This is a genomic window from Dyella sp. SG562 (assembly GCF_011759495.1).
Lineage (GTDB): Bacteria > Pseudomonadota > Gammaproteobacteria > Xanthomonadales > Rhodanobacteraceae > Dyella_D > Dyella_D marensis.
In genome coordinates this window covers 655,073-712,743 of the sequence record NZ_JAAOYS010000002.1, presented here as the reverse complement: position 1 = coordinate 712,743, position 57,671 = coordinate 655,073, and the positions used below count along the sequence as shown (strand labels likewise).

The 57,671-nt window shown below is 67.0% G+C and carries 48 protein-coding genes (2 of these 48 running past the window's edge); 20 read left to right on the top strand and 28 right to left on the bottom strand.

Annotated features, from left to right (window positions below):
- Positions 1-1,126, bottom strand: the 5' portion of a protein-coding gene (locus FHW84_RS06645; RefSeq protein WP_167253614.1) for a TonB-dependent receptor. 1,025 nt of this gene lie to the left of the window's left edge; the window shows 1,126 of its 2,151 coding nt (coding positions 1-1,126); it begins with the start codon at positions 1,124-1,126; the stop codon falls past the left edge of the window.
- 228 nt (positions 1,127-1,354) lie between these two features.
- Between FHW84_RS06645 and FHW84_RS06640 the strand changes: the two genes are divergently transcribed.
- Positions 1,355-2,119 carry an EcsC family protein gene (locus tag FHW84_RS06640; RefSeq protein ID WP_243867905.1) on the top strand — a complete coding sequence of 255 codons (765 nt, stop codon included), beginning with the start codon at positions 1,355-1,357 and terminating at the stop codon, positions 2,117-2,119.
- A gap of 76 nt (positions 2,120-2,195) precedes the next feature.
- The gene (locus FHW84_RS06635) at positions 2,196-2,942 is read left to right on the top strand and encodes a pteridine reductase (RefSeq protein ID WP_167253612.1); all 747 of its coding nucleotides are present in this window, start codon (positions 2,196-2,198) and stop codon (positions 2,940-2,942) included.
- 57 nt (positions 2,943-2,999) lie between these two features.
- Here the strand turns inward: FHW84_RS06635 and FHW84_RS06630 are convergent, their stop codons facing one another.
- The 4 genes from FHW84_RS06630 to tsaD all read right to left on the bottom strand — a co-directional run bounded on the left by FHW84_RS06630 (position 3,000) and on the right by tsaD (position 5,952).
- Entirely contained in the window at positions 3,000-3,848 is an 849-nt protein-coding gene (locus tag FHW84_RS06630; RefSeq protein ID WP_167253610.1) for a DUF6159 family protein, read from the bottom strand.
- 75 nt (positions 3,849-3,923) lie between these two features.
- A complete protein-coding gene (gene folK, locus FHW84_RS06625) occupies positions 3,924-4,406 on the bottom strand; it encodes a 2-amino-4-hydroxy-6-hydroxymethyldihydropteridine diphosphokinase (protein ID WP_167253608.1) in 483 nt (160 codons plus the stop codon).
- 8 nt (positions 4,407-4,414) lie between these two features.
- Positions 4,415-4,774, bottom strand: a complete 360-nt coding sequence (folB, locus tag FHW84_RS06620) for a dihydroneopterin aldolase (protein WP_167253606.1) — start codon at positions 4,772-4,774, stop codon at positions 4,415-4,417.
- 128 nt (positions 4,775-4,902) lie between these two features.
- Positions 4,903-5,952 (bottom strand): tRNA (adenosine(37)-N6)-threonylcarbamoyltransferase complex transferase subunit TsaD, encoded by a 1,050-nt coding sequence (tsaD, locus tag FHW84_RS06615; RefSeq protein ID WP_343203567.1) that lies wholly within the window; start codon positions 5,950-5,952, stop codon positions 4,903-4,905.
- A gap of 55 nt (positions 5,953-6,007) precedes the next feature.
- On the opposite strand from tsaD, the gene rpsU reads away from it, so the two are divergent.
- A complete protein-coding gene (gene rpsU, locus FHW84_RS06610) occupies positions 6,008-6,223 on the top strand; it encodes a 30S ribosomal protein S21 (RefSeq protein ID WP_014404075.1) in 216 nt (71 codons plus the stop codon).
- A 198-nt stretch (positions 6,224-6,421) separates the two neighbouring features.
- Positions 6,422-6,865 carry a GatB/YqeY domain-containing protein gene (locus FHW84_RS06605; RefSeq protein WP_167253604.1) on the top strand — a complete coding sequence of 148 codons (444 nt, stop codon included), beginning with the start codon at positions 6,422-6,424 and terminating at the stop codon, positions 6,863-6,865.
- Between the two features lie 21 nt (positions 6,866-6,886).
- On the opposite strand, the gene FHW84_RS06600 is transcribed toward FHW84_RS06605, so the two are convergent.
- A complete protein-coding gene (locus tag FHW84_RS06600; protein ID WP_167253602.1) occupies positions 6,887-7,195 on the bottom strand; it encodes a hypothetical protein in 309 nt (102 codons plus the stop codon).
- Positions 7,196-7,345: 150 nt separating this feature from the next.
- On the opposite strand from FHW84_RS06600, the gene FHW84_RS06595 reads away from it, so the two are divergent.
- Positions 7,346-7,516: a DUF1328 domain-containing protein gene (locus FHW84_RS06595; protein WP_167253600.1), complete on the top strand. Its 171-nt coding sequence runs from the start codon at positions 7,346-7,348 to the stop codon at positions 7,514-7,516.
- On the opposite strand, the gene FHW84_RS06590 is transcribed toward FHW84_RS06595, so the two are convergent.
- Positions 7,513-8,160, bottom strand: coding sequence for an N-acetyltransferase (locus FHW84_RS06590; protein WP_167253598.1), 648 nt, complete (start codon positions 8,158-8,160; stop codon positions 7,513-7,515). The two genes, FHW84_RS06595 and FHW84_RS06590, sit on opposite strands and share 4 nt — an antisense overlap.
- 76 nt (positions 8,161-8,236) lie before the next feature.
- Here FHW84_RS06590 and dnaG point away from each other — a divergent pair, with 76 nt between their 5' ends.
- The 6 genes from dnaG to FHW84_RS06560 all read left to right on the top strand — a co-directional run bounded on the left by dnaG (position 8,237) and on the right by FHW84_RS06560 (position 14,454).
- On the top strand, positions 8,237-9,976 hold the full coding sequence (gene dnaG, locus FHW84_RS06585) for a DNA primase (RefSeq protein WP_167253596.1): 1,740 nt from the start codon (positions 8,237-8,239) through the stop codon (positions 9,974-9,976).
- A 118-nt stretch (positions 9,977-10,094) separates the two neighbouring features.
- A complete protein-coding gene (locus tag FHW84_RS06580) occupies positions 10,095-10,721 on the top strand; it encodes a DedA family protein (protein ID WP_167253594.1) in 627 nt (208 codons plus the stop codon).
- A 38-nt stretch (positions 10,722-10,759) separates the two neighbouring features.
- Entirely contained in the window at positions 10,760-11,221 is a 462-nt protein-coding gene (locus FHW84_RS06575; protein ID WP_167253592.1) for a GNAT family N-acetyltransferase, read from the top strand.
- Between the two features lie 128 nt (positions 11,222-11,349).
- The gene (locus FHW84_RS06570; protein ID WP_167253590.1) at positions 11,350-12,582 is read left to right on the top strand and encodes a serine hydrolase domain-containing protein; all 1,233 of its coding nucleotides are present in this window, start codon (positions 11,350-11,352) and stop codon (positions 12,580-12,582) included.
- A 236-nt stretch (positions 12,583-12,818) separates the two neighbouring features.
- Entirely contained in the window at positions 12,819-13,514 is a 696-nt protein-coding gene (locus FHW84_RS06565) for an SGNH/GDSL hydrolase family protein (RefSeq protein ID WP_343203573.1), read from the top strand.
- A 109-nt stretch (positions 13,515-13,623) separates the two neighbouring features.
- Positions 13,624-14,454 carry an oxidoreductase gene (locus tag FHW84_RS06560; protein ID WP_167253588.1) on the top strand — a complete coding sequence of 277 codons (831 nt, stop codon included), beginning with the start codon at positions 13,624-13,626 and terminating at the stop codon, positions 14,452-14,454.
- Between the two features lie 220 nt (positions 14,455-14,674).
- On the opposite strand, the gene FHW84_RS06555 is transcribed toward FHW84_RS06560, so the two are convergent.
- The 11 genes from FHW84_RS06555 to FHW84_RS06505 all read right to left on the bottom strand — a co-directional run bounded on the left by FHW84_RS06555 (position 14,675) and on the right by FHW84_RS06505 (position 32,216).
- Positions 14,675-17,425, bottom strand: a complete 2,751-nt coding sequence (locus FHW84_RS06555) for an Ig-like domain-containing protein (RefSeq protein WP_167253586.1) — start codon at positions 17,423-17,425, stop codon at positions 14,675-14,677.
- A 196-nt stretch (positions 17,426-17,621) separates the two neighbouring features.
- On the bottom strand, positions 17,622-19,076 hold the full coding sequence (locus tag FHW84_RS06550) for an efflux transporter outer membrane subunit (RefSeq protein ID WP_167253584.1): 1,455 nt from the start codon (positions 19,074-19,076) through the stop codon (positions 17,622-17,624).
- Positions 19,077-19,078: 2 nt separating this feature from the next.
- Complete coding sequence (locus FHW84_RS06545; protein WP_167253582.1) at positions 19,079-22,174, bottom strand: CusA/CzcA family heavy metal efflux RND transporter; 3,096 nt, start codon at positions 22,172-22,174, stop codon at positions 19,079-19,081.
- The gene (locus FHW84_RS06540; protein WP_167253580.1) at positions 22,167-23,261 is read right to left on the bottom strand and encodes an efflux RND transporter periplasmic adaptor subunit; all 1,095 of its coding nucleotides are present in this window, start codon (positions 23,259-23,261) and stop codon (positions 22,167-22,169) included. The genes FHW84_RS06545 and FHW84_RS06540 overlap by 8 nt, the downstream gene beginning before the upstream one ends.
- A 334-nt stretch (positions 23,262-23,595) precedes the next feature.
- On the bottom strand, positions 23,596-25,263 hold the full coding sequence (locus FHW84_RS06535) for a Na/Pi cotransporter family protein (RefSeq protein ID WP_167253578.1): 1,668 nt from the start codon (positions 25,261-25,263) through the stop codon (positions 23,596-23,598).
- A 101-nt stretch (positions 25,264-25,364) separates the two neighbouring features.
- Positions 25,365-28,025, bottom strand: a complete 2,661-nt coding sequence (gene mgtA, locus FHW84_RS06530) for a magnesium-translocating P-type ATPase (RefSeq protein ID WP_208399647.1) — start codon at positions 28,023-28,025, stop codon at positions 25,365-25,367.
- A gap of 167 nt (positions 28,026-28,192) precedes the next feature.
- Entirely contained in the window at positions 28,193-28,426 is a 234-nt protein-coding gene (locus tag FHW84_RS06525) for a hypothetical protein (RefSeq protein WP_167253576.1), read from the bottom strand.
- A 379-nt stretch (positions 28,427-28,805) separates the two neighbouring features.
- Positions 28,806-29,714, bottom strand: coding sequence for a heme o synthase (cyoE, locus tag FHW84_RS06520; RefSeq protein ID WP_167253574.1), 909 nt, complete (start codon positions 29,712-29,714; stop codon positions 28,806-28,808).
- A 2-nt stretch (positions 29,715-29,716) separates the two neighbouring features.
- Entirely contained in the window at positions 29,717-30,877 is a 1,161-nt protein-coding gene (locus FHW84_RS06515) for a COX15/CtaA family protein (RefSeq protein ID WP_167253572.1), read from the bottom strand.
- On the bottom strand, positions 30,877-31,479 hold the full coding sequence (locus FHW84_RS06510; RefSeq protein WP_167253570.1) for a hypothetical protein: 603 nt from the start codon (positions 31,477-31,479) through the stop codon (positions 30,877-30,879). Before FHW84_RS06510 ends, FHW84_RS06515 begins: the two co-directional genes overlap by 1 nt.
- Positions 31,476-32,216 (bottom strand): SURF1 family protein, encoded by a 741-nt coding sequence (locus tag FHW84_RS06505; RefSeq protein WP_167253569.1) that lies wholly within the window; start codon positions 32,214-32,216, stop codon positions 31,476-31,478. The genes FHW84_RS06510 and FHW84_RS06505 overlap by 4 nt, the downstream gene beginning before the upstream one ends.
- 59 nt (positions 32,217-32,275) lie before the next feature.
- Here FHW84_RS06505 and FHW84_RS06500 point away from each other — a divergent pair, with 59 nt between their 5' ends.
- Positions 32,276-32,491 carry a twin transmembrane helix small protein gene (locus FHW84_RS06500; RefSeq protein ID WP_167253814.1) on the top strand — a complete coding sequence of 72 codons (216 nt, stop codon included), beginning with the start codon at positions 32,276-32,278 and terminating at the stop codon, positions 32,489-32,491.
- 154 nt (positions 32,492-32,645) lie between these two features.
- On the opposite strand, the gene FHW84_RS06495 is transcribed toward FHW84_RS06500, so the two are convergent.
- From FHW84_RS06495 to FHW84_RS06480, 5 genes are all read right to left on the bottom strand, one after another.
- The gene (locus FHW84_RS06495; protein ID WP_167253567.1) at positions 32,646-33,533 is read right to left on the bottom strand and encodes a cytochrome c oxidase subunit 3; all 888 of its coding nucleotides are present in this window, start codon (positions 33,531-33,533) and stop codon (positions 32,646-32,648) included.
- Between the two features lie 73 nt (positions 33,534-33,606).
- Positions 33,607-33,741, bottom strand: a complete 135-nt coding sequence (locus FHW84_RS23365) for a hypothetical protein (protein ID WP_279589675.1) — start codon at positions 33,739-33,741, stop codon at positions 33,607-33,609.
- Positions 33,742-33,808: 67 nt separating this feature from the next.
- Entirely contained in the window at positions 33,809-35,425 is a 1,617-nt protein-coding gene (ctaD, locus tag FHW84_RS06490; RefSeq protein WP_167253566.1) for a cytochrome c oxidase subunit I, read from the bottom strand.
- 54 nt (positions 35,426-35,479) lie between these two features.
- On the bottom strand, positions 35,480-36,424 hold the full coding sequence (coxB, locus tag FHW84_RS06485) for a cytochrome c oxidase subunit II (RefSeq protein WP_167253563.1): 945 nt from the start codon (positions 36,422-36,424) through the stop codon (positions 35,480-35,482).
- A 20-nt stretch (positions 36,425-36,444) separates the two neighbouring features.
- On the bottom strand, positions 36,445-36,930 hold the full coding sequence (locus tag FHW84_RS06480) for a DUF2244 domain-containing protein (RefSeq protein ID WP_208399646.1): 486 nt from the start codon (positions 36,928-36,930) through the stop codon (positions 36,445-36,447).
- A gap of 372 nt (positions 36,931-37,302) precedes the next feature.
- On the opposite strand from FHW84_RS06480, the gene putA reads away from it, so the two are divergent.
- Complete coding sequence (gene putA / locus FHW84_RS06475; RefSeq protein ID WP_167253562.1) at positions 37,303-40,458, top strand: bifunctional proline dehydrogenase/L-glutamate gamma-semialdehyde dehydrogenase PutA; 3,156 nt, start codon at positions 37,303-37,305, stop codon at positions 40,456-40,458.
- A gap of 193 nt (positions 40,459-40,651) precedes the next feature.
- On the opposite strand, the gene FHW84_RS06470 is transcribed toward putA, so the two are convergent.
- Positions 40,652-41,467: a phosphatase PAP2 family protein gene (locus FHW84_RS06470; RefSeq protein ID WP_167253559.1), complete on the bottom strand. Its 816-nt coding sequence runs from the start codon at positions 41,465-41,467 to the stop codon at positions 40,652-40,654.
- A gap of 169 nt (positions 41,468-41,636) precedes the next feature.
- Here FHW84_RS06470 and FHW84_RS06465 point away from each other — a divergent pair, with 169 nt between their 5' ends.
- The 4 genes from FHW84_RS06465 (at position 41,637) to FHW84_RS06450 (ending at position 46,039) form a co-directional block, all read left to right on the top strand.
- A complete protein-coding gene (locus FHW84_RS06465; protein ID WP_167253557.1) occupies positions 41,637-42,722 on the top strand; it encodes an AraC family transcriptional regulator in 1,086 nt (361 codons plus the stop codon).
- Positions 42,723-42,927: 205 nt separating this feature from the next.
- The gene (locus FHW84_RS06460) at positions 42,928-44,382 is read left to right on the top strand and encodes a pectin acetylesterase-family hydrolase (RefSeq protein WP_167253555.1); all 1,455 of its coding nucleotides are present in this window, start codon (positions 42,928-42,930) and stop codon (positions 44,380-44,382) included.
- A gap of 10 nt (positions 44,383-44,392) precedes the next feature.
- Positions 44,393-44,992, top strand: coding sequence for a hypothetical protein (locus FHW84_RS06455; protein WP_167253553.1), 600 nt, complete (start codon positions 44,393-44,395; stop codon positions 44,990-44,992).
- 747 nt (positions 44,993-45,739) lie between these two features.
- Positions 45,740-46,039, top strand: a complete 300-nt coding sequence (locus tag FHW84_RS06450) for a hypothetical protein (protein WP_167253551.1) — start codon at positions 45,740-45,742, stop codon at positions 46,037-46,039.
- Between the two features lie 294 nt (positions 46,040-46,333).
- On the opposite strand, the gene FHW84_RS06445 is transcribed toward FHW84_RS06450, so the two are convergent.
- From FHW84_RS06445 to FHW84_RS06430, 4 genes are all read right to left on the bottom strand, one after another.
- On the bottom strand, positions 46,334-46,678 hold the full coding sequence (locus FHW84_RS06445; RefSeq protein WP_167253549.1) for a DUF6572 domain-containing protein: 345 nt from the start codon (positions 46,676-46,678) through the stop codon (positions 46,334-46,336).
- Between the two features lie 127 nt (positions 46,679-46,805).
- Positions 46,806-47,183 carry a hypothetical protein gene (locus tag FHW84_RS06440; RefSeq protein WP_167253547.1) on the bottom strand — a complete coding sequence of 126 codons (378 nt, stop codon included), beginning with the start codon at positions 47,181-47,183 and terminating at the stop codon, positions 46,806-46,808.
- 111 nt (positions 47,184-47,294) lie between these two features.
- On the bottom strand, positions 47,295-47,714 hold the full coding sequence (locus FHW84_RS06435; RefSeq protein ID WP_167253545.1) for a sel1 repeat family protein: 420 nt from the start codon (positions 47,712-47,714) through the stop codon (positions 47,295-47,297).
- Positions 47,715-47,717: 3 nt separating this feature from the next.
- Positions 47,718-52,544 (bottom strand): RHS repeat-associated core domain-containing protein, encoded by a 4,827-nt coding sequence (locus FHW84_RS06430; protein WP_167253542.1) that lies wholly within the window; start codon positions 52,542-52,544, stop codon positions 47,718-47,720.
- A 317-nt stretch (positions 52,545-52,861) separates the two neighbouring features.
- Between FHW84_RS06430 and FHW84_RS06425 the strand changes: the two genes are divergently transcribed.
- The 3 genes from FHW84_RS06425 to FHW84_RS06415 all read left to right on the top strand — a co-directional run.
- The gene (locus FHW84_RS06425) at positions 52,862-54,088 is read left to right on the top strand and encodes a parallel beta-helix domain-containing protein (protein WP_167253540.1); all 1,227 of its coding nucleotides are present in this window, start codon (positions 52,862-52,864) and stop codon (positions 54,086-54,088) included.
- A 10-nt stretch (positions 54,089-54,098) separates the two neighbouring features.
- Positions 54,099-55,247: an SO2930 family diheme c-type cytochrome gene (locus tag FHW84_RS06420; RefSeq protein ID WP_167253538.1), complete on the top strand. Its 1,149-nt coding sequence runs from the start codon at positions 54,099-54,101 to the stop codon at positions 55,245-55,247.
- A 67-nt stretch (positions 55,248-55,314) separates the two neighbouring features.
- Positions 55,315-57,671 carry the 5' portion of a TonB-dependent receptor gene (locus FHW84_RS06415; protein ID WP_167253536.1) on the top strand. Its footprint extends 91 nt past the window's final position, so only the first 2,357 of its 2,448 coding nucleotides appear in the window; its start codon is at positions 55,315-55,317; its stop codon lies off the right edge, out of view.

Sequence of the window (57,671 nt, the reverse complement as noted above, 5' to 3'; positions counted from 1 at the left end):
TGGGCGCGCGCTCGAAGCTGCCGTACACGCCGTAGCGCAGCGTGTGGGCATCGCCCAGCGGGGTGGCGAAATCCGCCTGCAGAGTGCTGGCGCGGTTGCTGCGGTTGATGCCGGAAGCCACGCCGTTGAACATCAGGTCGCCGATCATGTCCGGCGTGAACGTCAGGCTGGAATAGCGCTGGCCGATCGACACCTGGTAGTCGGTGGCGCCGAGCTTGCCCTGCAGGGCGAGTACGCCGAAGCGGGTGTTTTCGCGCTGCTGTTCGTTGAGCTTGGCCGAATCGAAATCGGTGACGTCCAGATAGCCGAAGGTCGGCGTCTGGCCCGGGTTGTTCGGGATCTGGAAGCGGCTGTTGGCCATGCCGAACAGGAAGCTCAGGCGGGTCTGGTTGTCGATCAGGTACGAGATGTCGCCGAACGCCTTCACCTGGTTGGTGTGGTCGTGGATCGGCTTGCGGCTCGGCGTGGGGTTTTCGATGCCGACGTCGCTTTCCAGATAGTTGGCGGTGAGGAAGTAGCTCCAGCGGTCGGTGCTGCCCCACAACGAGGCATTCGGATTGAGCGTGCCGAACGAGCCGCCGGTGATGCCGACGCTGCCGCCATTGCCCAGGTCGTGGCCGCTCTTGGTGCTGATGTCGACCACCGCGGCGGTGCGCAGGCCGTACTGCGCGGGCAGCGCGCCGTCGAGCAGCTTCACGTTCTTGATGGTGCGGGTGTCGAGGGTCTGGCCGAAGCCGGAGATCGATTCGGGAATGATCACGCCGTCGATGCGGTATTGCAGGTTGGCGTGGTCGCCGCGCACGTGCAGGCCGCCGTAGGAGTCCTGCACCACGCCAGGCGCCTGCAGCAGCACCTGGTTCACCGGCGTGCTGTCGCCCAGCGGCAGCTGCGCGATGGCCTTCTGGTCGATCACGTACTGGCTGCTGCCGGTATCCGGCGACAGCGCGTTGCGCGAGATATCCAGCGCGGCGCTCACGTCGATCGCCCCCAGCTGCTGCACCTTGGCCGGCGGCTTGTTGCGTGCGCCGCTGTTGGTATCCGTGCCGGTGGTATCGGTGTCGGCGGCCTGGGCGGCGGCGGCGAACAAGGCGGCGGCAAGGCTGAGGGCGAGCAGGGTGTGCTTCATCGGGTCACTCGGGGAGTAGGTGGAGGGCGGCTGCGTTTCGATACGTTATAACGTTGCCAGTCCTACCTTTCATTTACCTGCCCCGAAAGTCATGCTTTCGAGCGCAATATCTTGCGGGAACAATCGGTTGCGGCCGCACCGGCCAATAACGGCGCAGCGTTCGCAACGGCTTCATCGACAACGCCTAGACTCCACCCGCGACCAGGCACCCCAGTCCCCGAGGCCCGCATGAGCGACGACCGCAAGCAACTCCCCGCCGTGATCACCGCGGAAGACCACAGCCGCGTGACCCGCGCGATCCTCGACTTCGTCAGCGACATCCCGGGCAGCAAGGTCGGCCCCAGCGGCGAGCCGGAGACCGAGGCGCGCCGCATCGCCAACCGTGCCGCGCAGCGCGCCGCGCTCACCGCCGGCTCGCTGGCGCTGCCGCCGGGGCCGCTGGGCTGGCTTACCGTGCTGCCGGAACTGATCGCGATCTGGAAGATCCAGGCGCAGATGGTCAGCGATATCGCCGCCGCCTACGGCCGCCACGCGGAACTGGGCCGCGAGCAGATGCTGTGGTGCCTGTTCCGCCACACCGCCGCGCAGGCGTTCCGCGACCTGGTGGTGCGCATGGGCGACCGCCTGCTGTTCCGCCGCATGTCGTATGCGGTGGCCGAGCGCGTGGCCAAGCGCGTCGGCGTGAAGATCACCCAGCGCACGGTAGGCAAGGGCCTGTCGCGCTGGCTGCCGGTGGTGGGTGCGCTCGGCGTCGGCGCTTACGCGTATTACGACACGGGACAAGTAGCGAGCACCGCCATCTCGATGTTCGGCGGAGATTTCGACTTCGAAGGCGGCGGCGAAGACGCGCGCCTCGCCGCTGCCGCCGAACGCCAACCCGGCGCCGTGCGCCGCGCCCGCAATGCGGTGGTGGAGAAAACCGCGACCGGCGCCGCGCGCGTGATGGCGCGCGTGACGCGCTCGCGCAGCGACAAGCACCATCCGCCGAAATAGAAAACGTCGCGGCGCGGGATGACCTCCCGCACGCTTTCCGGCAAGCTGCCGGCTGTTTCGCCCGCAGGAGCCGCGCATGCCGCCACGTCAGGAACGCCCCGTCGCCTTGATCACCGGCGGCGTCAAGCGCGTCGGCGCGCAGATTGCGCGCACGCTGCATGCGGCGGGCTACGACCTCGTCCTGCATTTCCGCAGCTCGGTCAACGAAGCCGTCGCGCTTGCGGCCGAACTGGAACACCAGCGCGCGGGCAGCACGCTGGCCATCCAGGGCGAACTGGCGGACCTCGACGGCCTGCCCGCGATGATCGAACAGGCGCTGCAGCACTACGGCCGCCTCGACGCCCTGGTCAACAACGCCTCCGCCTTCTTTCCCACCCCGGTCGGCAGCGCCACCACCGCGCAATGGAACGAACTGTTCGCCTCCAACGCGCAGGCTCCGTTCTTCCTCGCCCAGGCCGCCACCCCGGCGCTACGCGAAACGCATGGCGCCATTGTCAACCTGGTCGACGTCTACGCCGAACGCCCGCTCGCCAACCACCCCATCTATTGCATGGCCAAAGCCGCGCTCACCGCGATGACGCGCTCGCTGGCGCTGGATCTGGCCCCCGACATCCGCGTCAACGGCATCGCCCCCGGCGCGGTGATGTGGCCCAGCGACGGCAAGCCCTACGACGACCAGCAGGCCATGCTCGCGCGCACGCCGCTACGGCGCGCCGGTTCGCCGCAGGACGTGGCCGGCGCCGTGCTGTGGCTGCTGCGCGACGCGCCCTTCGTCACCGGCCAGATCATCCGCATCGACGGCGGCCGCTCGCTGTCGATCTGATGCCATGAAAAAGGGCGGCATCGCTGCCGCCCTTCCGGATACGCACCGGCGCGCGCATCAGCTCTTGGTGCGAAACGCCTGCTCCAGCAGCGCCTGGTCGAAACCGCCTCCGACCTTGCCCTCTTCGGCGTACTGGTACAGCGCCGCCGAATAGATGCCCTGCAGCGAAGCCTGCACCAGCGCCAGCACGATCAGGCTCACCACCGCCACCGCGATGGCCGCCACGATCAGCGGCAGCGACTCCGTCGTCAGCGCACCGACCACCAGGGCGCCCATGACCACGATCAACACGAAGCTCAGCAACCCGAACACCACGCCGATCCCGGCGTTGCCGATCAGGTTCTCGCCCCAGGTGCGCTTGAGCAGTTCCACGCTGCGCTTCACCGCTTCCATCGGGCCGATCTCCTCGCTGGCCAGCACCGGCACCACCAGGAAGGTGGCCACCGTCCAGGCCAGGCCGAGCAGGCCGGCCACGATGCGGCCGACGAAACCCAGCCGCTCCTGCAGCGCGCGCAGGAACAGGCCCACCGTGGCGGCGATCAGCGCATAGCCGAAGATCGCGCCGACGCGCGACTTGGCGATGGCGAAACCGGCCGCCAGGCTGGTCTCTTCGCCGCGCAGGCGCTGCAGCGCCGCGCCGGCGAGCGCGGTATTGAAGAAGATGATCACGAAGTACTGCACCAGGTAGAACGCGAACGTCGCCACGTACCAGCCGAGCGGCAGCTTGTCGCGGCTCACGTGCTCCATGCCCGCCGCCGCAATGGCAATGGGGATGATGAAGCTTGCCGCCACCAGCAGGCAGCACAGTCCCGACAGCAGCGGGAACATCATCAATGCCTTGTCCGAACGCAGCACCGCCGCGCTCGCCTTCATCAGATTCCAACTGCGCGCAAACTTGCCTGCCATATCCCCTACCTCGTCCCTTGGTGAAAGTTGCGCCGCGATTTCTAGCATCTGCGCCGGAAACGCGACAGTGCGTCCTTACAGCGGCTCGACCGTCAGCGGCTCGCTCGCCGCGGGAAAAGCCGCCCACAGCTCGGCCATGCTTCGCCCGTCGACAGGGTGGCGCAAGCCTGGCGCGATGTCGGCGATCGGCCGCAGCACGAAGGCGTGCTTGAGTTCCTTGCGCGGAATGTCCAGGTGCCCTTCGCCCCGCCGCACCAGGTCGCCGTACAGCACGATGTCCACGTCCAGCGTGCGATCGGAATAACGCGGCACGTCGCGGCGGCGCCCGTGGCGGTCTTCCAGCGCATGCAGCCAGTCGTTGAGCGCTTCCGGCGCCAGCTCGGTATCCAGGCCCACCGCCAGGTTGACGAAGTCCGGCCCGTCGAAGCCCACCGCCTTGCTGCGGTAGGCCGGCGATACCTCGATGGCGCCGAAGCGCGCGCGCAGTTCGTCCAGCGCGGCGCGCAGATACTGCCGCGGCTGCTGGTTGGAACCCAGGCTCAGGTAAACGCGTGCCATGCCGCCGCTCAGCCCGGACGCACGCCGCGCTCGATGCGCACGCCCACCGAACGGGCGCCGCGCACCGCGCCGGGCTTGGACAGCTTCAGCCGCACCCAGGCCACGCCGAATTCCTCGCGCACGATCGCCGCGCAGCGCTCGGCCAGCGTCTCGACCAGGCCGAAGCTGGAGGTTTCCACGTATTCGATCAGGCGCTTGGACACGTCCTTGTAGTTGAGCGTGTCGGCGATGTCGTCGCTGGCCGCGGGCCGGGTGTTGTCGAAGGCCATTTCCAGGTCGAACGACAGCGTCTGCCGCACGCGGCGCTCCCAGTCGTAGATGCCGATGACGGTGTCGATGCGCAGGTCTTCGATGAAAACGATGTCCATGGCTCTTTGGGCGGGAACAGGGAATAGAGAGTAGGGAATAGGAAAAGCGTAGCGCTTCGTCTCGTCGCGCGCCGCTTTTCCTATTCCCTATTGGCGATTCCCTATTCCCTGGCGCGCGTCACGCGCGCCTAAACCGCCGGCAGGGTTTCCAGGTCCCAGCGCGGGAAGACCTGCACGCTTTCGTCCTGCTGCTGGCCGGCGGCGAGGCGGATCGCGCCGGCCAGGGCGATCATCGCGCCGTTGTCGGTACAGAAGGCCAGGCGCGGGAAATACACGCGGAAACCTTCCTTGGCGCCGGCCTCGGCCAGCTCCGCGCGCAGGCGCTTGTTGGCGCCCACGCCGCCGGCGATTACCAGCCGCTGGGCGCCGGCGGCCTGCAGGGCGCGGCGGCACTTGATCGCCAGGGTGTCGATGATGGCTTCCTCGAAGGCGCGGGCGATGTCGGCGCGGGTCTGCTCGGACTGGTCCGACTGCTGCCACGCCAGCAGCACCTGGGTCTTCAGGCCCGAAAAGCTGAAATCCAGCCCGGGCCGGTCGGTCATCGGCCGCGAGAAGCGGAACACGCCCGCCCGCCCCTGCTGGGCCAGCGCGGCCAGCGCCGGGCCGCCGGGATACGGCAGGCCCATCAGCTTGGCGGTCTTGTCGAAGGCTTCGCCGGCGGCGTCGTCCAGGGTGTCGCCCAGGATCTTGTAGCGGCCGATGCCCTGCACTTCCACCAGCATGGAATGCCCGCCCGAGACCAGCAGGGCCACGAACGGCGGCTCCGGCGGGTCCTCCTCCAGCAGCGGGGCCAGCAGGTGGCCTTCCATGTGGTGCACGCCGATGGCCGGCACGCCCAGCGCCCAGGCCATGGCCCGGGCGGCGGAGGCGCCCACCAGCAGGGCCCCGACCAGGCCGGGGCCGGCGGTATAGGCCACCCCGCCCACGTCCTGCGGGGTCAGGCCGGCCTCGGCCAGGGCCTCGCGCACCAGCGGCAGCAGCTTGCGCACGTGGTCGCGGCTGGCCAGTTCCGGCACCACGCCGCCGTAGTCGGCATGCAGCTTGATCTGGCTGTACAGGGCATGGGACAGCAGGCCGCGGCCCGGCGCGGCGGGCTCCCAGCGCAGCAGGGCCACCCCGGTCTCGTCGCAGGACGTCTCGATGCCCAGCACGGGCTTTGAAAATTGCTTCGTGTCCACGCTATACTTCGCGGCTCGCCCGATCAGACGGGCAAGTTTACCACTCGGAGTTTCCATGCCCAGCGTAAAAGTCCGCGAGAACGAGCCGTTCGAGCTTGCCCTGCGTCGCTTCAAGCGTACTTGTGAAAAGGCCGGCGTCCTGGCCGAGACCCGCAAGCGCGAGTTCTACGAAAAGCCGACCCAGGAGCGTAAGCGCAAGCGCGCCGCCGCGGTGAAGCGTCACCTGCGCCGCCTCTCGCGCGACACCTCGCGTCGCACGCGCCTGTACTGAGGCTGCCGTCCGCCCTTCGGCGGACGCAAAGGTCGAGGCCTGGCGCCAGCGGCGCCGCCTGCCACCTTTCATGCCACGGCAGCCGGCGCGAGCATCCGCAGCCGCTGCCTTATCGCTCCAGCATCGGCCGGCGTTGCCTCAGGCAACGCCGGCTTTATGCGTTTCCTTCACGCCAACAGCCCCTCCCCGGAGAGTGACATGTCCCTCAGGCAACAGCTCCAAGAAGACATGAAGAACGCCATGCGCGGCGGCGACAAGGCCCGCCTCGCCGTGATCCGCCTGATCCTGGCCTCGATCAAGCAGCGCGAAGTGGACGAGCGCATCGAGCTGGACGACGTGCAGACCCTGGCCGTGCTGGAAAAGATGCTCAAGCAGCGCCGCGATTCGATCACCCAGTTCGACGCCGCCCAGCGCCAGGACCTGGCCGACGCCGAGCGCGCCGAAGTCGCCGTGATCGAGACCTACCTGCCGGCCAAGCTCAGCGAAGCGGAGATCGACGAGCTGATCACCGCCGCCATCGCCAGCACCGGCGCCAGCTCCGCCCGCGACATGGGCAAGGTGGTCACCGCGGTGAAGCAGCAGTCCGCCGGCCGCGCCGACATGGCCGTGGTCTCGGCCCGCGTGAAGGCCCGCCTCGCCTAAGGCCTGCCTCACTTAAGACCCCTAGTGGCCCAGGCCGCCCGCCGTACGCAGCCAGAACAGCAGCAGCACCAGCGCGATTACGGCCACCACCATCACCCATGCGTGGTGGCGGCGCTGGCTGCTCACCTGCTCCCAGCGCTCGCGGTCCAGGAAATAGCGCCCCTCGCCCGGGCAGCGCAGCACGCCGCGCTCCACCAGCTGGTACCAGGCAATGCCCGGGGTCAGTTTCAGCTCCTCGGCGCCGCGCGCCGATTCCGTACTCGTCGCGCCCGCTTCCTCGAAGCGCCGCACGATCGTGCGCTGCGCGCGCAACATCATCGCCGTCAACATGGCGTTATCTCCGAACTAAACCGTTTCCAACGCGGCGTTAAAGCCGCGTCGCGGCATGACGCCGCCCACGCATTATCCAGCCAAGTCCTTCACGCCGGCACGGCCACCCTCGCGGATGCCGCTGCCGCGGCCTACGACAAGGAGAGACGCATGCTCAAGTGGGCCATCATTTTCGCCATCGTTTCGCTGGTCACCGGCTGGCTGGGTTTCTACTCGGTCTCCGGCATCACCGGCACCATCGCCAAGGTCCTGTTCGCGATCTTCGTGATCCTGTTCCTGATCGCGCTGCTGGCCGTGGTCGGCATCTTCCACATCGCCTAGTTCCCCATCACCTGGCCCCACCGCTCCATGCGCCGATGCGGGGGCACCTGTCCCCGCGCATCGGCCAGGGCGGAGGGCCGCTCCCCGGTCACCGCAAAGCCGCAGCGCTCGTACAGCGCCTGCGCGCGCGGATTGGTTACCGCCACATCCAGCGCCAGCGGCATGCGCCCCAAAGCGGCAGCCTGCGCGGCCAGATGCTCGATCAGCGCCACGCCGATGCCGCGCCCGCGCAGGGCCGGCTCCACGCCCAGGTGGGCCAGGTAATGCATCCGCCCCGACGGCGGCCTGATCACCGCCTCCACCCGCAGGCCGCGCGCGATCACCCCGACCGCATGCCGCCAGCCGAAGAATCCCAGGATCTGCCGCGCCGCCGCCAAGGTGAACACCCATTGCGCCGACGCCCCGTAGCCGGCGCCGACCGCCACCACCCGCCCGTGCAACTCCCCCACGCAGTGGTTGCGCCAGCCGAATTCGCCGGCGCCGTCGACAAAGGCGTGGCGCAGGAAGGCCTGCGCATCGCTGCGTCCCGGTACCGCGAACACGTATTCGAACGCCCCCGGCCCCGAACTGTGGATCAGCGGCACCGCCGCCGCCACATCCCCCGCCGCCGCCGGCCTGAAACGCACCTGTGCACTTGCCGCCATGCCCGCCTCCCCCGACGATGGACCACCAGCATAAGCCGGCCCCGCCCCTTGACCGCACCCGTACACTAGAGAGCTTATGCGCGGCCGTATCCCCGACACCTTCATCGACGAACTGCTCTCCCGCGTCGACATCGTCGACGTGATCGAGCGGCGTGTGCCGTTGAAGAAGGCCGGGCGCGAATGGACCGCCTGCTGCCCGTTCCACAACGAGCGCTCGCCCTCGTTCTACGTCAGCCCGGCCAAGCAGTTCTTCCACTGCTTCGGCTGCGGCGCGCATGGCAGCGCGATCAAGTTCCTGATGGACTACGACCGCCTGGAATTCCCCGACGCGGTGGAGGAACTGGCGCAGTCGGTCGGCCTGAAAGTGCCTTTCGAAGGCGGCCGCGACAACGCCCCGCGCGAAGACAAGTCCGACCTCTACAGCCTGCTCGACAGCGCCGCCCGCTGGTACGAAGGCCAGCTGCCGCACAGCCCCGAGGCGCAGGCCTACTGCAAGAGGCGCGGCCTCGACGCCGACACCATCGCGCGCTTCCGCATCGGCTGGGCGCCGGCCGGTTTCGACGGCGTGCTGAAGGCGCTGGGCACCGATGCCAAGCGCATGCAGCTGCTCAATGACGCCGGCATGGTCGCCAGCAACGAGCGCGGCAACAAATACGACCGTTTCCGCGAACGCCTGATGTTCCCCATCCTCGACCGCCGCGGCCGCGTGATCGCCTTCGGCGGCCGGGTGCTGCAGTCCGAGCAGGGGCCGAAATACCTCAACTCGCCCGAGACCGCGCTGTTCCACAAGGGCCGCGAGCTGTTCGCGCTGTGGCAGGTAAAGCAGGCCAACAGCAACCTGGCGCGCATCGTGGTGGTCGAGGGCTATATGGACGTGATCGCCATGCACCAGGCCGGCCTGCCGATCGCGGTGGCCACCCTGGGCACGGCCACCACGCCGGACCACACCGAAGTGCTGTTCCGCGCCGCGCCCGACGTGGTGTTCTGCTTCGACGGCGACCGCGCCGGCCGCGCCGCCGCATGGAAGGCGCTGGAAGCCGCGCTGCCGCGCCTGCGCGACGGCCGCCAGGCGTATTTCCTGTTCCTGCCCGACGGCGAAGACCCGGATACGTTGATTCGCAAGGAAGGCAAGCAGGGCTTCGAGCAGCGCCTGAAGAACGCCACCCCGCTATCGGAATATTTCTTCGGCGAACTGGCCCACGAAGTGGACATCGGCAGCCTCGACGGCCGCGCCCGCCTGGCCGAACGCGCCCGCCCGCTGATCGCCCGCCTGCCCGACGGCGCCTTCCGCGACCTGATGGCGCAGGACCTGGAACGCCGCACCGGCGCCCGCGCCGTGCTGCAGGCCGATGCCGCGCCGCGCCGCGCAGCGCAGCGACCGGTGGCGGTGCAGCGCAGCCTGGTGCGCAGCGCCATCGCGCTGCTGCTGACCCAGCCGGGCATGGCCGACGAGGTCGTGCGGCCGTACGGTTTCCTGCGCCTGGACAAGCCCGGCATCGAGCTGCTCGCCGAACTGATCGACCTGTGCCGCGCGCGCCCTGGCATCAACCCGGTGGTGCTGGTGGAGCACTTCGCCGAGCGCCCGGAGTATCCCGCACTGCAAAAACTGATGGCCGCCACCGTGGTCGGCGAGCCCGAGCTGCAACGCGTGGAGTTCTTCGACGCGCTGCAGCGCATGGAACACCAGGCCACCGAGCAGCGCCGCGAATTCCTCATCGCGCGCAGCCGCGAAGGCACGCTCGACGGCGCGGAGAAAGCGGAGCTGCGCGAGCTGCTGGCCTTGCGCGTGGCCCCACCTCCCGCCACATCCAACTGAAGCGCCATGCGGTTATGCTCCCCCGCTTCGCCCCCGCCGGCCGGCGCCCATGGAATGGCTCGCCTGTGGGATCATCGCCCCTCGCTTTCCGCCGGGGCTCGACCAGGCAAGGACGTCGATGGATCTGCTTGAACGACTCGTCACGCTGTTCGCCGAGAACGGCTACGCCGCCGTCTTCATCGCACTGCTGCTGTGCGGTGCCGGCGCGCCGTTGCCGGAGGACATCACCCTGGTCGCCGGCGGCGTCATCACGGGCCTGGGCTACGGCAACGTGCACATCATGTTCGCGGTGTCGATGGTCGGCGTGCTGCTGGGCGACGCGGGCATGTTCCTGCTCGGCCATCATTACGGCGCACGCATCCTGCAATGGCGCGTGGTGGCGCGCGTGCTCACGCCGGAGCGCTACGCCAAGGTGCAGGAAAAATTCGAGCGCTACGGCAACCGCCTGATGTTCATCGCGCGCTTCCTGCCCGGCATGCGCACCGCGGTGTACATCACCGCCGGCACCACCCACCGCGTGTCGTTCATGCGCTTCTTCCTGCTGGACGGCCTGGCCGCGCTGATCAGCGTGCCGATCTGGGTCTACCTGGGCTATTTCGGCGCCAACAACCACGAGTGGCTGGTGATGTGGATCCGCCGCGGCCAGAGCAGCCTGTGGGCGCTGGGCGGCATCGTCCTGGCGGTGGTGCTGGTGCTGTGGTGGCGGCACCGCCGCCGCGTGGCGCGCGAGAGCGCCGGCCCCTGAAGACACCGGCGAGCGCAGCGGCCGCCTGAGGATCCTTCGTGTCCCACCCCGTCATCGTCCGTCCCATCCGCCGCAGCGACCTCGCCGCCTGGACCCCGCTGTGGGACGGCTACAACGCCTTCTACGGCCGCTCCGGCCCCACCGCGCTGCCGGAGGAAATCACCCGCACCACCTGGGAACGCTTCTTCGACGAGGCCGAACCCGTGCATGCCCTGGTGGCCGAAAGCGATGGCGCACTGCTGGGCCTGGCGCATTACCTGTTCCACCGCAACACCACCGCGATCGGCCTGAACTGCTATCTGCAGGATCTGTTCACCGCCGAGGCCGCCCGCGGCCGCGGCGTGGGCAAGGCGCTGATCGAGGCCGTTTACGCGCAGGCCCGCCAGGCCGGCTCGCCGCGGGTGTACTGGCATACCCACCACACCAACGCCACGGCCATGCGGCTGTACGACCAGGTGGCCGAGCACTCCGGCTTCGTGGTCTACCGCAAGCTGTTCTGAGCGGACCCAGCCAGGCGCCTGCCTCGGCTTTCGTGCTGCGCCGCACGAAAATTGCCCCATCCGGGTCCCCGCCCCGGCTAAAATGCCTGACCCAGGAGCCCCATTGCTTCAGGACGAACAGGGAACCCATGCACCTCGACACCACGCCGCCGACCCTGCCGGGTCGCAGCGCGGGCCATGCCTTGGCCCGCTTCTCCGCCTGCGCGCTCGCCGCCGCGCTGAGCCTGGCCGCCGGCCTGCCCGCGCAGGCGCTGCCGCGCGCGGCCGCCGCCACCACGCCGTCCACCCTGCAGAAGGCGCTGGACGAACTGCAGGCGAAGTCCACCCTGCCGGGCTACTGCGTGGCCGTCGTCGACCGCGCCGGCGTGCGCTACGCCAAGGGCTTCGGCTATGCGGACCTGGCCAGCAAGCGCCCGTATACGCCGGACACCGTGCAGCCCGTGGCCTCGATCGCCAAGCCGGTGCTGGCGGTGGCGCTGATGCAGCAGGTGCAGATCGGCGCGCTGTCGCTGGATACCGACGTAAGCCGCCAGCTGCCGTTCGACGTGCACAACCCGCACTACGCCTCCAGCGCCATCACCCTGCGCCAGCTCGCCACGCACAGCTCCGGCATCGTCGACCGCGAGCCGTTCTACACGCAGAGCTACGGCAAGGGCACGCCCGCCTCGTTCGACACGCGCAGCCTGCTCAAGGCCTATCTCGAGCCGATGGGCGCCAGCTACAACGAGGCCAACTTCGCCAGGACCGCGCCCGGCAGCACCTACCGCTACAGCAACCTCGGCTCGGCCCTGGTCGCGCTGGCGGTGGAATACAAGGCCGGCAGCCCGTACCGCATGGTCACGCGCGAACGCATCTTCCAGAAGCTCGGCATGAACGCCACCGGCTGGACGCCGTCCGACACGCAGGGCCCGCAGGCCACGCTGTACGACAAGAACAAGAAGCCGCTGGCGCCGTACAGCTTCCCGTCCTACGCGGCCAGCGGCCTGTACTCCTCGTGCAACGACGTGGGCAAGTTCCTGGCCGAGATGATCAGCGGCTACGGCGGCCGCGCCGGCCTGCTGTCGGCAGCCTCGTACAAGACCATGTTCGGCCCCGCCTGGCCGAAGGGCGAGCAGCCCAAGGGCGTGCGCGCGGGCGACGGCCTGGACCAGGGCCTGTTCTGGCAGCGCACCGCCGGCGGCGAGCTGGGCCATAACGGCGGCGATGCCGGCGTCACCGTGCAGATGTCGTTCAATCCCACCACCGGCACCGGCCGCGTGCTGATCACCAATATCAGCGACGGCGACCGCGCCGACGTGGCGCGCGAGCTGGCCAACCTGTGGCAGGTGCTGGGCAAGTTCGAGCAGAACCCCGACCCCTGAAAGCGTGCGCGCGCCGCTCGCATCGGCGTGGTGAACCGGCTACAAGGGACGCTCCCGTCGTTCGGACGTCCAAACGGAACCACGCCGTGCCAGCCATCCGTATCCGTACCCTGCTGCTCGCTCTTGTCCTGATCGCACCCATCGCCTCGGCCCAGGACCACGCCGCGCCCGATCAATCCAGGCCCGATCAACCCAGGCCCGATCAATCAAGGCCCGATCAATCAAGGCCCGAAGCGATCGACCCGCTCTACACCGCCGCGCCATCCTCGCTCGCACCCGACGACATCGCCTCGCTGCAGCAGCGCCTGGCCGACTGGCCGCAGCTCGCGCGCTACCGCGAAGCCAATGCGCACCTCGAAGCGCCCAAGCCCGGCGAGCGGCGCGTGGTGTTCTACGGCGACTCCATCACCGACAACTGGGGCCGCCAGCAGGACACCGCGTTCTTTCCCGGCAAGCCCTACGTGAACCGCGGCATCGCCGGCCAGACCACGCCGCAGATGCTGGTGCGCTTCCGCCAGGACGTGATCGACCTCAAGCCCGCGGCCGTGCTGATCCTGGCCGGCACCAACGACATCGCCGGCAACAGCGGCGTGAGCACGCCGGAGATGATCGAGGACAACCTGCGCTCGATGGCGGAGCTGGCGCGCGCCCACCATATCCGCGTGATCCTCGCTTCCATTCTTCCCGTCAGCGACTACCCGTGGCGCCGCGGCCTGCAGCCGGCGGACAAGGTGCGCGCGCTGAATGCGTGGATCAAGCAGTACGCCGCGGCCAACGGCGCCGTGTATCTGGACTACTACAGCGCCATGGCCAACCAGGATGGCGGCCTCGACGCGGAACTGGCCGGCGACGGCGTGCATCCCACGCCCGCCGGCTACGCGCGCATGGCGCCGCTGGCGGAAAAAGCGATCGAGCGCGCGCTGTCGCACTGACGCGCGCTTCACGTGCCACAAGGCATCCCGACAACTCGCGCGGCGATCCGCTAGCATCGCCGCTCCGGAACGCGGAGTGCGTTCCTTGACCGTGATTACGGGGGCTTCCATGGCAGGCAAAGTCTGGTTCATCACCGGCGCATCGAGCGGTTTCGGCGATGCCTTCGCGCGCTACGCGCTGGGCCGCGGCGACAGCGTCGTCGCCACCGCGCGCGACACCGCGCGCCTGGCCCCGCTGGTAAAGCTGGCGCCGGACCGCGTGCTGGCGCAGCGCCTGGACGTGGCCCAGCCGGACGAGGCCGACCCCGCGATCATGGCCGGCGTCGAGCGCTTCGGCCGCCTGGATATCGTGATCAACAACGCCGGCTACAGCGTGGTCGGCGCGGTGGAGGAAACCCCCGACGCCGAACTGCGCGCGCTGATGGACACCAATTTCTTCGGCGCCGCCGGCGTGATCCGCGCCGCGCTGCCGCTGCTGCGCGCGCAGCGCAGCGGCGCCATCGTCAATATCACCAGCCTGGGCGGGCAGCTCTCGTTCGCCGGCTTCAGCGCCTACTCCGCCAGCAAGTTCGCGCTGGAAGGCCTGTCCGAGGCACTGGCCGGCGAAGTGGCGCCGTTCGGCATCAAGGTGCTGATCGTGGAACCCGGGCAATTCCGCACCAACCTGGCCGGCGCCGGCATGCGCTACATGCCGGAACTGCCGGCCTATGCCGACACCGTGGGCGCCACGCGCCAGTTCGCGCACGGCATGCACCAGACCCAGGAAGGCGACCCGCTCAAGGCCGCCGCCGCCATCGCCAAGGCGCTGGAAGCCGACGACACCCCGCTGCGCCTGGCGCTGGGACGCGATGCGGTGGATGCGATCCGCGGGCATGCGCAGAAGATGCTGGTGGATATCGATACGTGGGAAGCGGTGTCGGTCGATACGCGCATCGATTGAGCGCACGGCCATCACGTAGGTTGGGGTGAGCGCAGCGAACCCCAACGAGACGGACAGCACGATCGCCACGTTGGGGTTCGCCATGCTCACCCCAACCTACCCCGATCGCCAACGCGAGAACGTCCCCGCATGTCCGCCACCGGCCCGCTCGATACCCGACTCCGATACGCCCCCCTGAACCCGTCATCCCGGCCTGCGCCGGGATGACGGGCCTAACGGCTTACTGCGCCTTCACACTCACATCGTCGATCACGAACGAGGTCTGGTTCGAGCTGTCCTCGACCCCGTAGAAGTTGATCTGGATGGTCTGGCCGATATACGCCGACAGGTCCACCGTGTGCTCCTGGTAGCCCGTCGCGGCGTTGGCGTTGGACCAGGTCGCCAGCGTCACGTACTTGCCGGCGGAGGTGATCACCTGCGCGCTCAGCGTGTCGTAGGCGGTGCTGCCGCTTTCGGCCGTGTCGATATGCATGAAGAAGTCGAGCGTGGCCTTGGTGGCGGTGGCCGGGATGGTGATGGACTGGCGCACATAATCCGTGTGCGCGGAACCGTAGCCATCCAGCCAGGCCTTGTAGCTGCCGGCGTGGGCCGCTTCGCCGCTGGTGTTGTTGATCACGCCGCTGGTCTGCGTCCACGAGGTGGCGCCGCTCTCGAAGCCGCCGTTCTTCACCAGCTCGGTGGCGGTGCCGCCGCCATTGGACACGCTGAAGCTCACCGTCGCACTGGTGCCGACGTTGTTGGCCGCGTCGTAGGCCTTGGCCACCAGGCTGTGGCTGCCGTTGGCGAGCGTGGTGGAATCGAGCGAGGCCGTGTACGGCGAAGCGGTGTCGGTAGCCTTGAGCGTGCCGTCGACATAGAACTCCACCTTGCTCACGCCCACGTTGTCGCTGGCCGTGGCCGACAAGGTGATGGTGCCGGAAGTGCCGCTTTCCGAAGCGCTCACCGTCGGCGGCGTGGTGTCGCCACCGCTGCTGTTGGACACGCTGAAGCTCACCGTCGAGCTGGTGCCGACATTGCCGGCCGCGTCATACGCCTTCGCCACCAGGCTGTGCGAGCCGTTGGCGAGCGTGGTCGAGTCCACCGTGGCCGTGTACGGCGTGGCGGTGTCGGTGGCCTTCAGCGCGCCATCGACATAGAACTCCACCTTGCTCACGCCCACGTTGTCGCTGGCCGTGGCCGACAGCGTGATGGTGCCGGAGCTGCCGCTTTCCGACGCGCTCACCGTCGGCGGCGTGGTGTCGCCGCTGCCTGCGCCCTGGGTCACCCATACCGGCGCCGACCACAGCTGCTTGCCGTCGTCCTGGGTGATCTTGGCGTAGTAGAAGTGATCGCCATTGGCCGGCGTGATGGTGGTGGTGGCGGTGCTGGAGGTGGTGGCCACCGTGCCGTTGCTGCCCGGCACGCCTTCGAACACCTGCACGCGCTGCACGGTGTGGCCGGCGGTGCTGGCGTAGTTCACCGTGAGCGTCAGCGCGCCGCTGTTGCTGAAGCGCTCGCCCATCAGATGGCCGTTCGCGGTGAGCACGATCTGGCCGGTCTTGTCCTCGGTGGCGAACACGTGGCGGGCACGGATCGCATCGAGGAAGGCGTTGAGGCTCAGCGTGGTGCCATTGGGAATCAGCACGCCGGTGCGGTTGGTGTAGCTGGCGCCCCAGTTGGCGCAGTGGTTGTCCTGGTCGGAGCTGGGCGCCACGTGGTAGCCGCGCTCCAGGAAGATATTGAACGCGTTTTCGTAGCTGGTGCGGCTGGTCTCGGTCTCAGTGGTGTTGTGCGAGAAGGCCGAGCTGTTGAGCACTTCGGCCAGCACCATCACCTGGTCGCCGTCGGCGGTATAGCCCAGATCCTGGCCGCCGGCATTGAACTGGCCGCTGGTGGCCGGATGGTTGAACTGGCCGACCCAGCCGTTGGTCTTCATCAGCGTGTACAGCGAGGCGTAGTCGCTCTTGGCGGTGAACACGTCGCCGATCAGCTGGTTGGAGCTGTTGTATTCCCACTCCAGCAGGCTGGGCGAATTGAAGATGTTCAGATGGCCGCCGTTGCTGATCACGCCCCACTCCAGGCCGTAGATGGCCAGGAAGTTGGAGTGCGCGGCGTTGAACGTGCTCGCCGCCTGCAGGCCGGACTGATACAGATTGTGCGCGGTGGCCGGGCTGGCCGAGGCATTGGTGCCGGTGGAGCCGTCGTACATGTGGTTGTGCTCGGACGTCATCAGGATGTCCAGGCCGTCGTTCAGCGCGTACTGGTAGGCGTCGGCCGGGCCGTACGGCGCGCTCTGCGGATTCTGCGCGTCCACGCAGGTGGAGACGTCGCCGCCGCCATCGCTGTGGTTGGTCTGGCTATGCAGATTGCCGTAGTAGATGGTGTACGGCAGGCTGCCCGTCGCGCCCACCGACTGCGGCTGCACGATCGCGGCGGACATCGTCGCCGGCGCGCTGCTGCGGCTGGTGTGGCGCAACGCGGTGAAGGCCGGCATCTGCGGCTTGGCCACGCTGCCGACCAGCACGTCGTAGCGCTGCTCTTCCACCAGCTGCGGCGCCTTGGCGCCCGCCGCCGCCAGCGCGCTGGACGGCAGGCCGGTGCCGATGCGCTGTACGGTGTCGTTGTCCAGCGCGATCGCGCGCAGGCGCACCGTGTAGAAACCCGGGCTCAGCGTGGCGCCCGCGGCGCCCAGGCCGTCCCAGGTCACCTTGGCCTGCGTGCCGCCGGCACGCAGCGCGCTCAGGCCCTGCCAGTTGCGCAGCACGCGGCCCTGCGCATCGAGCAGGTCCACCGACCATGCCACCGGCGTGCCCTGCACGGCGCCCGGATAAGAGAAATGCAGCAATGCCGTACGCGCACCCGTCCCCTGGAAGGGCACGTACAAGCCGGTTTCGAATTCCTCGTGATCAGGCAGGGTGCCGGCCAGTACAGGCAACGCGAACACCATGCCGGCAGTCATCAGACTGCCAGTGAGCAACTTCTTCCACTCCATGTCTACCCACCCTCTTTGGTTGTGAGATTCCCCTGCCGGGACATCATCCAGTCCCAGACGACAAGGGTATGACCGATGGCATGGTCGCGAGTGACACAGCGCACATAAAAGGCCCTGCGATATCGAAAGTTATTGCGTAAGCCACGCGAAAGAGTGGTCGATATGGACGTCTAAACGTCCATATCCATCCAGTCCATCACCGCGCACCGACTGCCTCCACGGTATCGTCGCGATGCCACCAGCCGCCGCCCGCCGCCTGGAACAGCGCCACCGTATCGGCGTAGCGTCCGGCCTGGGCCTGCACCAGGGCGATGCGCGCCTGCTGCCACGCCAGCTGCGCATTGAGCAGCGCGCTTTCGCTGAGATCGCCCAGCGCCAGTTGCTTCCGTGCAATGTCCAGGCTGCGCGCGGCGGCCCGCTCCGCATGCTGCGCCGCCTGCAGCGCCCGCGCATCCGCTTCCACGGCATGCAGCACGTCGGCCACGTTCTGCAACGCCGCGAGCACCGTGCCGCGATACTCCGCCGCTGCCTGCCGATAGCCCGCCTCGGCCGCACGCTGCTTGTGCTTGAGCGTGCCGCCGTCGAACAACGGCTGGGTGATGCCGGCACCGAGGTTCCAGAAGCCGCTGCCCGCGTCGAACAGCGCGCCCGCCTTGCCGGCCGTGCGGCCGAAGCTGGCATTGATCTGCACATTGGGCAGGCGCCCGGCGATGGCGACGCCGACCGCCGCGCTGGCGGCGTGCAGCTGTTCTTCCGCGGCACGCACGTCGGGGCGTTGCTCGACAAGTTGCGCCGGCAGGCTCAGCGGCAGTTCGGCAGGCAGCTGCAGGCTGTCCAGGGTGAACTGCGCGCCGAGCTCTTCATCCGGCGTCCGGCCGCTCAACGCCGCCAGCAGATCGCGCTGCTGCGCCAGCTGCTTCTCCAGCGGCGGCAGGCCGGCACGGCTCTGCTCCAGCGCGGCCTGCTGCGCCGCCACCGCGGCTTCGGAGACATCGCCCAGCGCCTGCTGGCGCTGCAGGGTGGCGAGGATCGTCGATTGCGCCTCGACGATCTCCCGCGTGGCGTCGATCTGCGCGCGCAGCGAGGCTTCCGTGATCGCCGCGTTCACCAGGTTGCTGGTGAGGGTGAGATAGGTCGCCTCCAGCTGGAAACGCTGCGCATGCGCGGTCGCCACCAGCGATTCCACCTGGCGCCGCGTGCCGCCCCACAGATCCGGCGCATACGAAACGCTGACCTGCGCCGTGGTCAGGCTGTACAGGCTGGCGCCCGACTGCGCCGGGCTGGCCAGGTCCCTGGCGATGTCCTGCCGCGTCGGGCTGTAGCCCGCGTTCGCCTGCGGGAAGTACGCACCGCGCTGCGCATAGACGTTCTCCCACGCCGCCTGCAGCGCCGCGTGCGCGGCTTGCGCATCGGCGTTGCGGCGCAGCGCGTCGGCGATCAATGCATCCAGCGGCGCGCAGTGGAACAGCGTCCACCATTGGCCGGGAATATCCATCGCGGCGACGATCTTCTGCGTATCGCCGTCCGGTAGCGAGGGAGCCTCGATCCGCGCCTTGGGCGCTTCGGGACGATGGAAGTCCGGCCCGACGGCGCAACCGGCGAGGCCTAGGGCGAGCGCGCAGCCCGCGTACCTGGTAATGAGCTGGCGCATGATCAGATCTCCTTCGCCGGATGCACGCGGCGCGCACGGCGCTCGACGAAACGTTCGAGCGCGTCGTAGAACGCCGGCAGGATGAACAAGGTAAGCAGGGTGGCGATCACCAGTCCGCCGACCACCACCGTGGCCAGCCCGCGCTGCACGTCGGTGCCGATGCCGGTGGCCAGTGCGGCCGGCAGCATGCCGACGCTGGCCACCGTGGCGGTCATCAGCACGGGGCGGAAGCGCTCGGTGGCGCCCAGCAGCACGGCGTCGCGCACGCCGTGGCCTTCGCGGCGCATACGGTTGAAGTTGGCGACCATGATGATGCCGTTCTGCACGGCCACGCCGAACAGCGCGATAAAGCCCACCGCCGTGGCGATATTCAAGGTCTCGCCCTTTACGTGCAGCGAGATCAGCCCGCCCAGCGTGGCCAGCGGCACCACCGCCAGCACCAGCAGGGCCTGGCGCAGATTGCCGAACTCGGCGAACAGAAGCACCGCCATCACCGCCAGCACCAGCAGCATCACCACCACCAGGCGTGCCTGCGCGCGCTGCTGGTTCTCGAACTGGCCGGCCCATTCCAGGCGGTACTTGCGCGCATCGAACTTCACCTTGTCGCCGATGCGCGCCTGCGCCTCGGCCAGATAGTCCGACAGCGCGCGGTCGCGGTTGTCGATGCGCACGGTGAGCTGGCGCTCGGTGCCCTCGTGGGCAATGGTGCTTTCGCCGGTCTGCTGCACGATGCGCGTCACCATCGCCAGCGGTACGCGCGCGCCGGAGGGTGCGGTCAGCACCAGGCCGCCGAGCGCGGCGGGGCTGGCCGCCACCTGGTGCGGCACCCGCGCGGTGACGTTGTAGACGCGGTCCTCCACATAGGCTTGGGTGATCGCCGCACCGCCCACGCCGGTCTGGATCAGCGTATTGATGTCGGCCACGTTGATGCCGTAGCGCGCGGCCGCATCGCGGTCCACCGTCACGGTCAGCTGCGGAATCGGCGGCTCCTGGAAGATCGACGCATCCGCGGTGCCGCGCACGTCCTTGAGCACGCCCACGATCTCGCCGCCGATGCGGCGCAGCTCCTTGAAGTCCTCGCCGTAGATGCGCAGCACCAGCGGGCTGTGCGCGCCGCCGACCATATCGTTCTCGCCATCGATGATCGGCTGGCTGATGCCGACACTGATGCCTGGCAGCTGCTGCAGCCGTGCATTGAGCCGGTTGACGAACTGCGCCTTGGTCTCGCCACCCGGCCATTGCGCATATGGCTTCAGCCCCACGCCGGATTCGATATGCGAAGGCGTCCACGGATCGCTGCCGGTGTCGTTGCGGCCGAGCTGGGTGACCACGTAGCTCACCTCGGGAAACTCGCCCACCACGCGGCGGTACTCGCTGGCCATCTCGCTGGCCTTCTCCAGCGACAGGCCGCTGGGCAGCTGCACCTGCACCCATAGCGAGCCTTCGTCGAGGTCGGGCAGGAACTCGCGGCCGATGCTCGCGCCCAGCGCCAGCACCGCGGCCAGCGCGGCGCCGGCGATCGCATAGGCGATGCGCGGACGGCGCAGCAGCTGTTCGAGCAGACCGCGATAGCCGCTCTGCAGACGCTCCAGCGGCTTGTTGTGGAACATCTTGCGCGGCTTGCGCAGCGCCAGCCAGGCCAGCGCCGGCACCAGGGTGATCGCGCACAGCAACGCACCCAGCAGCGCGTAGCCGACGGTATGCGCCATCGGCGCAAACAGCTTGCCCTCGGCGCGCTCGAAGGCCAGCAGCGGCGCGTAGGCCGTGATGATGATCAAGGTGGCGAAGAAGATCGGCCGCGCCACCTGCCTGGTCGCACCGAGCACGTCCGCTTCGTGCAGGTAGGCGTCGGGCCGCGCCTCGCGCTTGCGCAGGATCGCCTCGGTCACCACGATCGCCCCGTCCACGATCACGCCGAAGTCGATCGCGCCCAGCGAGAACAGGTTCGCCGGCATGCCGGTGAAGTGCATCGCGATAAACGTGGTCACCAAAGCGAACGGAATCGCCACCGCCGCCACCAGCGCGCTGCGCGGACTGCCCAGGAACAGGATCAGCACCACGCAGACCAGGGCCACGCCCTCCAGCACGGTATGTCCGACCTTGCTCACCGTGGCCTGCACCAGCTCGTCGCGGTCGAGGAAGGGCACGATGCGCACGTCCATCGGCGCGAGCTGGCGATTGAGCTCGTCGACTTTGGCGTGGATGCCTTGCAGCACCTTCGACGGATTCTCGCCCAGCAGCAGGTCGACGATGCCTTCGATGGTGTCGGGATTGCCGTCCTTGCCGAGAATGCCCTCGCGGATCTGATGCCCGTACTGCAGCTTGCCCAGGTCGCGGATGCGCACCGGGTTGCCGCCGTGCTGGACCACCACGATATCGCCCATGTCCTTGAGCGAACGCATCAGCCCTTCGCCGCGGATCACATACGACTGCTCGCCGCGCGTGACCCGGCCGCCGCCGGCATTGGTGTTGTTGGCGCTGAGCGCGGTGATGACGTCGTTCATGCCTACGCCGAACTGCAGCAGCTTCTGCGGATCGACTTCGAGCTGGAACTCCTTGGTGAAGCCGCCGAAGTTGTCCACGTTGGCCACGCCGGGCACCTGCTGCAGCGCGGGGATCACCTTCCAGCGCTGCAGCTCGGACAGCTCCATCAGGTTGCGCGTGTCCGACTCCAGCGTGTAGCGATAGATTTCGCCGGCGGGTCCGGAGACGGGATCGAGGCCCGGTGCCACGCCCTGCGGCAGCGTCACGCCGGCGATACGCTCGGTCACGCGCTGGCGCGACCAGTAGATTTCCGCGCCGTCGCGGAACACCAGGGTGATCAGCGACAGGCCGAAGGTGCTGCTCGAACGCATCGAAGCCAGCCCCGGCGTGCCGGCCAGCGCGCGCTCCAGCGGCGTGGTGATCTGCTGTTCGATTTCCTCGGCGGCGAGGCCCGGCACCTGGGTGGTCACCTGCACGGTGACGTCGCTCAGTTCCGGATACGCCTCCACCGACAGCCGCGTCCACGCGTAGTGGCCGTAGATCGCCAGCAGCACCGCGATGCCGAAGACGAGCCCGCGCTTGTGCAGGCACCAGGCGATGATCTTGTCAATCATTGATCAGCACTCCGCCCGCCACCACCACGCGCTCGCCGGGCGCCAGGCCCTTGAGCACGCGCGCGTCGCCGCCTTCGTCCTGGCCCAGCTCCACCGTGCGGCGCACGAAGGCCCACGGCGATACTTCGACGAAGACGGTGACGCTGTCGTTGTTCATCAGCAGCGCCGACTGCGGCACCAGCAGCGTGCGCGGCTGCGGCACGCGGAACGTCGCCGTGGCGAACATGTTGGCCTTGAGCGCGCCGTCCCCGTTGGCCACCACGATGCGCGCCTTGACCCGGCGCGAGTCGGCATCGAGCACGTCGCTCACCGACTGCACCACGCCGTCGACATGCCGGCCCGGCCAGGCCGGCAACACCACCTCGGCGGACTGGCCTGGCGCCACCTGCGCGGCTTCGTCCTCCGCGACGTTGGCGGTGACCCAGACATGGCCCAGGTCGGTGATGGTCATCAAGGCGGCATTGGCGTCGTTGGCGAAGGCGCCCACGGCCGCGCTCAGCGAGGTCACGCTGCCGTCGGCAGGCGAACGCACCGCCACACCGCGTGCGTCGCCTTCGCCCAGCGCCGCCAGCCGAGCCTGCGTGCGCGCCAGTTCGGCCTGCGCCTGCGCATAGCCGCTGCGCGCCGCTTCCAGATCCTTCTGCGCGGCGCCGCCGGCCTGCTGCACGGCTTGCGCGCGCTCCAGCGCCTGCTTCGCCAGCGCCTGTGCATCCGCCGCCTTGCGCTGGTCGGCCACGGCCTGCGCGTAGTCGCCGGACGCGATCAGCGCCAGCACCTGGCCGCGCGTGACGCGGTCACCCAGCTTCACGCGCAGCTCGGCGATGCGGCCGGTGACCGGCGCGAGCACGTTCACCGTATGGCTGGGATCGGCTTCGATCGTGGCCGGCGCCACCAGCGCATGCGGCAGCGCGCGCTGTTCTACGGTGCGCACTTTCAGGCGCTCGCGCAGCGGCGAGTTGGCGGGGATGCGCAGGATGCCGGCGTCGTTGACGACGGCGGGCGCCGGGGCTGGCGCCTGTTCCGTACGCGAACAGGCAGCGAGAGCGAACAGCAGGACAACGGAAGAATGCTTGATGCGGAACGACATGAGTTTTCCCGAGGCATGGGCGTGCGCCGTCCTGGCCGAAGCGGCCATGACGACAGGCTGGCGGCGGGAAACGGGCAGCGCGTGGCGCTGCCGGTAGCCCGGACGCGGTCGGAACACCGTCCGCCGCGTCCGGGCCACGCGCTCAGGCGTGGACGGGAGACGGCGTCAGTGCAGCGTTAGGTGACTAGACGGGTCTGGGTCCAAGTGCGGGGCTCTCCGATATTCAAAACTTCGAAAGAGATCGGCGTAGGTTGGGGTGAGCCACAGGCGAACCCCAACAGTGCGATGCGTCCGAATGTTGCGATGTTGGGGTTCGCCTATGGCTCACCCCAACCTACGCCCGCTCTCCCGACGGGAGAGGGGCTTTATCTCGCACCAGCCTGCCCTGCAGCAGCCCGGCGCGCTCCAGCGGCAGATACGCCAGCGCCGCCAGGTGCGAATGAATGCGCTTGAGATCGCGCAGGATGCGCAGGTACACATCGCCGCCGCCCCCACCGTCGCGGCGTTCGCGCAGCGCGCGGATATGCCGCTCGGAGGCTTCGTTCTCCAGGCGCCAGATCGCCTCCTTGCGCGACACCAGCTGCTGCGCCGCGCGCAGGTCGCCGCGCATGAACACCGCCAGCCCCAGGCGCAGGCTTTCCATCACCTGGCCGTGCATGGCGGCCAGGTCCTGGATGTCGTCGGCGCTGAAGTCCTGTCCGCGCTGGGCTTTCTTGGCGGCGAACTCCATCAGGTTGTTGGCGGTGATGTCGCCGATATGCTCGATATTGATCACGAAGGCGAGGATCTCCTGGCTGCGCTCGCCGTCTTCCTCGTTCAGCGCTTCACCGCCCAGGTCCGCCAGGTATTCGCGGATCGCCACGCCCAGGCGGTCCAGCCACGGGTCCATGCGGCCGATCGCGGCGGCGCGCACGCTGTCGTCCTTGCCGAACACTTCGACCAGGCCCTTGAGCATGCCCTCGACCATGTCGGCCATGCGCATGGACTCGCGCGCGGCATTGGCCAGCGCCACGTTGGCCGAATCCAGCGCGCCCTCGTCCAGGTACTGCGGCACGCCCGGATCGTCCGGCCGCGGCGGATCCGGCAGCATCCGCACCAGCAGCTGCGCCATGCGCTCCACCGGCAGGATGAACAGCACGGCCAGGCCGAGATTGAACGCCGTATGGAAGTTCACCGCGATGCGCGCCGGCGACGCGCCCAGCGGCGCCAGCCACGCGGCCAGCGGATGCAGCAGCGGCAGGCACAGCACGCAGCCGAACGCGCGCACCAGCAGATTGCCCAGCGGCAGCCGGCGCGCCACCGGCGTGTGCGCTTCCAGCAGGGCCGGCAGGGTGCCGCCCAGGTTGGCGCCCAGCACCAGGGCCAGCGCGCCCGGTCCGTCCACCACGCCGGCATTGGCCAGCGAGGCCACCAGCAGCACCATCGCCACGCTGGAATGGAACAGCCAGGTCATCAGCGCGGCCACCAGCACCGCCAGCACCGGCTCGCTGGCCAGGCTCTGCAGCACGGCGCGCAGCGCCTGCGCGTTCTCCACCGGCGCCAGCGACAGCACCAGCAGGTGCAGCGACAGCAGCATCAACCCTAAGCCGATGCACACGCGGCCGAGGTTTTCGTAGCGCGCGTCGTCGCTGCGCCGGTGGATGGTGAAACCCGCCAGCACCAGCACCGGCGCGATCAGCGAGATGTCGAACGACATCACCTGCACGATCAGCGTGGTGCCCACGTTGGCGCCGAGCATCACCGCCAGCCCCGGCGCCAGGCCGAGGAAGCCGCTGGCGGCGAACGACGTGGCCATCAGGCCGGCCGCGGTACTGCTCTGCAGCAGCGCGGTGATGCAGATGCCGAACGCGAACGCCGTGGGCCGGTGGCCGAGATAGCGGCCCAGCCAACGGCGCAGCGCGCTGCCGTAGCCGCGCAGCACGCCGCTGGTGACCATGTGCGTGCCCCACAGCAGCAGGGCGACGTAGCCGGCGATATCGAGCAGGGCGAAGGTGCCTTTCATGGCTTGGTCCTCCTTCGTCGGGGGATCAGGGAATGGGGATCGGGGAACGGGCAAAGCGGAGAACCGCGGCTCCCCGTTCCCCGATCCCTGTTCCCCTCACATCAGAGCCAGCGGCCGTAGCGCCGGATGTAAAGCAGCTTCACCAGCTGCGTCAGCACGCAATAGGTCAGCACCGTCAGCGCGATCCAGCCGAAGTACACCGGCGGCAGCGGCACCATGCCGATCTTCGCGCCCAGGCCGGTGTAGGGCACCAGCAGGCCGATCGCGATGATCGCCGTGGTCAGGCCCAGCACCGGCGCCGCGGCCACGCTCTGCAGGAACGGAATGCGCTTGGTGCGGATCATGTGCACGATCAGGGTCTGCGTCAGCAGGCTTTCCACGAACCAGCCGGACTGGAAGAACGACTGGTGCGCATCGCTGTTGGCGCCGAACACGTACCACAGCAGCAGGAAGGTCGTGATGTCGAAGATCGAGCTGACCGGCCCGATCCACACCATGAAGCGGCCGATATCGCTGGCGTCCCACTTGCGCGGCTTGCGCAGGTATTCGTCGTCCATGCGGTCGAACGGGATCGACAGCTGCGAGATGTCGTACAGCAGGTTCAGCACCAGGATCTGCAGCGGCAGCATCGGCAGGAACGGCAGGAACGCGCTCGCCACCAGCACCGAGAACATGTTGCCGAAGTTGGAGCTGGCGGTCATCTTGATGTACTTGATGATGTTGCCGAAGGTGATGCGTCCTTCGATCACGCCCTCCTCCAGCACCATCAGGTTCTTTTCCAGCAGGATGATGTCGGCCGACTCCTTGGCGATGTCGGTGGCGGTATCCACCGAGATGCCCACGTCCGCCTCGCGCAGCGCCGGCGCGTCGTTGATGCCGTCGCCGAGGAAGCCCACGGTGTGGCCCTGGCGCTGCAGCGACTTCACCACGCGCGCCTTCTGCAGCGGCGACATCTTGGCGAACACGGTGGTGCGCTTGACCAGCGCGTCGAGCTCCTCGTCGTTGAGCGGTTCGATGTGCTTGCCCTGCGCGGAGTGCTGCACGTCCAGGCCCACCTCGCGGCAGATCTTGCGCGTCACCGCCTCGTTGTCGCCCGTGATCACCTTCACTTCCACGCCGTGGGTATGCAGCGCGGCGATGGCGGTGGCGGCCGAATCCTTCGGCGGATCGAGGAAGGCCAGGCAGCCCACCGCGGTGAGGCCGGCTTCGTCGGCCACGCCATAGGCGCGGCCCGCCGGCGGCTGGTGCTTCACCGCCACCACCAGCACGCGCAGGCCGTCTTCGTTGAGGCCGCGGGTCATCGCCTTGATGTCCGCGCGCATCTCGTCGGTCACCGGCAGGATCTCGTCGCCAACCTTGGCATAGGCGCAGATCGACAGCATCTCTTCCACCGCGCCCTTGCACACCAGCAGCTCGTCGCCCTCGCCGTGGCGCACCACCACCGACATGCGGCGGCGCTGGAAGTCGAACGGGATCTCGTCGACGATGCGGTACTGCTGCGCCACCGTCTCCAGGTCGCGGTGCTCCAGCACCGCCTTGTCCATCAGGTTCTTCAGGCCGGTCTGGAAGCGGCTGTTGAGATAGCCGTATTCCAGCGCCTCGTCCGACTCCTCGCCGTACAGGTCGAGGTGGCGCTCCAGCACGATCTTGTCCAGGGTCAGCGTGCCGGTCTTGTCCGTGCACAGCACGTCCATCGCGCCGAAGTTCTGGATCGCGTTCAGGCGCTTCACCACCACCTTGCGCTTGGACATGGCCAGGGCGCCCTTGCCCAGGTTGGCGGTGACGATCAGCGGCAGCATTTCCGGGGTCAGGCCCACCGCGACCGACAGCGCGAACAGGAAGGCCTGCAGCCAGTCGTGCTTGTCCAGGCCGTTGATCAGGAAAACGATCGGCACCATCACCGCCATGAAGCGGATCAGCAGCCAGCTGACGCTGTTCACGCCGCGGTCGAAGCTGGTGCGCACGCGCTGGCCCACGATGGTGTGCGCGAGCGAACCCAGGTAGGTGCGCGAACCGGTCGCCACCACCACCGCGCTGGCGCTGCCGCTGACCACGTTGGTGCCCATGTAGCAGACGGTGGGCAGGTCCAGCGGGTTGTCGCCCTGTGTGGAAGCTTCGGTCACCTGCGCCGGCGTCGGCGCGGACTTCTCCACCGGCAGCGATTCGCCGGTGAGGATGGCCTGGCTGATGAACAGATCCTTGGCGCTGAACAGGCGCAGGTCCGCCGGCACCATGTCGCCCGCGGCCAGATGCACGATGTCGCCCGCCACCAGCTCGCCCACCGGCACTTCGATGCGCTCGCTGTGGCCGTCCTCGGCGCGCCGCGTGACGGTGGCGGTGTTGCGCACCATCGCCTTGAGCTTCTCGGCCGCCTTGGACGAGCGGAATTCCTGGGTGAAGCTCAGCAGTACGCTGATGCCCACCATCACCGCGATGATGATCGGCCCGGCCAGGTCGTCGCCGTCGGTCGCCAGCTGCACCACCGCCAGCACCAGCAGCACGATGATGAAGGGGTTCTTGAACGCGCGCAGCAGCTGGTGCGACCAGTGCGGCGGCTTCTCGTGCGAGACCTCGTTGATGCCGTCGCGGTCCAGCCGCTCGGCGATCTGCTCGGCGTCCAGGCCGGCCGCGCTGGTATCGAGCGCGGCGAACAGCGCCTCGTTGTGGCGGAACGCCTCGAGCGCGACCGCGACGCGCACGGGCGCACCGGCGCCCTTGCCGGACGCCTTGCCGGCGACGGTTTGGGTGGAATGCTTGATCATGACTCGCTTCCGGGAGATGCGTGGTAACAGGGCGAACCAGCGAGTCGGCGGACCTGAAGTCCGCGTGCACTGAATGCCCGCGCTAGGGCCGCTGCAGCGGCCAGCGCCCGCGGCCTGGCGGGGGCCAGCCTTTGCGGAGCACGGTGCGCTTCATGGCGTCAAAGCCCTCAGCGCTGAGATACCAGCTGAAGATGACCGAGTGCTTTCGGCGCGGTGCGGCGCGTGGCCGGACGGGCGCGGGCGGACTCAGGCTTGCTGTGCATGGCGACGGTGACCGGTTCACGCACGGCCACGGCCTGCGGCGCGGGCACGGTGACGGTCCAGGTGCGGCGAACGGCGCGGCGGCCCAGCAGGGAACGGCCCGCGGCGGGCAGACGGAAAAAATCGCGAAGGAGCTTCATAGCCCATCTCCTCGTTACGGCCTGGGGCGGCCGTCAGGAGTGGGCCGGTCTTCCCTAGTCGAGGAAAGCGCCGGCCGACCGCAGGCGGTCGCCGCAGATCATCAGCTTGTTATGCGACGCCGGCACCCGATGCTCGCGGATGTCGACGTTGCGACTAGGGTAAACGTCCATATGCCTTGGTTGGTCGGACAGGGATGCCGTCGGGCGCAGCGCGCCGGAGGGCGCGCGAATTGTCTTGCTGCGGTGCGGGAGTGTCAACCACAAATGGCTGAATCGCGAACGAAAGTTTTTGCGCGCCCGTAGGTTGGGGTGAGCCCCAGGCGAACCCCAACGTTGCGGTGCGTTGGGGTTCGCCTGGGGCTCACCCCAACCTACGCCGCTACGCCGCGCGTTGAAGTACGAAGCCCTGCCCCTGCTGCAGCAGCGGATCGACCAGCCAGTGGTCGGCCAGCAGGAAGGCGAACAGGGCCATGAGATACACGATGGAGTAGTTGAACACCTTCATCGCGAAGAACTCATCCGGCGGATTGAGCAGCCTTACCGCGTAATAGAGGAAGCCCGCGCCCAGCACCACCGCGCCGCCGAGATAGACCAGCCCGCTGTAGCCGGTCAGCGAAGGCAGCAAGGTCACCAGGAACAGCAGCACCGTGTAGAACAGCACGTGCCAGCGCGTGTACACCACGCCGTGCGTCACCGGCAGCATCGGCACCTGGGCGCGCGAATAGTCGTCGCGGCGGAAGATCGCCAGCGCCCAGAAATGCGGCGGCGTCCACACGAAGATGATCAGGCACAGCTGCAGCGCGAACGCATGCAGCTCGCCGGTGACCGCGGTCCAGCCCAGCACCGGCGGGATCGCGCCGGCCAGGCCGCCGATCACGATGTTCTGCGGCGTGGCGCGCTTCAGATACGCCGTGTACACCACCGCGTAGCCGATCAGCCCGCCGAAAGTGAGCAGCGCGGTGAGCGGATTGACCAGCAGCACCAGCACCAGCATCGACAGCACGCCCAGCGACAGCGCGAACACCGCCACCTGGCGCGGCGTGAGATGGCCGGTGGCCAGCGGGCGGTGCGCGGTGCGCGCCATCAGCTTGTCGATGCGCTGGTCGATCAGGTGATTGAACGCGGCGGCCGAGGCCGAGGCCAGCCAGATGCCCAGCGTGCCGAACACCAGCGCGCGCCACGGCGGGATGCCGGGCACCGCCAGGAACATGCCGATCACGGCGCAGAACACCAGCAGCGCGACGACGCGCGGCTTGGTCAGTTCCATGTATTCGTTGACGCGGCTCATGCTCAACCCAGCCCCTGAAAGATGCCATCGTCCTGCCGCCGCTGCGTGCGCGCCAGTGTCGCCAGCAGCACGAACAGCAGCAGCGCCGCCACGCCGTTGTGCAAGGTGGCCACCGGCAGCGGCAGGCCGAAGTGCACGTTGCTGATGCCCAGCAGCACCTGCGCCACCAGCACCACCGCGATGGCCAGGCCGTGCCCGCGCAGGCCGCGGCGGGTGGCGCGCAGCGCCAGCCAGGCCAGGTAGCAGAACACCACCAGGGCGCCGAGGCGATGGGCGATCTGGATCGCGCTGCGCGCGGCCATGTCCAGCACGCCGCCTTCGTAGTTCACGCCGACGCCGCGCCACAGCACGAAGCCCTGCGGGAAATCGGTCGGCGGCGCCCACTGGCCCAGGCACTTGGGGAAATCCGTGCCGCAGGCGAGCGCCGCGTAATTGGCGGAGGTCCAGCCGCCCAGCGCGATCTGCGCCAGCAGCAGCACGATACCGATCGCCACCAGCCGGCGCAGCGGCGCATAGCTGCCGTCGCGCGCGCCGACGCCGGCAAAGCGCAGCGCCGCATAGGCCAGCAGGGCGAAGGTGGTGATGCCGCCGAGCAGATGGCCCATTACCACGATGGGCTTCAGCAGCAGGGTCACCGTCCACATGCCCAGCATGGCCTGGAAGATGATGACGCCGAAGGCCAGCACGCTGATGCGCCATGCGCCGGGGCGATCCAGCGCCAGCGCCGCCAGCAGCGGCAGGCCGATGGCGAAGGCCGAGACGATCGAGGAGATGCTGTGCTCGCCGCGCATGTACATGGTGACGCCGACCGCGGCGAGGATCGCCGACACGATCACCGCATAGCGCGCCCACGGCCGCCGCCAGCTCGCGATCAGGGCCAGCGCGAACACCAGCATGCCCAGCGTGCCGGCCAGGAAGCGGTGCACCTGTTCGCGCCAGGCCTTGTGCGTTTCGAAGGGGCGGTCGGGGAAGGCCTGGTTGGCCTGCGCGATCTCGTGCTGGTGTTCCGGCCAGGTGGCCTTGCCGTAGCAGGTCGGCCAGTCCGGACAGGACAGGCCGGCATTGGACAGCCGCACGAAGGCGCCGAACATCACCACGCCGAAGGCGAACACGGCGGCCAGCAGTGCCAGGCCGCGCAGGATTTTCACGGAACGCGAGGACATCAGCGGATCACCTTCTGCAGGTCCTTGCGCAGGCCGGTCGGGTTGAAGCCTTCCGGATAGTGCGCCAGCGCGGTGCCATTGGATTCGACCAGCAGCGCGGCCACCCCGCCCGGCGTGGCGGCACGCCATTGCGCCAGCTTGCCGTCGGCGTCGCTGCCGAGCTGCCAGCGGAAATCGGCATTGGTATCGGGCTGCCACACGCCCTGCTCCACCTTGCCCACCGCCGGCGCCGCCGACAGCAGCAGCAGGCGCAGGCGCGGCGCATTGCGGTTCAAGGTGACGCGCGCGGCGGCGATCTTGTTGAGCGTTTCCACGCAGGCCGCGGCGCAGTCCGCCGCGGGCAGCGCGACCAGGGTGAGCTTCGGCTCGTCCGCGCGCCAGGCCCAGTCCTTGCCGTCCGGCAGCTGCACGCGCAGGGCTTCCTGCGCGAAGTTGCGCTGCGGGTTGATCGGCAGGCCGTTGCCCTTGCCGCTGGGCTGGTAGCCGCCGACGGTGAGCAGGCCCGCGGCGACGATCGGCGCGGCGAAGATCGCCATGATCAGCAGCAGTTTCAGGCGGCCGGCGCGCTGGGCGGGCGGCACGGGATGCTGGGTTTGGCTCATCGCAAGTCCCCTTGTCTGGCTTTGCGCTTGCGGTGCAGGAACAGGAACATCACCACCGCCACCACGGCGAAGGTGAACCACTGGAAGGCATAGGCACGATGGCGCGCCGGCGGCATCGAGCTGAAGTCGGGCGTGTGCTCGCGCATGTAGATCGAGGCCGGCTCCGCTTCCAGCGCGAGCACGCGCGGATAGAGGGTGGCGCCGAGATCCTTGGCGACCTGGGCGAGATCGACATAGATCGTGGTCTTCGGCCAATGCGCCTGGCCGGCCAGCGCATTGCCGCCCATCTCGAAACCCACGCCGGGCGGCGGCTGATAGAAGCCGCTGAGTTCGACTGTGCCGTCCGGCAGCGGCGGCAGCTGCGGCGCCTGGTCGGTGCCGTTGCCGGGCAGGAAGCCCAAATCCACCAGCAGCAGGCGCTCCTTGCCCTGCGGCCGCAGCGGCACGAACACTTCCACGCCGCCGCGCTGGTCGTGCTTGGGGTTATCCAGCAGATAGACGCGGTCGGCGAGGTATCGGCCGCTCACCCGCACGCGCGGAAACGCATCCGCCGGCGGCGCTTCGGCCACCGCGGCAAATTCGCGCACGGGCTCCTGCGCCGCTGCGGCATAGCGACGCAGAAGTGCTTCCTTCTCGTCGGCGCGATGCAGCTGCCACTGGCCCAGGTGTACGAAAAGCAGCACTCCGGCCACGGTCAGCACCACCGCCCACCAGCGCGGACGCCGCAGCAGGCTCATACGGAGCCGCCACGGGGCGAGGCTATACTGCGGATGTCATCGTGCTTCGGGCCAATCACGTGGAAACCATCTACAAATATGCGCTGGTGATCCTGCTGCTGGTGGTGCTGTTCAACCTCGGCCAGGCGCTGTTCTTCATGATGACCGACAAGGACGGCAGCAAGCGCACGGTGTGGGCGTTGACCCGCCGTATCGGACTCTCGGTGCTGCTCATCCTGATGGTGGTGCTGGGCATCTGGATGGGCTGGCTGCATCCGCACGGCGTAGGTCGCTGAATTAAAGAAGCAATTGTAGCGGCCCGCCGGGGACCGCGCCGCTCCCGCGACATTCCGGCCAGGCCCCTTCCCGGACCAAACCCGGCCCAAAGAAAAAGCCCGCCTTCCGGCGGGCTTTTTCGTTTCCGGGCGCGGCGGCCTCGGAGACGAGCCATCAAAGAATGTAGACGAACATGAACAGGCCGAGCCACACCACGTCCACGAAGTGCCAGTACCAGGCCACGGCTTCGAAGCCGAAGTGGTGGTCCTTGCTGAAATGGCCCTTGGCGCAGCGGAAGAAGATGATCGCCAGCATGATCGTGCCCAGGGTCACGTGCATGCCGTGGAAGCCGGTGAGCATGAAGAAGGTCGAACCGTACACGCCGCTCTGCAGCGTCAGGTTGAGCTCCTTGTAGGCCTCCATGTACTCGTGCGCCTGGAAGTACAGGAAGGTGGCGCCGAGCAGCACGGTCAGGCCCAGGAACACCAGCAGCTTGCCGCGGTGGCCGGCCTTCAGCGCATGGTGCGCGATGGTGACGGTGATGCTGGAGGTGAGCAGGATCAGCGTGTTCAGCAGCGGCAGGCCCCACGGCGCCACCGTCTGGAAGTCGCCGCCGATGCGCGCCGGACCGCCGCCGCCATTGGCGCCCCACGCGGCCGCGTAGTCGCTCCACAGGAACTGGTGGGTCAGCACGCCGTGGCCGTCGCCGCCCAGCCACGGCACCGAGAACATGCGGGCATAGAACAGCGCGCCGAAGAAGGCGCCGAAGAACATCACTTCGGAGAAGATGAACCACATCATGCCCATGCGGAACGAGGTGTCCACCTGGGCGTTGTAGCTGCCGGCCAGCGATTCGCGGATCACCGAGCGGAACCAGCCGAAGAACATGGCCAGGATGCCGACGAAGCCAACCGTCAGCAGCGTCTTGCCGAAGCTGGCCTCGCCGGGTTGCGCGTTCAGCCAGTGCGCGGCACCGAGCACGGTGACGAACATGACGACCGCGGCCACGATCGGCCACGAGCTCTTGGACGGTACGAAATAAGCGCCTTGCTGCTGACCCATGGTGAGGTTCCCGTGGATTTCTTCGTTTACTTCCACCCGCCGGACTGCACGGGGTTGCGAAACCGGTACCGCGTTACTTCGAGATCCACAGCATCTGCAGGATCGAGAACAGGAAGACCGCCACCGCGATCGCCGCGACCGCGTAAGCGGTGCGCCTGGCGCGCTTGAGCCGCGCCGCCTGTTCGGTTTCCGTCAGTTGCTGGTTCATCGGAACGCCGTCTTTCATCGAATGTTGCCGGCGCCCGCCACGCTGCCGCGGCAGGCGCCTTTCATCGTCAGTCTTCCACGTGGCCGTGGGCGAGCTCTTCGTCGTGGATCACCGGCGGCAGCTCGAAGGTGTGGTACGGCGCCGGCGACGGCACGGTCCACTCCAGGCCCTTGGCGCCTTCCCACACGCGGTCGGTGGCCTTCTTCCTGGAGAACCACACGGCATGCACGATCACGCCCAGGAAGATCAGCTGCGAGGCGCCGAACAGGAAACCGCCGATCGAGCTGATCATGTTGAAGTTGGCGAACGCGACGTTGTAGTCCGGGATGCGGCGCGGCATGCCGGCCAGGCCCAGGAAGTGCTGCGGGAAGAACAGCACGTTCACCCAGATCACGCTGTTCCAGAAGTGCACCTTGCCCCAGAACTCGCTGTACATGTGGCCGGTCCACTTCGGCAGCCAGTAGTACGTCGCCGCGATGATGGCGAAGATCGCGCCGGTCACCAGCACGTAGTGGAAGTGCGCCACCACGAAGTAGGAGTCGTGGTACTGGAAGTCGGCTGGCACCAGGGCCAGCATCAGGCCGGAGAAGCCGCCGATGGTGAACAGGATCACGAAGGCGACCGCGAACAGCATCGGGGTCTCGAAGGTCATCGAGCCGCCCCACATGGTGCTGACCCAGTTGAACACCTTCACGCCGGTGGGCACCGCGATCAGCATCGTGGCGTACATGAAGAAGATCTCGGCGCCCAGCGGCAGGCCGACCGCGAACATGTGGTGCGCCCACACGATGAACGACAGGAAGGCGATCGAGGCGATCGCGAACACCATCGCCTTGTAGCCGAAGATCGGCTTGCGCGAGAAGGTCGGGATGATTTCCGAGATGATCCCGAACGCCGGCAGGATCATGATGTAGACCTCGGGGTGCCCGAAGAACCAGAAGATGTGCTGGAACAGCACCGGGTCGCCGCCGCCGCCGGCATTGAAGAAGCTGGTGCCGAAGTACTTGTCGGTGAGCAGCATGGTCACCGCGCCGGCCAGCACCGGCATCACCGCGATCAGCAGGAACGCCGTGATCAGCCAGCTCCACACGAACACCGGCATCTTCAGCAGGTCCATGCCCGGGGCGCGCATGTTGAGGATGGTCGCGATGATGTTGATCGCGCCCATGATCGAGCTGATGCCCATCAGGTGGACGGCGAACACCACGTAGGCCAGCGAGTCGGTCTGCAGCGACAGCGGCGGGTACAGGGTCCAGCCGCCGGCCGGGCCGCCGCCCGCCATGAACAGGGTGGACAGCAGCAGCGCGAAGGCGAACGGCAGGATCCAGAACGACAGGTTGTTCATGCGCGGCAGCGCCATGTCCGGCGCACCGATCATCAGCGGGATCATCCAGTTGCCGAGGCCCACGAAGGCCGGCATCACCGCGCCGAAGATCATGACCAGCGCATGCATCGTGGTCATTTCATTGAAGAAGTACGGCTGCACCAGCTGCATGCCGGGCTTGAACAGCTCGGCGCGGATCACCATCGCGAAGCTGCCGCCGATGAAGAACATCAGCAGCGAGAACACGAGGTACAGCGTGCCGATGTCCTTGTGGTTGGTGGACATGCACCAGCGCACGAAGAAGTTCTTCGGCGCGCCGTGATGGTCGTCGTGGTGATCGTGGGTGGCTGCGTGGGCCATGGCCTTGCACCTCTACCTAAACGGAATTCTGTGGGACGGCGTGTGGCCGAAGGATCAACCCTGGTGGCTGTTCGCCGGAGCGGCCGCCTGCGCGGTGCTCGGCGCGGCGGCGCTGGAAGCCGGAGCCGGAGCGGCCGGCTGCGCGGCAGGCTGCGGCTGCGCCGCCTGCTGCTTCTGCGCCAGCCACTGCTCGAACTCGGCCTTGGGCACGGCCTTCACCACGATCGGCATGAAGCCGTGGTCCTGGCCGCACAGCTCGGCGCACTGGCCGCGGTACACGCCCGGTTCCTTGATGTTGGTCCAGGCCGCGTTGACGATTCCGGGGATGGCGTCGATCTTCCAGCCCAGCGCCGGCACCCACCAGGAGTGGATCACGTCGCCGGCGGTGATCACGAAGCGGATCTTGGTGCCGACCGGCACCACCAGCGGCTCGTCCACGTTGATGAGATAGGTGTTGTAGCCGTCCACCTTGACCGCGTTCGGGTCCAGGCCGGACTTCAGCTGGCGGGTCTCGTCGCTCTCGCGGTCCAGCTTGGACATGAAGCCGACCTTCTCGACCGGCTTGCCCTGGTAGTCGACGTAGTCGTAGCGCCACTTCCACTGGTAACCGGTGATCTTCACGGTCATCTGCGAGCCGGTGGTGTCGGCGAAGGTCTTCAGGCCGCCGGTGGCCAGGTAGGCCAGCACGATCAGGATCAGCACCGGGATGGTGGTCCAGACCACTTCCAGCGTGGTGTTGTGCGACCACTTCTCGGCCACCGCGCCGCGCGATTTGCGGAAGCGGAACATCGCCACGAACATCGCGCCGAACACCACGATGCCGATGACGACGCAGACACCCAGGGCGACGTTATTGAGGAAGTAAGGCTCGGAGGACCATTCGGTCACGCCGCGCGTCATGTTCAGCTGACCGGGTTCCGGGTTGGACCACGCCGCGCCAGCAAACAGCGCGCAGATCGTTGCCACCCATGCCTTGATCCTGATGCCGCCAGATGTCATGTCTTGCACCCTTGTTGAACCTACCTGCGCGGCTGGGGATGAAGGTCCGCCAGCAGCACCATGAGTTTCCTCGACAGCTCGGCGCGCTCCTCGTCGGTGAGGAATGCCCCGATCTCCAGCTCGCGCCCGTGCGACGTCAGCAGCAGACGATGGCGTCCCGCCCCCTCCCCCAGCCGCACGCGCACCCAGTAGGACTGGAAGCGCGCACTGCGCCGGCCCGGCAGGGATTGCACCTCCAGCGACGTGGCGTCGAGGGTGATGCGCTCGCTGCGGTCGCCGGCCCGCCAGGCTACGCCCAGGGCGAGAGCCACCGCGGAGGATTCGACCAGCGCGAACAGCGGAGCGAATACGTTGCCCTGCCATGCGCCGAGTCCGGCCGTCGTCAGCGCCAAAGCCGCCAGTACCCCAATCCATCGACGCAGATCGCGCCGGCTGAGGGCGCGATTAGGCTTGAGCCAAATCGTCGCGCACGGCAGGCCGGCGGCAGCTGGTCGAAGCACGATCATGGAATAACCGGCGTGCCTGGAACCCGCGAATCATAGGCCGCGGCGTCCGCACGGGCAAGAATGACGCAGGGGCTTGACGCGGGCTTCGCGATGCGGTGCGCCGAATTGAAGCCCTTCTCCCAGTGGGAGAGGGGTTGGGGTGAGGGTGCGGGCGGAGCGCAAGAGTGATGTGCTTCGCTCCGGCCGGACCCTCATCCGGCTGCCTCCACCTTCCTCGCTCCTCAAAGCCGGGCACATCCCTGTGCCCTCCCCGCGTGCTCCCGGAGGGAGAAGGGTTCGCCCTTGAAGCTTGAGGGCGTACGGATGCGTCCGTTCCCTTCCACCACGTACAATTGCGGAATTCCCTGCGCTTCCCCGGCCCATCGACCTCCCGTGATCCAGCCCATCCTCAGCCCCGAACTCCCGACCGGCGCGGAACCGGCCCGCGCGCGCATCACCGCCGCCTGGCTGCGCGACGAGACCGAAGCGGTCAACGACCTGCTCGTGCAGGCCAGCCTGCCGCCCACCGAGCGCGAAAAAGTCATCGACCTCGCCGCCGACCTGGTCACCCGTGTGCGCGCCCGCGCCAAGGACCAGAGCGCGGTCGAATCCTTCATGCGCCAGTACGACCTCTCCAGCGAGGAAGGCGTGCTGCTGATGTGCGTGGCCGAGGCCCTGCTGCGCATCCCCGACAAGGCCACCGCCGACAAGCTGATCCGCGACAAGCTGGGCGACGCCAACTGGAAGAAGCACCTGGGCCAGAGCGAGTCGCTGTTCGTCAACGCCTCCACCTGGGGCCTGATGCTCACCGGCAAGCTGGTCAACCTGGCCGAGGACACCCGCCACGACTTCACCGGCGCCCTGCGCCGCCTGGTCGGCCGCGCGGGCGAGCCGGCGATCCGCCTGGCCGTGCGCCAGGCCATGCGCATCATGGGCCACCAGTTCGTGATGGGCCGCACCATCAACGAGGCGCTGGACCGCTGCGCGCAGAAGGAATACGCGGTCTACCGCTATTCCTACGACATGCTCGGCGAATCGGCGCTCACCAGCGAGACCGCCGAGCGCTATCAGCAGGACTACCGCAACGCCATCGCCGCCATCGGCGCGCGCGGCCCGTTTGCCAACCACACCGACGCGCCGTCGATCTCGGTCAAGCTCTCGGCCCTGCATCCGCGCTACGAAGTGGCCAAGCGCGAGCTGGCCCGCCGCGACCTCACCGCCAAGCTGCTGGAACTCTCCCAGCTGGCCATGAAGCACGGCATCGCGCTGTCGGTGGACGCGGAAGAAGCCGACCGCCTGGAACTGTCGCTGGACATCCTCGGCGACGTCTTCGCGCATCCCTCGCTGGCCGGCTGGAACGGTCTCGGCATCGTGGTGCAGGCCTACTCCAAGCGCACCCCGTTCGTGATCGACTGGCTGATCGAGACCGCCCGCGGCTCCGGCCGCCGCTGGTACGTGCGCCTGGTCAAGGGCGCCTACTGGGACGCCGAGGTGAAGCGCGCGCAGGAGAACGGCCTGCCGGGCTATCCGGTGTATACGCGCAAGCCCAATACGGACGTGTCGTACCTGGCCTGCGCGCGCAAGCTGTTCGATGCCGGCGTGGAACTGATCTATCCGCAGTTCGCCACGCACAACGCGCACAGCATCGCCGCCATCCATCACCTGTCCAAGGGCCGCCCGTACGAGTACCAGCGCCTGCACGGCATGGGTACCGATCTGTATGCCGAAGTGATCGGTGCACAGAACCTCAACGTGCCCTGCCGCGTCTACGCGCCGGTCGGCACCCACGAGGACCTGCTGCCCTACCTGGTGCGCCGCCTGCTGGAGAACGGCGCCAACACCAGCTTCGTCAACCGCGTGGTGGACGAAAGCCTGCCGGTGCGCGAGCTGGTGGCCGATCCCTGCGAAACGGTGCGCTCGTTCGCATCCATTCCCCACCCGCGCATTCCGCTGCCGGTGAATCTTTACGGTGAACTTCGGAAGAATTCCATGGGCGTCAATTTCTCCAACGACAACGAACTGAAGGCCCTGGCCGAGACGGTCAACGCCAAGTCGGGCCCGTGGACCGCCGCGCCGCTGGTCCCGGGCGCCACCAGCGCCGGCCCCACCGTGCAGGTGACCAATCCCGCCGACCGCCGCCAGGTGGTGGGCAGCTACGTCAGCGCCGACAGCGCCACGGTGGAGAAGGCCCTGGCCAACGCCGTCGCCGCGCAGCACGGCTGGGACCGCCTGCCGGCCGCCAGCCGCGCCGCCATCCTGGAGCACGCCGCCGAGCAGCTCGAGGCGCGCCGCGGCGAGTTCATCGCCCTGTGCGTGCGCGAAGCCGGCAAGGGCCTGCCCGACGCCATCGCCGAAATCCGCGAGGCGGCCGACTTCCTGCGCTACTACGCCACCATGGCGCGCCGCTACTTCGGCCAGCCCGAGCAGCTGCCCGGCCCCACCGGCGAGAGCAACCAGCTGTTCTTGAACGGCCGTGGCGTGTTCGTCTGCATCAGCCCGTGGAACTTCCCGCTGGCCATCTTCCTGGGCCAGGTCGCCGCCGCGCTCGCCGCCGGCAACAGCGTGATCGCCAAGCCCGCCGAGCAGACCAGCCTGATCGGCCATGCCGCCGTGCAGCTGCTGCACGAAGCCGGCGTGCCGGCCGACGTGCTGCAGTACCTGCCGGGCGACGGCGCCACCGTCGGCGCCGCGCTCACCCGCGACCCGCGCGTGGCCGGCGTGGCCTTCACCGGCTCCACCGAAACCGCCTGGGCGATCAACCGCGCCCTGGCCGCGCGCAACGCGCCGATCGCCGCGCTGATCGCCGAGACCGGCGGCCAGAACGCGATGATCGCCGACTCCTCCGCCCTGCCCGAGCAGATCGTCAAGGACGCCATCTCCTCCGCCTTCCAGTCTGCCGGCCAGCGCTGCTCCGCCGCGCGCGTGCTGTACGTGCAGGAAGACATCGCCGACAAGGTCTGCGCCATGCTGGCCGGCGCCATGGCCGAGCTGAAGGTGGGCGACCCCTCGCAGCTGTCCACCGACGTGGGCCCGGTGATCGACGAGGACGCGAAGAAGATCCTGGTCGACCACGCCGCGCGCATGGACAAGGAAGCGAAGAAGATCGGCGAAGTCGCGCTCGACCCCGCCGCCACCGCCAACGGCACCTTCTTCGCCCCGCGCGCCTATGAAATCCCCGGCCTGGCCACGCTCACCCGCGAAATCTTCGGCCCCGTGCTGCACGTGATCCGCTGGAAGGGCAGCGAGCTGGACAAGGTGGTCGACCAGATCAACGCCACCGGCTACGGCCTCACCCTGGGCATCCACAGCCGCATCGACGACACCGTGGAATTCATCCAGAGCCGCGCCCGCGTCGGCAACTGCTACGTCAACCGCAACCAGATCGGCGCGGTGGTCGGCGTGCAGCCCTTCGGCGGCGAAGGCCTGTCCGGCACCGGCCCGAAGGCCGGCGGCCCGCACTACCTGTTCCGCTTCGCGGGCGAGCGCACGCTCACCATCAACACCACGGCGGCGGGCGGCAATGCGTCGCTGCTGACGATCGGCGAGTAAGCCCGCACGTCTTGCCACCACCTGGCCCCCTCTCCCCTCCGGGGAGAGGGTTGGGGTGAGGGGCCGGCCGAAGCGTAGAAGCGGGAGCAGAAAGCGAGCGACGCCCTGTCGATCCCTTTCCGCGAGCCCCGCCCCTCATCCGGCTGCCGCCACCTTCTCCCCGACGGGGAGAAGGGATTCACCATGAGCGCTGCTAGTACGGCGCCTGCTCGATCAACGCATGCTCCGCCGCGCACTGCCCGCCGTCCACCGGCGTGCCCGCCGCGCGCAACGCCGCCAGTTCTTCCCGCGCCGCCGCCATATCCGCCTGGAACGCCGGCTCCGCATGCAGCCGCGCCACGATCGCCGAGCCATTGATCTGGCCGGCCTGGATCGCGCTCAAGTTATGCGCCCCGCACACCACGCGGCTGTCCGCGAAGGAGCGGGCGCGCAGCAGCACGTCGTTGGCGCGGTCCGGCGCCAGCTCGGTGAGGATCAGGCCCACCGTCCAGCCCCAGGTGGCATGCCCGGACGGATAGTCGAAGCTGCGGCGCAGGCGGTCCTTTGATTGGCAGACGGCGCCCTCGTCGATCAGGAACGGGCGCTGGCGCTGGTTGGCTTGCTTGGCCGGATCGGTGACGCGGACGCCATCCTCGTCCACCCGCTTGAGCAGGGCCGCCAGGCGCGGCAGGCGCGCGGGATCCATCGTCACGCCCATCGCGCAGCTGAAGTCGCGCAGCATGTCGGGCACTTCGAGGTTGACGTCGCTGGTGGCCAGCGCCCAGCGCGGCGTGCCTTCCAGCTTGCGGGTGTCGCGGAATACCTGGCGGTCCGCCTCGTAGCGCGCGGAGCCGGCTTTCGGCGCGGCGGGCAGCACCTCGGCCATGTGCAGGGCGGCAGGGTCGGCGAGATAGCCCTTTGCTGCTTGCGCGGCAGGCATGGGGGTCTTCGCGGCGGGCGCGGCGCAACCGGCCAGCGCGGCGGCGAACAGCCACGCGGCGTGGCGGGCATGGAAGTGGGACGGGCGCATGCTCGGCTCCGGCAGGGGCAAGCGCCCATCACACAGCGGTTCTTGTCCCATCACAATAGGCAGGCGGGCCAAAGGTTTGTGCATCGCGCAAGCACCGGCCTGCCGTGCGTGCTATAGAAACGCCTTCCGCGCCGGCCGCCGCCGGCAACCGTGGGGAGCACGAGGCACGATGGCACGTCCCGCCACCCTGGCCGGCCTGGCGCCGTCCGCGGCGCATCCGCTGCTGGCGGACGACCCGCGCTACACGGCCGCCGAGTTCCCGCCGAACAAGCTGCTTTACCTGGCGCAGATGGCCGACGCCCTGGGCGTGGACAGCCGTCCCTGGTTCGCCGGCCTGGCGCTCAGCCGCACCCAGATCGCCGACCCCGCGCTGCGCGTTTCCTACCGCCAGGCCAGCCTGTTCGCGCGGCGCGCGCTGCAGGCGCTGGACGTGCCCGACGCCGGCCTGCGCATCGGCCGCGAAGGCACCATCGGCGGCTTCGGCCTGCTCGGCCTGGCCATGATGACCTCGCGCACGCTGGGCGACGCCATGCTCGCCGGCATCGCCCACCACAAGATCTGCGGCTGCCTGCTGGAACTCAACTTCGAGCAGCTCAGCGAGCGCGAAGTGGCGCTGGTGGCGTGGCCGCGCTTCGGCGACACCGAATTGCTGCCGTTCTTCTGCGAGGAACTGTTCGCCAGCTGCCTGATGATTGCGCGCGAACTGGTCGGCCCCGAGCTGCGCCCGGTGCGCGCGGAGTTCGGCTATCCGCGCCCGGCGTACGCGCGCGCCTACGAAGAACTGTTCGAATGCGAAGTGCGCTTCGGCACGCCGCAATGCCGCCTGCTGATCGGCACGCCGTGGTTGGCGCGCCCGCTGCCCGGCCACAATCCGCTCACCGCGAAGCAGGCGCTCGCGCTGTGCGCGCAGCAGCTGACGCCCGATGGCGGCGAGCCGCACCAGGAGATCGTCGCCGCGGTGGAACGCCTGCTGCGCAGCCGCCTGCGCCAGCAGCCGCGCCTGCTGGACGTGGCGCGCACGCTCAACCTCAGCGAACGCTCGCTGCGCCGCAAGCTGGCCGAGAGCGGCCGCATCTTCCGCGAGATCCACGACCGCGTGCGCGCCGAACGCGCACTGGAACTGCTGCGCGCCGGCCAGTTGAGCGTGGCGGAGATCGGTTCGGAAATCGGCTTCAGCGACCCGCGCGAATTCAGGCGTGCGTTTAAACGCTGGACCGGCATGCCGCCGCAGAACGCACGCCACGCCGGCGACTGAGCTGCGCGGGGGGCAAGCCGGACAAGTGCGGGGGGCAATGCAGCCGACCTGCCCGGTTTTCACGCAATCTTGCTTGTGGCGTGCCGCCGCAAGGCGTCTGCTCCGTCGATCGGGCCAGGGGAGCATGGCCCGTACCGGTGAACCACCGGGCATTACGCGATCGTGACCCACGTATCTCGTGCCGATTGGATTCGGAGGAGCCGACATGTCCCTACGCCGCACATCCTTGGCTGCCCTGCTGGGCGGCTTTCTGCTTTGCAATGCCGCGCCCGTGCTGCACGCCGAAGAAGGCGATTACACGCCGCTGCAGGTGCTGCTCAACCTGATCAGCCCGCCGAAGGCCGATCATCCGGTGACGCCGGATCAGCGATTGGGGCCTTACCCGTTATTGAGCAACCCGGCGGGTTTTGCCGATGGCTTCAAGCCCGGTGCTTACGATCAATGGCAGACCATTCAACTGGCGCCGGAAACCGGGGCGATCTGCGGCAATGGTTCGCCGTATAAATTCTTCCTGCTGCGCAGCGCGCAGACCACCAATACCGTGGTCTATATGGAAGGCGGCGGCGCCTGCTGGGATTACGGCAGTTGCACCGGCCAGTCGGGTATTCGCGGTGCGCGCAACCCTAATGGCATTCCCGATAACTACATGACCATCAACAACCCGGGCGCGCTGCTGGTCAGCCCGTTCGTGGGGCGGCTCAATCTGCTGGACCTGGTGAACCTGCTCAATGGCGAGTTGCCGCAATTGCAGCCATTGAAGACGCAGCAGTGGAATATCGTCTATGCGCCGTATTGCACCGGCGACATCTATTCGGGCGACCGGGTGGCGGTGTATCCGGATCCGAGCGGGCAGCATGAGCCGTTGATCTGGCATCACAACGGCCTGCGCAATGAGCGCGCGATGCTGGCGTGGCTGAAGGATCATTTGCCGCGGCCCGGCCAGATGCTTTCCACCGGTTGCAGCGCTGGCGGCACCGGCAGCCTTACCAACTATGCGGCACGCCGCAAGGATATGGGTTCGCCGCGTTCGTTCCTGCTCGATGATTCCGGGCCGATCTTCTCCGCACCGACGGGCGGCAGTTCGGCGGATTATCCATCCGCACCGCTGTTCGCGCAGATCCGCCAGGCCTGGGGCCTGGATGCAGCGAACGGGCCGCTGAATACGCTGCAGCATTACCTGCCCACGTTCGATCGCAGCGACATGGGCAGCATCTATCCTGCACTGTCGGCGGAGTTTCCGAACGACCGCCTGGGCCATACGCATTTCTGGCAGGACCTCAATTACTCCAGCTATTCGTATGAGCGCTTCTATCCGGAGATCGCCAATGCGCCGGACGAGGCAACCAAGGAGCGGCTGATTCACCAGCTGTGGGCGATCGACACCAGCCGGCTGCGCCAGACCACCGATGGCTTGAATAACTTCGGCGGTTATTTCCCGCAGTACCGCTCGCTCAACGAGAGCCACTGCACCACCATCGTGGATCTGCGCAATGGCGATATCCAGGATCAGCATCTGGAGCTGATCGACTTTATCAACAACGTGCTGGATGGACAGGGGCGCGTACTGCACGCCTCGGAGGCCAGCGATGCGGCGGACCGGGCGAAGCCGGTGAATCCGCTGTATGTGCTGGTGAATCAGTTGCTCAGTAACGGGTTGTGAGGTGAGACGGATGAAACCTGTGGTTGCCGTGGTGGCTGTGTGTGGCCTCGGCCTGGGCGGGCTTTGGCTTGCCTGGCCGGGGCCGCATCCGGCGGCACCGGTGCGTGCCGCTGCAACGGTAGCTGCGCCGCCACCGGTGGCGGCGATGGCGGACAGTGCGGTGGTACGCGAGTATCGGGAACGCGAGCGTTTTGGCGACGACGTGCACGACTTCTTCGCTCGCGCACGTTCGCTGGATCCGGTGGCACGTCAGCGCCAGGCGGACGCCTTGCGTGAGGAGTTGCGCCAGCGCGAGGCGGATCGTTCGATCAGCGCGGGCGAGTCGATGAACCTGCAGATCGCCCTGGTGCGGGTGACGGTGGACGATCCGCAGGAGCAGGCCGATGCGCTCAACGCGCTGGGTGAGCAGTTCCGCGCGCAGGCGGATCAGGCAAACCAGGCCTGGTTGCAGCAGCTGGCGGCCGATCCGCAGTTTCAGCGTTACAAGCAGGATGAGCGGCGCATCGTGGAGGCGGTGATGGCGATGCCGGTGATTCCTGGCGGCATGAGTCGCGATGCGTATCTACGTGAGCAGTTGCAGCAGGCGCGTGAGGCGGCGTATCGAAGATAGAACCCACCCAGCTATCGCAGCCCCACAACACCGTCATCCCGGCGCAGGCCGGGATCCAGTAACGGGGCGCTAGATGGAGCGACGTGCTTCAAGGCCGCGCTGTTGACGCTACCGCGACAATCGAGCGCTGTCGCCACTGGATGATTCGCTTCGCTCACCCCTTCGGGGCCGCCCTACGGACGTTCTTCGCGCTGCGCGCTCGTCCGGCCTACGCCGGAATGACGGCGCTACAAATCGGATTCTCCCTACAGACAACCCTAAATTGCTCTGCTAGCGTGTTTGCGTTGCCCACGCTGTGGTTTCGATGCGCGTCGCGGGCAACCATGGCAGCAATGTCGTGAGAGCGCGGGCCAAGGGTGGTGAGACACCCCTGACCCGCTAACCACAACCAATTGTCTAAGGAATTGATCATGGCTAACCCAGATCATACGGGATTCGCACGCTCGCCGATCCCCAGGGCGACACACCCTCCGACTAATCGGGCCGTCCGCTTCTACCGCGGGCACGGTTGAAGAACCGCGGTCTAAGAGTTTTCGCAGGTAATAAATCCTAGCCGCGAAACCCGGCGCGTTGCCTTGTGCAACGGCGAAAGCGACCGAAGCCGCAACCCACTTCATCAATCAAGCCGCCCGGCGCCCATGCTTTGGGCTGTCGGTCAATCCCGAGTCCGTATGGTCGCGGCACGCCGTGCTGTTCTGGCGACGTGCCGTTCTCGGAACGGGAGCGGCGTATAGCAAGGAGCTGCTTATGAACGACGTTTTCGGCGAACCGTGGATGGTCCGCCATACCTCTTATTACTCCGACCCCGACGCCGGGCCGGACGCTTTGTTGAACGACGCCACGGAGTGGCTGCAGTACGCCTACAACGCCATCCGAGTACTGGCCGGGATGGCGCGCGAAGGCGGCGAAGTCGACACGGAGCATTTGCCGGTAATGCTGGAAGGCATCGCCACGTTTATCGACATGGGCACGCGTTGCGCGATGCTGGCGCATGGCCGGGTGCAGTGGTTGCAGTTACAGCACGAAACCACACAACCGCCAGCGTAGGTTGGGGTGAGCAAAGCGAACCCCAACAATGCGACGACCATCGCATGTTGGGGTTCCCCCAGCCTTGCCTACTTCCCGGGTTGATACGAAATCCTGAAGGGATGCCGCTTTGCGCTTTCATCTTTTGTGTCAGGTAAGCCACGTACAGATCGGCGAACAGGACCGTCAGCAGTGATGCCGCCTTGAGGAGGGTGCTGAGGAGTCTGGCGAACTTTGCGCTCAGGGCAGGCAGCGGCATCGCTCGATGTTGGCCAAAAAAATTTCTGCCCGATATATGCCGGCCAGGACACTCACTCAAGACGGTCGGCGATAACCGGCGGGAAGAGGATGAAACGAGAATTCATATCCCATCTCGCCCAACTGCTGCTTGGCGGCATTGAGAATGCGCAACGCGCTCTCGCTAGGCTTGTACTGCTGCACCAATTCGATACGAATCGGCAAGCCCACTGCGCCGGGAAGCGACTCAAAGATCTGGCCGGATCGGATGAAATCGAGATAGCAGGAAATCTTGCGCTCGAACAGGCGAACATGCCCCTCCTCATCCTCCCAATCGAGGTGATCGGAAATCAGAAGGACTGCCTTTCGGTCCAACTTGGATATTCCAAGCGAGTCGACGACGCGGTCATCTTCGATGGTCATCACGATCCCAGTGAGGAGAGAGACTTGTCATCCCTGATTGCCAGCTCGTACCACGCATAGATGCCGCACAGCATCTGCTTCCGACAGAGCGCATTCATAGCTCTCCTAGGTGGCAGTCCTGTTGTCTTTACATGCCCCAACGCGACTTCAGAAGCTCTAAATGCTTAGTGTTGTTCGCCGACGGGTGTCGTTGATAGATGGTCAAGACGTTCTTCCTTGCTTCAAGGTCGCCAGTGTCGCCGAGGCGCTCAAGCCACGAGATGCCCTGATCTTCGTCTCCCAGATAGAGCATGTAATAGTCAGCCAGCTTATTGATGGCGCTCACATCGCCTTTCGCTGCCTGGTCTTTTACCTTTGGAAGCTCGGATTGACTGATTGAAAAGCGCTCGCCTGGCGTTGGAGCCACCGTCTCCTGTGTGGCGTGGGCTGCACACCCGATGAGCACAACAGAGCTGAGCATTAGGGCAGCCAACACTCGAGAGATAGTTTGATTTTTCCGCGTCATGGGATCCCCCATGGCTCCCGGGCTATTAGTGTCCATTGAGATTTAACGTCACCCGTCCCTATTACCGCCCGGCTGATGGGCGATTCGTTATGACGTTAGCGCCCGGCCAATTCACCCCGGTGACATCGACTTTTCGATCTTCTGCAGCTCTAGCCTTGCATCAGGATCACCTTGCATCGCCGACTTCCTAAGCCAAAAGATCGCTCTCTTCTTATCATCGGCATTGCTGCTTTCGCTCAGCCGAGCCCAGACGTTGTACTGCGCCACCGCATTGCCATTCTCAGCAGCGATAGTCATCCAATAATCTGATCTGTCCAGGTCAAGCTTCACGCTGGCGTAATACATGGAAAGCCTGAGAGCAGCCTCGCCGGCTCCATTCCAGCCGTCCTCTGAGAGCTTGATAACCTCATCGGGACGAAGGTTCAGACTTGATACGGCCGAAACAATCTTGTCCGAACTCTTAGGACCCTGCGATTGCGCGAAAGCAGAGAATCCGACGAATAAAACAAACAAAAAAAAGATCGTCTTCATACGTCAATCCTTTGGGGTAAATGGAACTAGATCGCCATTCGGCGGCAACTTGGGTCCAGATAGATTGGCACCCGACTGGTTGAGCCAATTTATAGAAGGATCGTTGGCTGACGAAACGAAGAAGTCAACGCGCCCATCATGTGACCAGAGCCACCCAAAATTGTTAGGAGCCTTGACGTTCGCGCCAATCTTATTGGCGAAATACTGTGCAAAAGGAACGTGACTCCATCGCGTTCTATCTGGAGCATTCACATCAGGACGAGCCCCTGTATTGCATGCGAGCAGCAGCACGTCATCGCCCTGGTGATAAGCAGGATCTCGCTTGACCATATCTGCCAATCTCGTGGGATTTATTGTCTTTCCGTCTGGGCCCCATACCCAAACAGGAGTGCCGTGGGCAGCCACGATGTACGTTCCAGGGATAGGCTGAATATTCTGAGCTTGATCATACTCGGGCGTTCCAGGCTTAAAGAGATTTAGGTTGACCTGTAGACCCAGTGAGTCCACCGCTCCCAATGGGGCGCCACCTACATAGCCGTATGTAGTCAAACCGCCATCCAGGCCGATTGGATCGCTCTGGATATATCGCCCAACGGAGGGGTCGTAGGTGCGATTAACGTTGTCACGCAATCCCGTCTCTACGTCGTAGTACTGCCCAGGGAATCGCGGATTGAACGTATAACCTGTTGCAGACACCGGCTGGGCTTCACCGAACGCGTTGCTCTGGTAGGCCCACTGCCACTGCACCACGCTCGAATCATCCCTCACCACCCGCGCCGTGCCTAATCCGTCCGCGAGTACATAATTCACCTTCACCGCCGCCCCAATACCATCGACAACCGCTACCGGCAGCCCGTCCATCGAGATGTAGTCCCGATTCGTCGTGCCGTACTCACTCAGCAGCTGACTCCCCTCGTCATACGTGAAACGCTCGCTCACCGCCTGCGGCGCCGTCGCCGCCTTGGCCACACGCTGCCCCATCGCGTTGTAACTATAGTTAGCCACGGTCTGACCATTCCGCTGCACCACCGTCATCCGGTTCCGCCCGTTATAGCCATAACCAAACGCATCGCCACCCGAGGAGCTCCCCGTGGTGTTGCCGTTTGCGTCGTAACTGCGCGCACTACTGCCAATGCTGGTGAGCCAATGCGTGCCGCTCTGATAACCGTAAGTGCCGGTGGCTAGGCCACTGGCAGTCTTACTCAAGCGGTCGCCAGTCTTGTTATAGGTGTAGGACTCAATCGCTGCGCCAGTTGCATCATTGATGGATTTCAACCGATACAGCGCGTCATAGCGATACGTCTCCGTAGCCGGACTGGCCCCCGCCACATCGCCAAGCGCCGTAATATTGCCCATCACATCCCTGGCGAAATGCAGGTTGAGCGGCGCGCTCACAACATCGGTCAACGCATAATTCGCATCGTAGGTGCGCGTAACCTGCTTGCTGTAGCCAATCTTCCCCAGCATGTAGCTCGTTATGGGGCCGAGCGGCATATAGCTGACTGAGTCGACGATCGTGTTCGTCGTACCCGCGGTCGTCAGCGCCACCGACTGCACCCTTCCTACGAGATCCCGCGTATAGGTGACCACCACGCCACTGGGATAAGTGAGCGTCGCCAGCCGATCGGCGAGGGTATAGGTATAAGCCACCACATCCGTCTGCGTGCCCTGCGTCTGACTCTTGCGCACCACGTTGCCGCGCACGTCGTAGCAATAGATCGTGGTGACATTGGCCTCCACGACCCGGGTCAAGCGACCAATGGGATACGAACCCGTGCAGCCCGTGACGCTATCGGCCTCGTCGTAGTACCAGGCGACATTGTCAGCCGTCTGCGGGTACGTCGCCGAAGTGCGCCGGTTCAAGGCATCGAACGTCTGGGTGACCTGGACGCCACGCGCGTCAGTCACCGAAATGGCGTTACCCGCCTTGTCGACGATGGCGCTGGAATTGCCCGTATCCGGACTATGCAGCCCCACCTGATCGCCAAAGGCATTGTGGTCGTACACCGTATTGAGCGCATCCGGATCGCCAACGCCCGCCATCCGGCCGAGCGCGTCGTACTGATACACCGTCTGCGCATTGCGCGTCGCCTGATCGCTGCCGTTGAAATCCTCGGTCGCTCCCACCACGCGATTCAAAGCGTCATAGTCGCGCCTGAGCTGGACATTCAAGCCGTCGGCCGCATGCACCAGATTGCCGTTGGCGTCGTAGCTGTCCGTATACGCCGCGCTCATGACGCTGCGATTGAGTGCGTCCTGCACGCCCGTAAGCTGCCCCAAGGTGTTGTACGAGCGGGTCAGGCTCCGCGTCACGACGCCGTTGTTGGCATTCGCCACCTGTTCCTTGATGCGGTTGCCCGCCGCGTCCAGCGTGAAGTTCACATACTCGCCGTTGCCGTTGCGGATCTGCGTCAGGCGGTGCGCGGAGTCATAGCCGTAGGTGGCGGTGACATTGTCCGGGTCGGTCACGGTGGTGACGTTTCCGGCGTTGCTGTAACCGTACTGGGTGACGGCATCCTTCGCGGACGCCGACCCGTTGGCATTGGCGCGCACCGTGCGGCTGAGCAGCCATCCGCGGGACTTGTACGTCAGGTCAGTGATGACCCCATTCGGATCGACCGTCCGCGTGGGCCGCCCACTCTTGTCATAGGCAGCAAAGGTAATGACCTGGCCGAGCGCATTCGTCACTGACTTGAGGTCACCGTGCTGCCACTGCGTGCCGTCGGTGAGGTAGTACTGATAGGTCGTGGTCTGCGCGATATCGGTACGCGGACCAGTGGCGCTGAGCATCAGGCCGACCAGCGGACACTGCACGGCATCCACGGCCGTGCAATAGGTATAGGTGGTACGGCGTACGCCTTCGGGCGCCGTGCCGGTGTTCGAGCAGGTGTAACCCGCGGCGGAGGCGGCGCCCGGGTCGATCTCGCAATAGGCCAGCACTTGGCCCATCGTGCTGTATGCCCACCCAGTTGAGGCAACCGCGTGGCCCTGGCTATCCAGCACGCGCCGGCTCAACGGGCGCCGGAGCTGGTTGTCCCACACCGTAGTCGTGGTGCGCTGGTCGCTGGTGCCCACCGCCTCGACGGTCTGCAGCAGCAAGCCGTACTGGTCGTAAGTGACCTGCGTGGTGACGCCCTTGAAGTCCACATACGTCGCCGGAAAACCACGGCTGTCGTAAGTGCGGCTCTTCCAGCGCTGCCCGCAATCGGGGCTGCACGGTGCGTCCATGGAGCTGACGCGCGCCAACCCTGCGACCGCCGACATGCCGATCTTCACCGTATTACCCAGCGGATAGGTGACGGAAGCGGAACCGTCGGCGTTATAGGCAATCCGGGTGGCGCCCACGCCGCCGGCGAAGGTGGACGAGGTTGCCCGGCCTGCGTCGTCGTAAGTGATGGTCTCGTAACGCGCGCCGTTCTCGTCCTGGATGCCGGTCATCGCATTGGGCAGGCTGGTCTGCCCGATATAGGCGGCTTCGTTGAAACCATAGAGACGATAGTTGGAGTCGGGATACGTCACCTGGGCCAGGTTGCTGCTGGCCGTGACGTAGTAGTAGTTAAGCGTTTTATTGTCCGGCAACGTAATGGAGTTCAGGCGCGCGGAGCTGTCGTAGTAGAAAGTCAGCTTCCGGCCTTTGGAATCGGTGACGGTCTTGAGCAGCCCCAAGCGGGGGTAGTACGTCGACGTCGTCGTGCTGTAGGTCAGCGTGATGCCCTGGCCATCCTGTCCAAGCACCTGGATCAGCTTGCCGGTGCTGTCATAGGTTTCCGTTTCGCGGCTGCCGCCGATAAACACCGAATAGCCGGCAAGCACGCCCTGGCCGTCGCGGATTTCCGCGAGCTGGTCCACCGGAAGATCCGTCACCCAGGCGCTGCCCGACTTGGTGAACGTCTCCTGCTTGCCGTCCGGCCGCAGCATGATGATGGTCGCCACCGGCGTGCCGATCAGGCGCAGCGAGCGGTCGAAGCTATGGCGCCAGCGGAAACCGAGATTGGCCGGCGCCACCGCGCCGCTGCTGTTGTAGAAGCGGCGGAAGGTCAGCCAGTAGCTGGCGGTGTAGTCGTCTTCCTGCAGGTAGTAGCTGCCCGTGCCGGCATCGATCGGATCGCCGACCTTGGGCGAACCCATGGCCTCGGCGCAGGACGAACCATTGGCATTGCCACTCGCACCGGAACCGCTGCCGCTGCCGCCGCCCGGCGAACCCAGGCCGCCATCGCACGGCGCGCCGCTGCCGAGATTCCTGGCCACGTCGCCGCCGAAGCGAACGGCGCTGACCGTGCCCGGCTTGCAACCGGTCACCGCCGTCCAGGTGCCGCTGAAACTGGCCCCGTCCGCCGTCACATTGAGAGTGGACGTGGTCTGGCAAGGCGTGTTCGTGCCGGAACCCCGCGCAACCACCGACGCATCGCTCAAGGTCAAGGTGCTGCCGGACACCGTGCCGGTGACGGACCAGGTGTACCAGTTGGTTGCGCCGTTCGCCTGCGGCGTCGTCTTCCGGGTTCCGGTGACGTTGCCGCTATCGTCCTGCCGCAGGTCGTACTCCTCTTCCCATGCCGCGGCGGTTGCATCGCCAGGGGCCTGCAGGTTGCCATGCCACAGCCCGGTCACATTGACTGTCGCAGTCGCGGCAGCGCTGGCAACGGCCTGCCGCTGCGCCAGCCACGGAGCCACGGCGGGGCTTCCGCTGTAGTCCTGGGCATGCGCCGCGGAGACGGCGAGCATGGCCATGCAACCGAGCGCGAACGCCGGCTGCTTGAAGAAGCGGTACAGGCGCTCGCGAACCGAGCGCATCGAGATGGCGCGCAGGCGCGCGCGGACAAGGCTGGTCACCCATCACTCCTTTGACGGTCAAGCGTTCCAATCGCATGTGGCCGGGCTGGCGGCGCCCCTTGTGCAACCAGGGGAAGGACGCTCGCGAACCCTACTCAAGAATGTCGAAGGTTTGCAAAGACTGCGTGAAGGATTGGTGGTGATCTCAGCTTCCGGCCTCTGCACCCTGCGATCGCGCCGAGGCCAGATATCACCCGGGCCGCATCCCCACGTTGGCCGCTTTGCCCCCCACCCCCTGGCCGTTCCCCCCTCCCCCCGCCGTAAGCCTTGCGCAACAGTACCCCGTCGATTCGGTTTCCTGGGGAGGCTCGCCGGACATGCGCAAGTTGCTACTCACGGTCGCGCTCGGCGCGGCCCTCGCCGCGTGCAGCGGCCACGATCAGTCCACCGCCCAGAACGAAGGCGGCGACGCCTTCCAGGCCAAGCTGCAACAGCAGCTGCTGGATGCCAAGGCGGGCAGCGTGATCGAGATTCCGGCGGGGCATTACCACCTCAATCGCGGCCTCAGCCTGCGCACGGACGGCGTGACCATCCGCGGCGCGGGCAAGGACAAGACGGTGCTGTCGTTCAAGGGCCAGGTGGTGGGGCCGGAAGGCCTGCTGGTGAATGCCAGCGACTTCACCATCGAGAACCTGTCGCTGGAAGACACCAAGGGCGACGCGCTGAAGATCAACCAGGGCAAGAACATCACCATCCGCGGCGTGCGCGTGGCGTGGACCGATGGCCCCAAGACCACCAACGGCGCCTACGGCCTGTATCCGGTGAAGACCGAGAACGTGCTGATCGAAGACTCCTCGGTCACCGGTGCGTCGGACGCCGGCATCTATGTGGGCCAGTCGAAGAACATCGTGGTGCGGCGCAACCGCGCCGAGCAGAACGTGGCCGGCATCGAAATCGAGAACTCGATCGATGCGGACGTGTACGACAACGTCGCCACCGGCAACACCGGCGGCATCCTGGTCTTCAACATGCCCAACCTGTCGCAGGCCGGCAAGGCCACGCGCGTGTTCAAGAACCAGGTCAATGCCAACAACCTCGACAACTTCGCCGCCAAGGGCGCGGCGGTGGCGAGCGTGCCGGCCGGTTCCGGCGTGGTGGTCAACTCCAATGACAAGGTGGAGATCTTCGACAACGACATCGCCGACCACCGCACGGCGAACGTGATCATCTCCAGCTACTTCTCCACCAACTACTACAACACCAAGGGCGTGGCGGCCGATTACAACCCGTATCCGAAGGGCATCTTCGTCTACGGCAACCGCTTCAAGGGCGGCGGTGAATCGCCGGACGGCATGAAGCTGAAAGTGTTGAAGAGCGCCGTGTACGGTATGAGCGGCCGCTTCCCGGACGTGCTGTGGGACGGCTATGCCGACACCAAGCACGGCCCGGTCGGCGCCAACGACCGCATCTGCATCGCCGGCGCCAACGGCGTGCTCAATGCCGACGGCCCGAACGACTACAAGAACCCCAGCACCGACACCAAGCCGTACGAGTGCACCTTGCCGAAGCTGCCGCCGGTCGTGCTCGACGCGGCCAAGTCCTGAGGCGGTGGCGATGCGCAAGCGGTTTCTGCAAGGCGCCTTCGCGCTGCTGGCGGCGGTTGTGCTTGCCGGTTGCCAGCAGGGCATGGCGCCGGTGGCGTTTCATGCCGACGGCCGGCCGCCGAAGCTGAGCGACTGGCATGTGGTGGAAGCACGCGGCGGCAAGCTGGTGCTCAACCAGGGCGTGGTGCCGTACGACCTCAACACGCCGCTGTTCACCGACTACGCGCACAAGCTGCGCACGATCTGGATGCCCAAGGGCACGGCGGCGAAGTACGACGCCACCGACACCTTCGACTTCCCGGTCGGCACGGTGATCAGCAAGACCTTCTATTACCCGAGGACGGCGGACGGCAAGGCCGGCGACGTGGCGCGCACTTACGACAGCGCGCACGACTTCGCCGGCGAAGGGCTGGACCTGTCCAAGGTGCATCTGGTGGAAACGCGCATCCTGGTGCATCGCGCGGAAGGCTGGGCGGCGATTCCTTATGTATGGAACGACGCGCAGACCGAAGCCGACCTCGCCCGCACCGGCGCGGTGCTGCCGCTCACCCTGGTGGCGGATGACAAGTCGCGCGAAGACTTCAACTACGTGGTGCCCGACGAAAGCCAGTGCTCCAGCTGCCATGCGCAGGACTGGGTGTCGCGCAAGATCCATCCGATCGGCCCGAAGGCGCGCCATCTCAACCGCGACTACCACTACGCGGACGGCACGCAGAACCAGCTCGAACATTTGATCAAAGCAGGCTATCTCACCGGCGCACCCGCCAGCGCGCAGGCGCCGCGCAATGCCAACTGGATGGACGAGCACGCCGCGCTCGATGCCCGCGCACGCGCCTATCTCGACATCAACTGCGGCCATTGCCACAACGCCAAGGGCGCGGCCAACACCACCGGCCTGACGCTGGAAGCCAGCGCGCCGGAAGACCGCCACCTCGGCATCTGCAAACCGCCCGTCGCCGCGGGCCGCGGCACCGGCGACCACCTGTTCGACATCGTGCCCGGCCAGCCGGACGACTCGATCATCGCCTACCGCATGGCCTCGGCCGACCCGGGCGAGATGATGCCGGAACTGGGCCGCAGCACCGTGCACCGCGAGGGCGTGGCGCTGATCAAGGCCTGGATCGCGGCGCAGCAAGGGGGCTGCGTCACGGTGCGCTGAACACACACAAGAACCAGCACGGCGACCGCGTGGGGACGCGGCGCCGTCCACGAGGGGAGAACCGCCGATGAGCATCCGTCCACGTCCGCTGTCCGCCGCGCTGCGCCAACTGCTGGGAAGCACCGCCTTGCTGCTATGCGCGCAGATCGTCCATGCCGACGACCAGAACGCCGCGCCCGCCGCGCAGGACCAGGCCGACCCGAACAAGGCCAAGCTGCTGGACAACATCACGGTGACGGCGCAGAGCCGCAGCCAGGAAATGCAGTCGGTGCCGATCCCGCTGCAGATCGTCACCGCCAAGCAGGTGGATACGCTGGCGGCGACCGACCTGAGCAAGATGGATATGTTCGTACCGGGCCTGGTGGTCAGCGCCGACCAGCCGACGCAGCCGCGCTACCAGTTGCGCGGCATCGCCACCAGCGACTTCGGCGTCGGCACCGAGCCGGCGGTGGGCGTGTATATCAACGGCGTGTACGCCGCACGCTCCGGCGGTGCGCTGCTGGCCTTCAACGACCTGGCGCGCATCGAGGTGCTGAAGGGCCCGCAGGGCACGCTGTTCGGCCGCAACGCGGCAGCCGGCGCCATCTCCATCGTCACCAACGAGCCGACTGATCGCTTCGAAGGCAAGGCGCGCCTGCGCGTCGGCAACTACGGCAAGGTCTATGGCGACGCGCTGCTGAACCTGCCCATCAACAAGGACATGGCGCTGCGCGTCAGCGCGTACGACAACCAGAGCGACGGCTGGGTCAAGGATGCCGCCACCGGCAAGCGCTACGGCGAGGACAACGACTGGGGCACGCGCGCGGTGTTCCGCTGGAACCTCACGCCCGATACGCGCATGCTGCTGTCCTGGGATCACGAGAAGCTCAACCAGCCGCCGCATCCGGCCTTCGGCCTGGTGCCGCTGTCCAACGATACCAACCAGCGCCCACCCTTTCCGGCCGATCCCGCCACCTATCTCAACCCGCTGCACGCGCCGCTGTACAACGACTCGGTCGGCGGCCGCGAATCGCGCACGTTCGACGGCGTGACGCTGAGCTTCGACCACTCCTTCAGCTGGGGCAGCCTGGTGTCCACCACCGCGTGGCGTGGCTTCGACACGTTCAACCGCGGCGACTACGACGGCACCAACCATATCGTCAGCTATCTCGATACCACCAATATCGAGCACAACAACAGCTGGTACCAGGAGTTCAAGCTGTCCGGCACCACCGGCATTGCCGACTGGGTCGGCGGCGTGAGCTACTACCAGGAGCAGGCGCGGCAGACCAGCCAGACCAATATCTTTACCGACAGCCTCGACACGCTTGCCAACAACATCATGGGCGTGGGCACGCCGCTCACCGACATCAGCAATGCGCTGGCGGGTTTTGGCTTGCCTTACACCTTGCTGGGCGATCCGTGGCACGAGGCGATCAGCAACGTCGGCAAGTTCAAGGCGTATGCGGCGTTCGGCGACGTGATCTGGCACGTCAGCGACCGCTTCAACATCACCAGCGGCATCCGCTACACGCGTGACCAGAAAACCTTCTCCTGGTACAACATGCCGCGCAGCGCGCCGCAGTTCGACGGCACCGTGCAGGCGCTGGACCAGGCCGGCGTGCTGGCCATGCTGCCGCCGGAAGCGCAGATGGCGCTGGCGGCGTTCGGCAACAACGTGATCTTTACCGACGCCGTGGGCGTACCGGTGCGCTTCCACAACACCTGGAACAACGTCAGCCCGCGCCTGGTGCTGGATTACAAATTTGCGCCGGACGTGATGGGCTACGCCTCGGTGACCAAGGGCTACAAGGCCGGCGGCTACAACAGCGTCCAGGTAGGCTCGCGCTTCGCGCCGGAGAAGGTGATCAATTACGAAGCCGGCCTGAAGACCACCTTCCCCGAGCACAACCTGATGCTCAACGGCTCGGTGTACTACTACCGCTACGACAACAAGCAATCGCTGAGCCTGGACCCGAACAGCGCCGGCTCCGGCGTGCCGCGCTACCTGGTCAACAGCACCGACCAGGAAGCCAAGGGCCTGGAACTGGAAGCCCTATGGCAACCGGTGCGCGACCTGCGGCTGAACTTCACCGGCGCGTACATCGATGCCACCTACCGTAAGGCGGTGGCCGATTCCGGCGCGGTGCTGACCGGCCAGCCCACCGGCGAGCCGCGCTTCTCCTACACGGCGGGCCTGGCCTATACGTGGCACAACGTCGCCAGCGGCCAGCTGGAGTTCAATCTGAACTACGCTTACCGCGGCAAGTCCCGCTGCAACGACGACTCGCGCCTGCAGGGCGAGTGCATCATCAGCCCCAACTTCAAGGTGGGCGAAGCGCAGAAACGCACCGACGCACGCCTGGACTGGCATGCGCCGGGCGACCGCTGGGGCGTCGCGCTGTATGCAAGCAACCTGTTCAACGACCGCTACGTGACCGGTGT

Excerpts from the sequence above, each read along its gene's own strand:
- FHW84_RS06455 (WP_167253553.1), top strand. The coding sequence starts at position 44,393 with ATGAAACCTGTGGTTGCCGTGGTGGCTGTGTGTGGCCTCGGCCTGGGC.
- FHW84_RS06590 (WP_167253598.1), bottom strand. The coding sequence starts at position 8,160 with ATGGCGGCAAGTGCACAGGTGCGTTTCAGGCCGGCGGCGGCGGGGGAT.
- FHW84_RS06515 (WP_167253572.1), bottom strand. The coding sequence starts at position 30,877 with ATGTCCTCGCGTTCCGTGAAAATCCTGCGCGGCCTGGCACTGCTGGCC.
- FHW84_RS06545 (WP_167253582.1), bottom strand. The coding sequence starts at position 22,174 with ATGATTGACAAGATCATCGCCTGGTGCCTGCACAAGCGCGGGCTCGTC.
- FHW84_RS06595 (WP_167253600.1), top strand. The coding sequence starts at position 7,346 with ATGCTCAAGTGGGCCATCATTTTCGCCATCGTTTCGCTGGTCACCGGC.
- FHW84_RS06535 (WP_167253578.1), bottom strand. The coding sequence starts at position 25,263 with ATGAAAGGCACCTTCGCCCTGCTCGATATCGCCGGCTACGTCGCCCTG.
- FHW84_RS06435 (WP_167253545.1), bottom strand. The coding sequence starts at position 47,714 with ATGAAGACGATCTTTTTTTTGTTTGTTTTATTCGTCGGATTCTCTGCT.
- FHW84_RS06635 (WP_167253612.1), top strand. The coding sequence starts at position 2,196 with ATGCCGCCACGTCAGGAACGCCCCGTCGCCTTGATCACCGGCGGCGTC.
- FHW84_RS06630 (WP_167253610.1), bottom strand. The coding sequence starts at position 3,848 with ATGGCAGGCAAGTTTGCGCGCAGTTGGAATCTGATGAAGGCGAGCGCG.
- FHW84_RS23365 (WP_279589675.1), bottom strand. The coding sequence starts at position 33,741 with ATGAACCAGCAACTGACGGAAACCGAACAGGCGGCGCGGCTCAAGCGC.
- FHW84_RS06450 (WP_167253551.1), top strand. The coding sequence starts at position 45,740 with ATGAACGACGTTTTCGGCGAACCGTGGATGGTCCGCCATACCTCTTAT.
- FHW84_RS06605 (WP_167253604.1), top strand. The coding sequence starts at position 6,422 with ATGTCCCTCAGGCAACAGCTCCAAGAAGACATGAAGAACGCCATGCGC.
- FHW84_RS06570 (WP_167253590.1), top strand. The coding sequence starts at position 11,350 with ATGCACCTCGACACCACGCCGCCGACCCTGCCGGGTCGCAGCGCGGGC.
- cyoE (WP_167253574.1), bottom strand. The coding sequence starts at position 29,714 with ATGAGCCGCGTCAACGAATACATGGAACTGACCAAGCCGCGCGTCGTC.
- FHW84_RS06425 (WP_167253540.1), top strand. The coding sequence starts at position 52,862 with ATGCGCAAGTTGCTACTCACGGTCGCGCTCGGCGCGGCCCTCGCCGCG.
- FHW84_RS06420 (WP_167253538.1), top strand. The coding sequence starts at position 54,099 with ATGCGCAAGCGGTTTCTGCAAGGCGCCTTCGCGCTGCTGGCGGCGGTT.
- folK (WP_167253608.1), bottom strand. The coding sequence starts at position 4,406 with ATGGCACGCGTTTACCTGAGCCTGGGTTCCAACCAGCAGCCGCGGCAG.
- FHW84_RS06600 (WP_167253602.1), bottom strand. The coding sequence starts at position 7,195 with ATGTTGACGGCGATGATGTTGCGCGCGCAGCGCACGATCGTGCGGCGC.
- FHW84_RS06560 (WP_167253588.1), top strand. The coding sequence starts at position 13,624 with ATGGCAGGCAAAGTCTGGTTCATCACCGGCGCATCGAGCGGTTTCGGC.
- FHW84_RS06540 (WP_167253580.1), bottom strand. The coding sequence starts at position 23,261 with ATGTCGTTCCGCATCAAGCATTCTTCCGTTGTCCTGCTGTTCGCTCTC.
- FHW84_RS06640 (WP_243867905.1), top strand. The coding sequence starts at position 1,355 with ATGAGCGACGACCGCAAGCAACTCCCCGCCGTGATCACCGCGGAAGAC.
- mgtA (WP_208399647.1), bottom strand. The coding sequence starts at position 28,025 with ATGATCAAGCATTCCACCCAAACCGTCGCCGGCAAGGCGTCCGGCAAG.
- FHW84_RS06470 (WP_167253559.1), bottom strand. The coding sequence starts at position 41,467 with ATGCGCCCGTCCCACTTCCATGCCCGCCACGCCGCGTGGCTGTTCGCC.
- FHW84_RS06495 (WP_167253567.1), bottom strand. The coding sequence starts at position 33,533 with ATGGGTCAGCAGCAAGGCGCTTATTTCGTACCGTCCAAGAGCTCGTGG.
- FHW84_RS06580 (WP_167253594.1), top strand. The coding sequence starts at position 10,095 with ATGGATCTGCTTGAACGACTCGTCACGCTGTTCGCCGAGAACGGCTAC.
- FHW84_RS06440 (WP_167253547.1), bottom strand. The coding sequence starts at position 47,183 with ATGACGCGGAAAAATCAAACTATCTCTCGAGTGTTGGCTGCCCTAATG.
- folB (WP_167253606.1), bottom strand. The coding sequence starts at position 4,774 with ATGGACATCGTTTTCATCGAAGACCTGCGCATCGACACCGTCATCGGC.
- FHW84_RS06460 (WP_167253555.1), top strand. The coding sequence starts at position 42,928 with ATGTCCCTACGCCGCACATCCTTGGCTGCCCTGCTGGGCGGCTTTCTG.
- FHW84_RS06525 (WP_167253576.1), bottom strand. The coding sequence starts at position 28,426 with ATGAAGCTCCTTCGCGATTTTTTCCGTCTGCCCGCCGCGGGCCGTTCC.
- FHW84_RS06480 (WP_208399646.1), bottom strand. The coding sequence starts at position 36,930 with ATGATCGTGCTTCGACCAGCTGCCGCCGGCCTGCCGTGCGCGACGATT.
- FHW84_RS06445 (WP_167253549.1), bottom strand. The coding sequence starts at position 46,678 with ATGACCATCGAAGATGACCGCGTCGTCGACTCGCTTGGAATATCCAAG.
- rpsU (WP_014404075.1), top strand. The coding sequence starts at position 6,008 with ATGCCCAGCGTAAAAGTCCGCGAGAACGAGCCGTTCGAGCTTGCCCTG.
- FHW84_RS06465 (WP_167253557.1), top strand. The coding sequence starts at position 41,637 with ATGGCACGTCCCGCCACCCTGGCCGGCCTGGCGCCGTCCGCGGCGCAT.
- dnaG (WP_167253596.1), top strand. The coding sequence starts at position 8,237 with ATGCGCGGCCGTATCCCCGACACCTTCATCGACGAACTGCTCTCCCGC.
- FHW84_RS06510 (WP_167253570.1), bottom strand. The coding sequence starts at position 31,479 with ATGAGCCAAACCCAGCATCCCGTGCCGCCCGCCCAGCGCGCCGGCCGC.
- FHW84_RS06505 (WP_167253569.1), bottom strand. The coding sequence starts at position 32,216 with ATGAGCCTGCTGCGGCGTCCGCGCTGGTGGGCGGTGGTGCTGACCGTG.
- ctaD (WP_167253566.1), bottom strand. The coding sequence starts at position 35,425 with ATGGCCCACGCAGCCACCCACGATCACCACGACGACCATCACGGCGCG.
- FHW84_RS06550 (WP_167253584.1), bottom strand. The coding sequence starts at position 19,076 with ATGCGCCAGCTCATTACCAGGTACGCGGGCTGCGCGCTCGCCCTAGGC.
- coxB (WP_167253563.1), bottom strand. The coding sequence starts at position 36,424 with ATGACATCTGGCGGCATCAGGATCAAGGCATGGGTGGCAACGATCTGC.
- FHW84_RS06555 (WP_167253586.1), bottom strand. The coding sequence starts at position 17,425 with ATGGAGTGGAAGAAGTTGCTCACTGGCAGTCTGATGACTGCCGGCATG.